Source organism: Nitrospirota bacterium (genome assembly GCA_016180645.1).
GTDB lineage: Bacteria > JACPQY01 > JACPQY01 > JACPQY01 > JACPQY01 > JACPAV01.
In genome coordinates, this window is record JACPAV010000005.1 from 1 (window position 1) to 57,671 (window position 57,671).

Below are 57,671 nucleotides of genomic sequence, written 5' to 3' on the forward strand. Positions count from 1 at the left end.
CGCCCCTCCCCTCACGCTCACCAGCGTCGAGGGCGATACGGCCTCAACGTACTACGACACGGTAAACGACTCCAACACGGACATCGTCCTCACCTCCACGGATGCCGTGTCCGGAACATCGGTCTGCCGCTGGTACACAACCGACTCGGGCTACGACGCGGGTACCGGCAACGCCTGCGGAGCCGGCACCAGCTGCTCTTTCACCGGGGCGAATAACGCGGATACCGTCTACACCCGATACATCGCCTGCGTCGATGCAGCCGGGAACGGGAACTCAACGGCGAACAACCTGGACATCACGTGGACGAACGACTGGACCGCGCCGACGTTCGCCGGCCTCACGAGCGCCACGGCCACTTCCGAAAGCAACGTCAACCTTGCATGGTCGGCCGCTACGGACACGCTGACCGCGCAGGGCGCCATCGTCTACCAAATCTGCCGCGAGCCGCCTCAATCGAATTGCCAGGGAAGTTTTAACGCGACGTTTACGACCTCCGCCGGGGCCGTCATCTACGGCGACGGCTCGCTCACGACCGGCAGCGCGGTCTACTACGTTGTCCGCGCCCGCGACGAAGCGGGCAATGTGGACACCAATACCGTCGAAAAGTACGCAGTGACGTGGTCGACCAAGATCGCCCAGGCCATCGCCAACTACTTCAGCTACCAAACCTGCGCCATTCTTGCCGGCGGGACGGTAAACTGCTGGGGCCGCAATGACTACGGTCAGCTCGGGGACGGGACGACCGTGCAAAAAACGACCCCTGTCGCCGCTACCGGCCTGGCGGGCGTCGTGGCCGTCGCAGGGGGCTTCTATCACACCTGTTCCCTTCTTTCCGATGGGACTGTGAAATGCACGGGCCGCAATAACAGCGGTCAACTTGGGGACGGGACGACGGTCGACAAGTCAACACCCGTCGCCGTTTCCTCGCTATCCGGGGTACTGGCGATCGCGGGGGGATCTGAACACTCTTGCTCCCTTCATTCCGACGGCACGGTGAAGTGCTGGGGGTGGAATAGCCAGGGTCAGTTTGGGGATGGGACAGCGGTGAACAAATCGACCCCGGTGGCCGTGTCCAGCCTATCGGGCGCGGTGAACATTGCAGCGGGCTACGAGCACACCTGTTCGCTCCTTTCCGACGGCACGGTGAAATGCTGGGGGCGCAATGACCGTGGTCAGCTTGGGGACGGCACGACGGGGAACATCTCGACCCCCGTGGATGTGAGCAGCCTATCGAGCGTTGTCGCCGTCTCGGGGGGAGACACGTTTACTTGTTCCCTGCTTGCCGATGGTACGGTGAAGTGCTGGGGGTACAATCTTGACGGTGAGCTTGGGGACGGGACGACGGCGAACAAATCGACCCCCGTGGCCGTGAGCAGCCTCACGAACGTCGTGGACGTCAATGGAGGCTACGAGTCCGCCTGCGCCCTTCTTGCGGATGGGACGGTGAAATGCTGGGGCAGAAATCAGAACGGTCAGATTGGGGACGGCACGACCACGAGCCGAACGACCCCCGTGGCCGTCAGCAGCCTGTCGGGTGCCGTGTCCATCGCGGTGGGCGTCAATACCACCTGTTCCCTCCTTTCCGACGGCACGGTGAAATGCTGGGGACTCAATGGCAACGGTCAGCTTGGGGACGGGACGACAACGAACAGAACGACCCCCGTAACCGTCTCCATGCCCGCCGGCCCGATGGGCGCAAAACTCCCGCGCCTCCACGAATCCACCGCCTCCGGCGCCCCCGCCCGCCCGTGGCGGCTCGGGCTGGCAACCGGCGGCAATCACACTTGTGCGCTCCTCTCGGACGGACGCGCCAAGTGCTGGGGGCGCAATCATGCCGGGCAAGTCGGGGACGGCTCGGGAAGCAGCCGCACGTCCCCTGTGTTCGTTACGTCTCTCTCAGCCGCTGTGGCCCTGGCCACGGGAGATTGGCATAGTTGCGCTCTCCTCGCCGATGGGACGGTGAAATGCTGGGGCCAAAATGACGTCGGACAAGTCGGCGACGGCAGCACGGCCAACAAGGCCACCCCCGTGGCGGTCTCCAGTTTGTCCGCCGTGGTGTCTGCGACCGGCGGCTCGTATTTCACCTGCGCGCTCCTCTCAGACGGCACGGTGAAATGCTGGGGACACAACGTGTACGGCCAACTCGGCGACGGCACCACCGCCAACAAGTCCACCCCCATCCAAGTGTCAAGCCTGTCGAGCGGGGTCGCCATAGAAGGCGGTGGGACCCAGGCCTGCGTGCTTCTGTCGGACGGCACGGTGAAATGCTGGGGACGCAACTTCTACGGCCAACTCGGCGATGGAACCACCACGGACAAGAACACCCCCGTCGCCGTTTCTTCCCTCAGCGGCGTGGTCGCCCTCTCGGCAGGCAGTGGAGACTTCGCCGAACGCACGTGTGCTCTCCTGTCCGACGGCGCCGTCAAGTGCTGGGGCAACAACTCCTACGGCCAGCTTGGAGATGGGTCAGTCGTCACCAAGTCGACGCCGACAGCGGTCTCCACCCTCACGGGCGCGGTCGCGATCGCAGGAGGTGGGGGCCATTCCTGCGCCCTGCTCGTAGACGGTTCCGCCCATTGCTGGGGCCGGAACGACTACGGCCAGGTAGGCGACGGTACCACTGCGGGCCGCACGACACCCGTTCCCGTTACAAGCCTGACCAACGTCGTGGCCATCTCCGGTGGCGGCGGCTCCTACGCCCACACCTGTGCGCTTCTTTCGGACGGCACTCTGAAGTGCTGGGGTGGGAACGATTACGGCCAAGTGGGCGACGGCACCACCGCCAACAAATCCACCCCCGTTCCGGTCCAAAACCTCCCCTGATTCTCCTCTTGGTAGGCGCACCCTTTACGGGTGCGTCCTCGGACGCAGGCTGAAGCCTGCGGCTACCGGTCCAGTGTATACATAATGGGTGACAGTATACTCTATTTCAAACAATAGAGTATACTGTCACCGATTATCACACGTGGAAGAGGATGTTCAGGACGTCCCCGTCCTTCACAACGTATTCCTTGCCCTCCTGCCGGAGTTTTCCCTGTCTCCTGGCCTCGGCCAAGGTCTTGAGCGCAAGAAGGTCGGAACACGTCACCACCTCCGCACGGATAAATCCCTTCTCAAGATCCGAATGAATACGCCCCGCGGCCTTCTGGGCGTTCGCTCCTTGCTGGACGCTCCACGCGCGAACTTCATCCTCCCCCACCGTCAAGAATGAAATGAAGTTGAGCGTTTTGTAGATATGCCGGACGAACCGGTTCAGAGCCGGCTCCTTCATGCCCAAATCCGTTAGAAACTCCTTCTGGTCATCCGGACCCAATTGCGCGATCTCCATCTCCATGGCGCCCTGGAGCGTGAAGAGATCGATCTTCAACTCCCCGAGGGTCCGTTCGGCTGAGGAAAGGTCCACTTTCTTGTCACCGGTATTGGCCACCGCCAGGATCGGCTTCGTGGTCACAAAAGTAAGCCCGGATAGAACCTTCAGGTCCGCCTCCGGAACGAAATCCGGCCCGATCGGAAGATTCCCCAACAGGCGCTGTCCCATCCTCTCCAGGATCTCGTATTCCCGGCTGCCCTTCTTCCCCTCCTTTTCCAATCGCTGCATGCGCTTCTCCACCACTTCGTAGTCGCTGAAGACCAGCGACTCCACCATCTTCTTCAGATCCGCGGCGGCATCCACTTTTCCCGAGGGATGAGGAACGGAATCGGACTCGAAGGCGCGGACGACAATCACCAGCATGTCGAGGTTTCGGATTTGGGCGAGCGCATCGGAGGCAAGGCCGCCCGTTTCATCGAACCCCACTTGCAAGTCTTTCAGGACGATCTTGGCGTACACGGTTTTCTTTGGGCGAAACAACGCCAGGAGGTCATCCACGCGCGGATCCGGAACGTTAATGTCCGCGATGTTCACATCCTTCTTCCCGCCCGCATAGGCAGAAGTGGCGGCGTTCCGGCCGGTCACCGCATTATAGATGGTGGTCTTGCCCGACAAGGGCAGTCCGATGAGTCCTGTCTCCATGGGGCTCTATCGCGAACGGACTTCGACGAGGGCTTCGGGGCGCGGCGCAGATAGAAAGTCCAGGCCGGCTGGCTCCCCCTTCAAATGGGCGCTGAAGAAGGCCGTAACGTAGGCCTGGCCGATGGATCGCGCGATGGCGGGGTCAAGATAGGTGAACTTTTCGCCCGGCTTCGTTTGGCGCTCCCCTTCGCCGCAGCCGGCGGGGTATCGATCCGTGACCTTGCATATATCCGAGAAGGACATGTGGCCGGCGTCGGCCACCTCCACCTTCCACGCGGGCTGATTCGCGGTATCGAAGTTCTTCCGGATGTAGGTGTTGCCGATTTCGTAAACCATGTTGTCCTCCTTCGCCAGGAGAAACAGGACCGGAACACGAATCACGGCCATCGTGGGTCCGGGGAGCAGCGGATTTTCCATTGGCACGGCGATGGCCAGGCCGGCTTTGAACCGCGAATCCTGATTCAGGACGAGACCCGCGGTGGCCCCCCCGAAGCTGTGTCCAAAGATGCCCACGCGACTTGAATCGAATCGGCCTCGCAGCGCCGCAGGCACCTCGGCAGAGTCCGCGTCCACTAAAACATCCAGCAGAAACTCCATATCCCGTGCCCGTGTTTCGAGAAAGTCCGGCGTCAGGAACGCGGCCGATCCCTTGAGACTGTCGAAGAGCGTTCCACCCGTGTGATCCGGAGCCGCCACGGCAATCCCGTGGCTCGCCAAGCGCTCGGCCAACGAGAAGGACGAAAAGCGCGTACAGCTCATGCAGTGGGAAAAGAGCACAAGGGGCCACGGAGCCGTCGATGTATCCGCTTCGGCATCGGTAGCCGAATGTTTCACCAGGGTCGGTCCAGGCTGAGGCGCGGCGCGAAGCAGGCCCGCGTATGTGTCGTGGTCGGCCCCAGGGACCAGGAATTGCTCCGCCGGCTCCCCCACGCTCGCCCCAGCTCTGGCAGACCCGACGGCCGGATACCACACCTCCACCCAGAAGGTGCGGGACCGAGCCGCGTCGGTCACCTCGAAGTGCGCATTCCCGACCGGATACGGTCCGGGCGACTCGTACTTCAACGGGGACGGGGAATCTATGGAGCAGCCCACGAGCAATGCCGCCGCCGTAATGGTCTTTCCGATGGCTTCCAGCAGAATAGGTTTCCGGCGAACATCATCCGCGGGCATAAAGCCTGCGCCTGCCACGGATACAGATTCCTGGTAGCCGCGGGCCATGTTACATGCCGCACCATCCGTGGTGCGGCGACATATCATGGTCCCATACCATCCGTGGCATGGGGCTTCAGCCCGCGTCATTGCGCCGCAGGTCTTCCATTGTCCGATCATGGCGCCATTGTTCACAACGCCACCCCAAAATCCAGCCCTGAGCCCCCACCTCTTGACAAATTACGGTGACTCTGATTCACTGACGTTATGTCACCCACTGAAGCCGTCCGTACACCCTCCGAATCCCGCGCCCCACGGAGCCGGAAGGCCCGAAAAGCCGCGACCCGGGATTCACTCAAACGCGCCGCCCTGAGTTGCTTCGCGGAAAAGGGCTACGCCCAGACCCAGATCGCCGATATTGCCGACCGTTGCGCCGTAGCGCACGGCACGTTCTACGTGCACTTTTCGAGCAAGGAGCAACTCATCGAGGAGCTGCTCCAGCAATTCAACGCGGGCCTAGTCGAACGCCTCCGGCCGATCTGGAGCCCAGGCCGTCCGCTCGACCTCCGCCGCACCGTCCGGCAGACCGCCAGGGCATTCCTGGATTACTGGGCCGACCACCGCGACCTCGTCCATGCCTATGCCCAGCGGGCGGCCGCCGGCCTCAGCGTGGAGTCGCTGCGGGATGGCATCAACCCTCCCGTCGCACAGTTTCTCATCGGGGCACTCAAGTCCGTCGCTCCGGACTCGAAAGCCGACCATCCCAGCCTCGAACTCACCGCGCATGCTCTCCTGTCCATGTGGCTCCGCATCGGGATGCAGGCGCTGTTCAATCCCTCCGTAACTCGACGGGAAGCGGAGGACACACTCGTCCGACTCACCTTGGGCTCTCTCCAATCCTGGATGAATCCCAAAAATCGATAGGGGGAAGTCACCATGAACCAACTCGATCACCCGCCGGCCGGTTCCACCGGACCGTTTCCGCCGCCTCCAGTAACGTCCAGGTCGCGTGAGATTCCGGTTCAGAGGGAGCCGTCGAGTCCGCAGCCCCCTCGGGCGAGTGCTCTGACCCAATCCTATGCCGCGATGCAGCCACGCCCGCTGGCGGAATTCAATCTTTACCGCCCCAAGCCCGGCCATCCCGATTGGCCGAGGCTCGCCGCCGAGGCGAAACAGCTCGCAGACGAGATTCTGCCCACGCTCGAACGTCCGCGCACCGGTCGCCACGACCTCGGGCGAAAATTGGGAAGCTACCGCACGGTCGTCCGGAATTACCTGGACAATCGCCGACGTGCCAAAGCGGGTCGGGAGGATCTGCGTCCCCTCTACTTCATCTGGACCACCCTCCGCTCCTGCAATTTCAGTTGCACGTATTGCGACGATCATCAGGGCCACAAATACCCGGACCTACCGAATGACGGCGTTCTCAACACGGAACAAGGCATCCGCCTCCTGGAGATCATGCGCACGCGCACCCCGTCGGTCTACTTCGCCGGCGGCGAACCCACCATGCGGCAGGACCTGCCCACGCTTACCCGCGCGGCCCGTAATCTGAACTACTACCCCATCATCATCAACACCAACGCCAGCCTCATCCACCGATGGCTGAAAAAGGAATCCTGGAAAACCTGGCTGGCCGATACGGACTTCATCGTGGTAAGTCTCGATGCGCTCGATCTTTCTCTCCTCAACGACATGTGGATTTATGGACGATCCCAGGACGTTCTCCGCAATCTGCTCCTCCTCCGCGAACTGGCCGAACCGATGAACTTCAAGCTCATGGTCAACACAGTCATCCAGCCCGGCCATCTCCAGGAAGCGGGGGCGGTTCTGGATTTCGCGAACGATCTGGGCATCACGTTCTGTCCCGTTCCTATGAATATCGGGCCGACCATCAATGCGGCGCTCAAGGGCGACGGCGAATACCTCGCGCTGGCCGACCGGATCCTGGAGCGAAAACAGCAGGGCTATCCGATTACCGGCTCCCTGCGCATGAACCGGCGGTTGCTCCACTCGGAACCCCTCAACTGCCGGAACACGGTCAAGCCCCACATCGATTTCGACGGCCGCCTGGTCTGGCCCTGCAAGGCCACGGTGAACGTGAAACCGGAATACATCAACGTGCTCGATTTCAAGGATGTGGACACGCTGTACGACTATGCCGCTTCGAAGGTGAACCCGACGAAATTCCACGGTCCCGCCTGCAACCAGTGCGGCGCGAACTGCAACTGGGCCCAGAACTATACGACGGATACCTATTTCAACGGCCTCGTCCACCCTTTGAGCATGGTCCGGGATGCCTTCGAGTTCCTGAGCTGATTCCAGGACGACCCATGCTCACTTTCTTGACGATTGCGGTGGGACTACTCCTGCGGTCCATGGCGCGCCGCAGAAAGGCGCGCAACCGCCCCTCTGCATGACTCTCGGCCTGGACGCCCTCACAATCGCGACCGTCAGCCTGCTGATTTGCGCAGCCGCCGATCGCCTCCGTTGGATGCAAATGTTGGTCCCGGCCATCATCGCCTTCCGCATGCTGGCCGTCTGGGGAATGATTCGCCGCCGTCCATCACACTCCCTCACAGCCGAGATCGTGTTCTTTTCTGTCTGCCTCATCCTGGGGGCGTTCAACGACTGGAACACGGTTGTGCGCCATCGCGTATACGACTACCTCGTGCCGAGCGATCTGGTTCCCTGGTCGTCGATCCCTTCGTGGATGCTGCTCTATTGGGGAATGATTCTTCGATTCATGCACACCCTCTCCGTGCAACCCTTTTTCCAATCCCCGCGTACAGGGAAGCCCGCCGCACCCCGGTTCATCGACCGGTGGCGTGTCCCCATCGAGATCGCACTCGTGCTCGTCACGCGACAGGCCATCTATCGCTTCCCCCTCGACCCCGTGCTCTCCTGGCTGCCGTTTGCCGCCGCGCTGATCCTCTTTCTCCTCTTGTTCCCACTCGGTCGGGGCGAACGGCGGCTCTTCGCGTTTCTCGCGATCGGCGGCCCCCTCGTGGAGATCCTCTACATCCGAGTGGGCGCTCTTCATCAATACCCTCTGGGGGGGTTGGGAGGCGTACCCCTTTGGATCGCCCTTTGGTGGATTCTGGCCGGGTTGATCTGGAAGGATCTCTCCCCGCCCATCTTCGGTTTCATCGCGAGAGCGTTTCCCGTGGCAAACACCCGCGCCCCAGCCTAAGATAGGCTACTCTGCGAAGCGCTTCGTAGCACGAGCGCACTCGCGGATCCGATCACTCGATACATCATGCGTCGAACGGTTTTCCTGTCCATCTCGATCCTGATGGCCTCTTGCCAGGCATCGCACAAGCCCGCCCCGTATGAGATCCTCGTCCTCGAAGGCTCACCCTATGAGCGCGGTCTCCGGCACGGGCGCCTCCTATCCAGCAAGATTCGCTCGATCTACACGCAGATGTTTACCGCCTCGATCCTCCCGTACCTCAATCGCCTTCAACCCGACATTGCGGAGTTCCTCTTCGAGTACAAGAAACCCCTCTACCTCGATGGGAATTTCTCCTACCAGGTTCTGCTCCAGAGCGCGCGCAAGCTTGCCGAGTCCATCCCTGCTCCCTACCTTGAGGAGATGCAAGGCATCGCCGACGGCTCCGGTTTTGACTTCGACAAGGTATTGCTGCTCAACACGTTTGTGGATTCGATGCAGGATCTTCGATCGATCGCGCTCTACCTCGACCGAGTTCAGGCACCCGATCTCCTCAGCGTAGAGGTCCAGCCGGGCGCCGAATCGGATTCCCTGGACAACAACGGCAACGGCGCCGTGGACGAACCCGGAGATAACCGCCTTGACCCCTACGAACCCTCGCCCTACGCCGGCCTGGTGGAGATACCCTCGGGGTCTCGCTTTCAATTCCGTCTGAGGGACCCGCAAGGCGTCGATCCGTCCACGGTCAGAATTCAGCTCGGGACAGCCGTCTATGAGAGCGACAACCCGGCTCTGTCCTATGTCACCGCCGGAACCGACCTGGACGTGTTCTTCGCACCGCCCACTCCACTCCCCGAGGCCTCCATGGTGCCGATCATCCTTCAAGCCGGCGACCGCTCCAGATCGGAAGAGCCGCCCCCCGCTCATGCCAGGTTCATGCGGGACGAGCGCCTCGTCTTCACGACGCGCGGCTTCGGAAAGCTCCCCCACGAGGTGGAGAACCGCGGCGAAAGGGATGGGCGAACCCAGCCGACCTCGATCGCTTTCGGTCTGAGAGGCACGGCTACCGCGGATTCCCGAGTGCTGGCCGCCCAGCATTTCGCCCTGCTCGACAACAACGCCATGCATCGCCACGCGGTCCTCTTCATCCACAAACCGGACGTCGGTCGACCTTTCGCCGTGCTCGGATGGTCCGGAGGCATCGGCGCCTTCTCCGGCATGAATGCCGCCGGTCTCGTCTTCATGGTGAATCCCTCGGACACGCTCAACAACCCCGTCACCCGACAGTTCCAGGAGCTTCTGTTCGCCGCCAACCTCCTCGCCCGGGGTGTTCCCATGTTCGTCACGGCCCGCGAGGTCCTGAGCCGCTTCGGGTCCGCCCAGCAGGCCGCGCTACATCTCGAAGAAACGGAGCACGCGTACGGCTGGAACATCCTCTTGGCCGATGCCGGAGGCGACCTGGTCGCCGTTGAACTCGACTCCGCCATCGGCGGAGATGTGGACCCACGAGGCGTCCGCTATTCCCCGGACCAAACGGAGCCGGCGAACCTCGACCCGTGGGGCCGCCGATGGGCGAGCGTCGGCCCGGACGATCTTCGAATCGCGACACACTATCGCAGGAACACCGAAGACATCCGCCTGGAGCTTCTCGGGCTGCAGGTCAAGCCCCAACGATACTGGAGTTCATTCTACTTTCGCTCGCTGCGCGCCTACTATGTCCTCGGCGAACGAATCGCGGCCTCCTACGGAACGCTCGACGTGCCTGCCTTGGAGGCGCTCCTGCGCGAAAAAGATCTCATCGACCAGCGCGACAGCATGAACGCGGCGATCTACGAGCCGGAATCGCTCAGGATGCATTTCGCCGTCGGCCAGGTCCCGGCCACCGCGGGACCGTTCACGTCCATTCCCCTCGGCCCCCTGTTCACGCCGTGACACGATTTCCCCTTTCGCGCCTTCTCGCGACTGGGGTAGAATCCAAGCGCGTCATGAGCCTTCTCCGTCCATTGCTGAAACTCGCCATCCTCTCGACATGGGTCTTCCTCCTCTACACTCTCTACCAACGCACACGCACGCCTTCCCTGGCTTCCGCCGAGATTCCCGTTTCGGAAGCCGAATGGAAGGAACCGGCGCGCGAATACTGGATGGGCGTCTACTACAAGGACCAGAAAATCGGCTACACCACCACCACGTGGACGCCGAATGAGAACGGTTACGACGTGATCGAGCGCGCCTTCCTCTCACCGAAGATCATGGGTGAGAAAAAAGAGATCCGCACCGCCACCCGCGCCGCGCTCGGAAAAGACTACGCGCTTCAAACGGTGGACTTCAAGATGGAATCCGGGCCCGCCGCGTTCTTCCTCACGGCCAAAGTGGAAGGAAAGCAGATTCATGTCACCCTACATTCCGGCGCCGACAAAACCGAGCAGGACATCGCCCTCACCGATTCCCCCCGCCTCCCCCTCACGGTGCGGGCCATGATGGGCCAGCGGAAGATCCGGCCCGGCGACAAGTACCGTGTCTCCGTCTTCGACCCTTCAATCGTCGGCCAGGCCGACCTGGTGGTTGAGGTCCTGGCGCCGGAGCCCGTTCTCGTCGGCGGACAGACGATCAGCGCCTTCAAGGTTCATGAAACCATCGGAACGGTCGAGACGTGGAGCTGGGTGACGGAGGAAGGCGAAACCCTGAAAGAGGAGAGTCCGATGGGGTTCACCACCCTTCGCGAGTCGCGCGAGGAAGCGTTGTACCGGCGTTGGCCCACGGGGGAGGACGTGGACCTGATCGTGTCCACGTCGATTCCCGTCTCCACTTATATCGCCAAGCCAAGAGCACTTGCCCTGCTGAAGCTGAAACTCCGCACCCCCCATCTCGATCGATTGGGAAACTTGAGCGAACGTCAGACGCTATCCGGAGATGTATTGACGATAGTGAGAGAAAAAGAGGTCGGCACGCTCACGGGCCGAATCCCGATCAAAGGCCGCGGCCTCGGCCCGTCTCTGGCGCCGGAGGTCCTGATTCCAAGTGATGACCAGGAAATCAAGCTGTACTCCCAAGGGGCACTTGGGGCGGAGCGGGCCGGAAATCGCGCCGCCCGGAAACTGGCCGAGTTCGTGTATGATCACCTCGAGAAAACGCCCCTCATCAGCATCCCCGATGCCAAACAGGTGCTCCATCTCCGAAAGGGAGACTGCAATGAACACGCCGTTCTCTTCGCCGCCCTCGCCCGCGCCGCCGGCATCCCCACCAAGGTCGCCGTGGGCATCGTCTACACGGAGGGGTCGTTCTTCTACCACGCCTGGAACGAGGTGTACCTGACCGATGCGCGGAATCGCGGCCGCTGGGTGACCGTCGATTCCACCTTCAACCAAATCCCGGCGGATGTCACCCACGTCAAGATGGCTGAGGGCGGACTCGACAAGCAGCTTCATGTCATGAACTTCGTCGGCAATCTTTCAATAGAAGTGCTGGAGACCGCTCCATGACCTCTCTTCGACTACTCCAGTTGCGCAATCTGAAATCTCAAATCTCAAATCCCCCGGCGGTCATGTCATGATCCACACCGAGGAGCTGACCAAGCGCTATGCCGATTTCACGGCCGTGGACAATCTGAATCTGGAGATTCCCCGCGGTGAGATCTTCGGTTTCCTCGGCCCCAACGGCGCCGGCAAGACAACCACCATCAAAATGCTGGCAGGCATGCTCCAGCCTTCCAACGGCCGCATCGTGATCGACGGCATCGATTTCGGCCGAGATCCCTTGCGTGTGAAATCGATTACCGGCGTCATCCCCGACCGTCCTTTCCTGTATGAAAAACTGACCGGGGAGGAGTTTCTCGGTTTTCTGGCCGGAATCCGGCGCATCGAACCGTCCGAAAGCCGGAGCCGCATCTCGGAATTACTCACCTTCTTCGAGCTGACGGGTTGGAAGGATGATCTCATCGAGACCTACTCCCACGGCATGAAGCAGCGACTCGCCATCGGTGGAGCGCTCCTCCATCGCCCACGCGTCCTGATCGTCGATGAGCCCATGGTGGGCCTCGATCCGGCCGCCGCCCGCCAAATCAAGAACTTGTTCCGGGCGTTGGCCCGCGAAGGAACGACGCTCTTTGTCTCAACGCATTCGTTGGATGTGGCGCAGGATATTTGCGCCCGGGTGGGCATCATTCATCAAGGCCGTCTCATTGCTGCGGGATCCCTGGATGACCTCCGAAAATATTCGGGGTCCGACCACGGCACACTGGAGGATGTATTTCTGACTCTTGTCCGCGAGGAAACGCATCCCTCCGCGCCGGCATGACGCTCCTTCGCCTCCATCTCCCGGGCTGGTACGCATTCTGGAATGCAGCTCGCCGTCCCACCCGCGACTCCAAGATCAAGGCTGTGGCCCTCCTCCTCGGAGCAAGCGGCTTTTGGGCCGCGATCTTCTTCTCCTTTCTGCGGCTCCTTCGCCATTTCCAGTCGACCGAACTGGTGGGAGACATTCTCATCTCAAAACTTCTCATGATGATGACGCTCCTCTTCCTCGCCCTGCTCCTGTACAGCAGCGTCGTCGTCGCCGTCTCCACGCTCCTGCTCTCCAAAGACCTCGAACTGCTCCAAGCCCTTCCCGTGCCGTCCGAGGCCCTGTTCCAGAAAAAGTTCCTGGAGACACTCCTTCACAGCTCGTGGATGTTCCTCCTCTTCGCTCTCCCCATTTTCTACGCATACGCCTTCCTCTACCGGGCCGGACCGGCCTTCTACCCCGCGCTCGGCGCCGGGCTTCTGGCCTTCCTCGTGATCCCCGCGGCCGTGGCGGTGGCCATCATCCTTCTTCTGGGCCTGGCGTTTCCCGCTCGACGAACGCGCGATGCCGCCTTCGTCGGAAGCATCAGCCTCTTCGCGGCCCTCTATCTTGTCATTCGTTTCATGCGGCCCGAAAAACTGGTCGACCCCTCTTCTTTCAAAAGCATGATGGGCTACATCGCCTCCCTCAGAGCGCCAAGCTCACCCTGGCTGCCGAGCACCTGGCTGGCTCATTCGATCTTGGACAGCCTGGCCGGCCGGTGGGACGAGGTCGCCTTCTACCTCGGCCTGCTCGTAACGACCGCCGCTTCACTTTTCATCCTGATCTCCGCGGTGATGCGTCGAGCCTACCCCACACTCCTCTCGAAAGCGCAGGAGACCCGGCGCAGCACTCCCACGAACACCCGAAAAGGACAGGCCATCCTCGGTCGACTTCTCCGTCCCCTCCCGCGCCCCCTCGGATCCGTCGTCTACAAAGAGATTCGCACCTTCTTCCGCGATCCCTCCCAGTGGTCGCAAATCATCCTGATCGGAGCCCTGATCGTTGCGTACCTCTACAATTTCCATGCGCTCCCTCGTGAGCGGTTCCCCATCTCGCAGTTCGCCCTCGAAACGATCGTCTCTTTTCTCAATCTCGGGCTCTGCGGCTTCGTCATGGCGGCGATGGCGGCCCGGTTCGTCTTTCCCCTGATCAGTCTGGAAGGACGCGCCTTCTGGCTTCTTCGCACGGCGCCGGTCTCCGCTCGGCACCTCTTTGCGGCCAAGTTCTTCGTCGGGTTCGTACCCCTCACGGCACTGGGCCTGGTGCTGACCGTGGCCTCCAACGTGATCCTCGGCTCGAGCCGATTCATGCACTTGCTGTCCGCCACGACCACTTTCCTGTCGGGCATTGCCATTGTGGCCCTCGCGTTGTGCTTCGGAACACTCTACCCGCGGTTTCACGTCGAGAATCCCGCCCGCATCTCCACGGGGTTCGGCGGCCTGATGTACATGATCGCGTCGATGCTCCTGCTGGCGCTTGTGGCCGCGCTGGAGGCCTGGCCCGTTTATCTCTACTACCTTTCGCAGTTCAAGGGATGGACGATTCAGACCCACCAGTGGCTGGGCATGGGCGCCTCTTTCGCGGCGGCCCTCGCCCTTCTTGTGGCCACCACCACCCTGTCCCTCCGGCTCGGGATTCGGCGATTGGGCACACTTGAGCCCTGACACCAGGAGTCCCTCGGCGGCGAGTTGGCTTGCGAAGAGCGCTCTTCTGCCGATATAATATACAAAGTGCATCAGCCTCGCGCGCAGGCTCGGGCCGGCCCCGCACATCCCGGAAAACAGGTGACGGAAAAACAGCACATGGAACGACCCCCATCATCCGGCAGGAGGAACCTCAGCTCGGCACGAGGCCCGGTGCGGATTGGATAAGGCATCTCTCTTCTCTCAAGGTCAAAAGTACCTCCAGAAGGGCCAGCACGAAAAGGCCCTCAAGGAATTCGAGAAGATCCTCGAAATCGATCCGGAAGACGCCAAGATCCACATCCAGATCGGCGACATTTACAACCGCCTCGGACGGCGCGAAGAGTCCCTCGAAGCGTATTTCAAGGCGGCGGATCTTTTCGTCCAGGCCGGATTCGGGCAAAAAGCCATCGCCGTCTTCAAACAGGCGCTCAACCTCGATCCCGGGTCCTCGGAAATCCATCTCAAGCTCGCCGATCTCTATCTCAAGGCCAACCTGATCCCCGAGGCCGTCAAGCATTTCGAGTTGGTCGCCCAAACCTGCGAATCCGACGGGCTCCTCGACGATGCCCTGGACATCTACTCCCAGCTCTTCGCCCTCGACCCCCAGCGAAAACATTTCCTGCTCAAGCAAGGGGAGATTCTCTTCAAGAAGGGCGAAACGCAACAGGCCGTACGCCTTCTTGAGCCGTTGGAGAAGGGCTATGCGGCCGAGAAGAACACCGAGTTGCTCGTTTCTCTCTTCGAACTCACTCTCACCTATGATCCGGCAAACCTCCACGCCCTGGGAGAACTCACGCGCCAGTTGGCATCCGACAAGCAACACGCGCGGATTGTTGAACTCCTCCAGAAGCCCGTGGAGAACGGCGTCATCCAGAATACGGCCGTGCATCTTCGCCTGTGTGACGCGCTGGACCAAACAGGAAACAAGCCGGGATCTCTGCGTCAGTACCTTGCCTTGTACAATCGGTGCCAGCTTCACGATCCCGAACCGGAGCTTCTAAAAAAGATTCTCACTCAAATCGTGCGGCTGGACCCGGAGAATCAGCAGGCGAAGATCGATCTCCGCGATCTCTCCACCAAGGCGCAGATGTCCGAGGAGACGGTCCCGGTGGCGGAGGCGGCGCTCATGGGCCGGCCGCCGTATGATGGAAACGTTCCTTGGCGCGCGGCCGAAGCCTCCCCGGCACCCACGGCACAACAGTGGGCCGACAAGATCGATCTCCTCCTGAAATACAAGATTCGCGATCTGGCTGAGAACTGTTTGCGGGAGGCACAACAACGCTTCCCCGCCGATGCCCTTCTTCAAGCGAAAGCCGCTGAAATGGGATCAGCTCCGACGCCCCCGGCACCGGCGGAGCCGCTCGATGAGATCGAGATCCTCGAGGAATCCCCGATGGAAATCACGGCTCAACAAGTCGCCGCCACGACCGGCGTCCCTGCCGAACCCGCTGCTCTCCCTTTCCAGGAACCGTTGGAAGAGCCGATTCTGTTGGAAGAAGAGCCGCCGTCTCCCTCGTCGCTGGGCGTGGATGCAGGCTTGTCGCCTTCTCCACCTCCTGATTTTTCTTCCGGCGCGGTCGACTGGGGGGGTGGATCCAGCGCAGCGCCATCGGAACTGGACCTCTCCCCCATGTCCGAGATTTCCACCGAGTTCGGTGCCGAACCCCCGCCGGCGGCAGGGCCCGCCACGCCATCCGAGCATGTTCACCCGCCCACCGCCGGGTCGGCAGGGCTGAGCCAAGCGGAGGATGCCTACCAGCAGGCGCTTGCGTTCTATTTCCTCGGCCGCCATCGAGAGGCCATCGAGGTCCTCTCCGCGGGCGGCGATGGATCTGATACCCGCGATGTGCGCAGCCTGGTTCTCAAGCTTTCGTGCCGTCGGGAAGCCTCGGAGTGGGTGGAACTGGTCGAGGATGCAGCCCAAGCGCTGTCCATTCACGGGCACGACGAGGAGCGGAAATTGTACTTGCTTTGCGAGGCGGCCATGGCCTATGAACGATTGGGACAAATCCAAGATGCCATCGGCTGCTACCAAGAGATCCTCCGCCTCCGGCCCGACGAACCTGACGCCTCGGAGGCGCTCGGCCGTCTCGGGCCTGCTCCGGAGGATGGCGCACCCGTCTTCGAGGAATCGCCGGCACCCACCCCGGAAACGGTTGTCTCTCCGCTGGAGGACCTCCCCCCGGCCGCTCGGCCGGACCCATCGACTGCTGTTCTCCCGCGCTTCAATATCGCGTATATCTGAGCTGTGGCTTATCTGAGTTTCTACCACCTCAAGGAGGAGCCTTTCTCGAATGCTCCGCTGAAACATTTCTTTTTTGAGAACGAGGAGCACAACCGCGCGTTGACCCGTCTCCTTCACGCCGCGGCCGCGATGAAGGGGCTCGCCATTCTCGTCGGCGAGGTCGGCTCGGGGAAAACCACACTGGCCCGCCGGATTCTCGATGAACTCTCAGAGGCCGAATACATCGCCAGCCTCCTGGTCATCGTCCACCCGAATGTCACGCGCGACTGGCTTCTCCGAAAAGTCGCCATCCAACTTGGCGTCGAGCATCCCTACGAGGACAAGGTCCCCCTCATGGGTCAGCTGTTTGAACGACTCGTCCACATTCAGCAGGAAAAGAAGAAAGCGGTCGTGATCATCGATGAGGCCCAGATGCTCCGCGACAAGGAGATCTTCGAGGAGATCCGCGGGATGCTCAACCTCGAAACCGGCGAAGGCAAACTCATCACCTTCATCATGTTCGGCCTTCCCGAACTGGAGTCGGCCGTTTACGCGGACCAGCCCCTCGCCCAGCGCGTGTCGATGCGCCTGACCCTGCGCCCTTTCGACGATGTGACCACCCGCAGCTACATCGTCTATCGCATGACGGTGGCCGGATCCGCCCAGCACCCTTTTACCGAGGAGGCCTTGGACGCGATCTACCACTACACGAAGGGCATTCCGCGTCTCATCAACAACATCTGCGACAACGCCCTCCTCGAGGGCTACCTTCGGAAAATGTCGAACATCGATCTCGATCTGATCCGGGAGATCGCGTTGGACCTGCGCCTGACGGAGAGTGAGCAAGCCCAGATCACTCAGGCCGCCCCGTCCTTCACTCCTGCCGTCGTGCGCCCCTCGCCCGCATCCACACCCGCGATTGCCGCCGCCCCCTATCGACTGGATTTTTCCGTTCTGGCCGAGGATGAGCCGTCGAAGGAGCGCGCCGACCTCGACCAGATCATCCACAGCCTCGAAAGCAAGCGATAGCGAGGCGCGGGTGCGCGGGATGCGAGTCGCCGTGCTTTCCCTCGCCGTCGCGTGGACCGCCTCGGCGCGCGTCGCACAAAGTCAGTCCTTCGATCCGGGAAAGATTGCCGAGCACCGCGACTTCGAGAGACTCACCCTCGACGTGGCTGAAGCCTTGGCCCTGCCCCACGCCGCCGAGCCGGAGAACCTGGGACGTCGATGGCTGGGAGAACTGCTCCTGACCGTTCGCCGTGTCGACCCGGATTCGTCCGCCTGGTTCCAGGCCGCCCCGAACAACGATCCTTCCTCGTACCTCATCTCGCCCAGAATCATGGCCACCGTGGGCATTCCCTATCGGTTCGATGTCTCACTCGCAACGGGCTTGGTCGGTCGATACCCCTCCAGTGGTTTTGGCCTGAAGCATCTCCTGGTCGAGGGGACCCCCCGCGCTCCCGGAATCGCCGTCGGCGCCACGGCGGCCGCGTTGTGGGGCGAGTCAAGCTACTTTCCCGCGGTCGCCTCGATCTATTCGCATTTCGCCTGGCGAACGGCCATCGGCCATTGGGCGCTCGGCGCCCGTCAGCTCCTGATTACCGCCCGTGGAAAGCGGGGATCGTCGGGCGGGGAGGAAGTCAATACCCCACTCTTCCAACTGTATCTCGCTTACCAGTGGGGAATGGAATTCGGGCGGCGTAGCGATATCGGCCTGCGCGCCGATGCGACCCTCACCCGCCTGCCCCTGCCCTTCTCCAAAGGACCGACGCAGGTCGGGCAGTGGACCGGCGGCGTCTACCTGCGACGCTAGGATCACGACTCTACTTCCGGGTAGCCGCGGGCTTCAGCCCGCGTCATCGCGCGGGTGGCGACTATCGGACCGACGGGCGCTGACTTTCAGCCGCTCGTTTCACGTCCTTTAGAATTACCGTCACGATAGCAGAGAGGACGCCGCCGTCCGCCCCGGGAAGGCGCTCGATCAGCTTGCCCACGAACCAGCCGAGCGCCGTCACATCGGCGCCCATCGCATGGGTAAGGAGACAGGACTTGTTGTGGTCCAGCGGGTGAACGGCCCAGTAGCCCTCAAACCGTGAGGTGTTTCCCCGGACGAGTGAAAACTCAATCCTTCGGGATGGCTCCTCACGCATTTCCACCTCCATGTCGATCCCGAGTTTGACGGCCAGGATCGACAGGCCGCATTTCATTCTCACCAGAGTCTTCCGGCCCGTCTGCTTTCGGATCTCCTCGGCCAGAATCACGCGAATGAACTCGGGGTGTCGCTCGTAGCTCCGGATCAGATCCCACACCGTATCCGACCCCACTCCCACCTCGATGGCGCCCGTCACATAGGGGCCCGCCCCATCCTCGTGCACCCACAGCACCGGCCCGTGGCCGTTCGTGCCCTCCAACGCCCTCCGTCCTAGATCTTTCGACACGTCGAACAAGCTCACGCATTGCCTCCGTTCGGGTTGCGAACACCTGGGCGACCCCCATGCACCGCCTCAAACAGCCGGGATTCCGCCTTTCGCATGGCGCTGGCTTTGGGACCGCCCCGTTCGTGCTCGTGGCCCAGTATGTGAAGTAGTCCGTGGATGACGAGCTGCGTCAGGCGACTATCCAGCGCTATTCCCGCGGCTTCCGCCTCCGCCCTCGCGCGATCCACGGAGATCGCGATATCGCCCAAGGGGATCGGCACTCCACGCAATCGGCCCGCTGCGAGCGACCGAATTTCTGAAAAACCACCCTTCCATTGCCCGAAAGAAATGACATTGGTCCGCGTGTTCAGGCCGAAGTGTTTTCGATGAAGCGACTTGAGCGCGTCGTCGGAAAGGAGAAGGACATTCAATTCCGAATGGGGAGGCAATTTCAGAAGCTCCAACAAGCGCAGGGCGCGGGCCTGGAGCCGCCCGGCGTCAACTTCTCGGCGGCTCTTCCGCAGGACCGTTACGACCATTCTTCCGCCGCGGCCCCCCGGTCCTCGTTTCGTACCGCTCATAGGCCCGAATGACTTCCTGCACGAGCGGATGGCGAACGACGTCCCGGTCGCTGAACCGGATGACGCCGATCCCCGGAACTTCATGCAGCACCTCCTCGGCTTGGACAAGTCCCGAGGTCATGTCCAGGGGCAGATCGATCTGCGTGATGTCTCCCGTAATGACGGCCTTGGAATTGTATCCGAGACGCGTGAGGAACATTTTCATCTGCTCGGGAGTTGTGTTCTGCGCTTCGTCCAGGATGACGAAGGTGTCGTTCAGCGTCCGGCCGCGCATGAACGCCAGCGGCGCCACCTCGATCACGCCCTTTTCGACCATCCGGCGCGCCCGCTCGAACTCGACCATGTCGTGAAGCGCGTCGTACAGCGGCCGGAGATAGGGATTCACTTTCTCCAGAATATCGCCGGGAAGGAACCCGAGCTTCTCGCCCGCCTCGATGGCCGGCCGCGTGAGCGCGATGCGATGCACTTTTCCGTTCTTCAAGAACCCCAGGGCCATCGCCATGGCGAGGTAGGTCTTCCCGGTTCCCGCGGGGCCGATGCCGATGACGATGTCGAACTGGCGGATCGCCTCCACATAGGCCTTTTGCGTGAGGCTGCGCGGCGTGATCTTGAGGCTCTGGCCGGTAAAGTACACTTCGTCCGCAAAGACTCTCTCCACCGCCTCCTGCCCGCGATCGCGATAGATGTCCACCACGCGCTCCAGATCGCCGTCCATCAGCGAGTACCCCTTGTGGAGAAGTTTCGACATTACCGCGAGCAGATCGCGCACCTCCTGAACCACCTTTTCATCGCCGGTGACGGCCAGATGGTGCCCGCGGCTGGTGACTTTGATCCCGAAGATTTTTTCGAGGAGACGCAGGTTCTCGCTCCCCCGCCCCAGAATCATCCGGGCGGTGGCGTTGTCCGTGAGTTCGATCTCAGTCATCATCGCTCGTGGTTCGACAAGCTCACCACGACGAACGGACTTCATGAAATCCTTGCGTCGTCCTGAGCCTGTCGAAGGACGTGTGCCTGATGGCTCCCACCGTCATCGCATCGGCTCGAACACGAAGAAACCTTCTTCAACGCCGCTGGCGTAGGTTTCGTAGAGATACGGCTCGCCCCAAGGAAACGTCATGTCGCCGGGTTTCACGATTCCGTCCTGGATCAACTCGTTCAGCTCCCCCGGCAGCCGGCCCTTCTCCCAATAGAAGGTGTCCACGGCATCCCTGACGTTCAGCTTCTGGAGCCCGCTCATCCACCTCTGGATCACGTCGAAGGGTGGGGCCGAATGGCGCGGGCCGCCGGACGCCCCCACGAGCCCTCGGAGGGCAAGAAACACCACCGCCACGGCTGCGGCCCCAAGCACCAGGTGCTTCAGGACCTCAACCGAGTGCTGTGCGACCCGTCCTAATCGTTCCCGCAAGGTAAAATACCCAGAGAATGAATCCGATCCCGGTGAATCCCCATACGCCGTCCCACACCCAGGCCTGAAGGATCGGGGCAAAGAGCCGGTTCGGCGCAAGCCAGGCTCCCAGGATCAATGACCACATGAAAAGACCGATCAACCCTTTGACCCATTTCCCATTCAAGAATTGTCCTCCGCCGAGGAGCAAAACGGAAGCCGCCAGCCGGACCCGTGCCGTCCGCGCCCCGTAGCGCCGGATCTCGGCGTCCTTCTCTTCCCGGCTCCGGCCTTCCACCTCCACCCGCTTTCCGTACAGAAGGTGACATTCAGGACACAGCGCGGCGCCTTCCTGCGACTCCTTGCACCACCGGCACGCCTCGCATCCGCAGCGCTTACAGGAGAACGAGAGGGACCATCCACCCAGAAACACCGCGGCCAGCAGCGAGATCGCCGCCGCTCCCGCGAAAGCGATCATGCCCTGAATCGGCGCCAGTCTCGGCGCGAACGACTCCCAAAGCGTCTGGAACCCGGCCACGCCCTGCTGAGATCCCTCCTCCCAGCCCACACGGAGAATCGTTCGCAAGGGTATCGGCTCATCGACCACGAATCGATTGGGGTTATCCGACGACTTCGCGATCAACCCCTGAACGAACTCCCGGTCCAGCCCTCCCGCCGTGGCGATCTCCTGCTCCCCCTCCGCCGGCAGCAGGAGTTTTCGGACGAGTACTTGGGATAGGTTGTAGTGGTAGAGAGCCGCGGCGGGACTCTCTCCGATGGCGGCGCGATAGTCCGTGACGGCCGCTTTGAAATCGGAGAGGGCCACCCTGGCGCCCGCCAAGTTGTTGAGAACCACGGCCTTCAATTCCGGATCGGCGCGATGGGGTTTCAGCACATCCGCCGCCGCCTTGAAATCCCCGCGCCGCTTGAACTCGGCCCCCAGGAGGAGAGCTTCGGTGGGAGAAAGATTTCCGCTCTTCGAAGTCCACCGCTCCTCGACCCCCCGCACGAAGGCGTGAGATCCGGTTGTGTCCCGCCACGAAGACATTTCGACGAACCGGGGCGATCCGAGTCCTGCACAGAGGACGGCCGCTCTTTCCCCGGCCCACGGGACTGCCGCCAACAGCACGGCCAAGGCCCCTGCGGCGTATCGCTCCCGCCGTTGCCCGAGAATTCCGACCAGCAAAAGCGCCGCGAGAACGGCGAATCCAGGACCCCATTGCACGAGGAAGAGAAATCCGCCCCAAAGCAGCAGCCGTATCGGAAAAGCCGGCAGGGGCACAGGCACGGCCTGGGCGATGAGATGGGCCACCGATTGAATCGGCCGGCGAAGCAGGAGTGTCAAGACGGTGAGGATGAACAGCCCGATGGCGGTAGCCGCGAGCATTACCCCATACAGGATCCAACGCGCCACGAAGGTAGCGCTGTTGGAGGCTTGAACCAGGCCCTTGACGACCATGAGGAGCGCCGTGACCACGTCGAACGGCTGGTGCCTCAGATGAATCGTGGCGCGGACCAACTCCACGTCCAGAAGCTGAGGAGACATCTTTCCGGCGTAGTCCAGGTACAACTGAGTCCGTTGCTGGTCGCGCTCCCTCTCCGCCTTCAGTCCCGCCCGGAGAAGGCTCTGGCTGACGGTAAAAAGATTGCGGATCCCCGAATCCGACTGCCATTGATAGATCTTGTCCAACCCCGCCTGGACTTGCTGGAGGTCCCCCAACTGCATCGCCTCCCGCCCGGCCGCCCAGGCTTCCGCGACGCGCGTATCGGGCCGGCTGTAGTCCTCCGTGCCCACGGTGCCGACCCACAGGGCCAATCCCAAGAGGTGCGCAAAACTCATTTGGAAGCTGTTTGCAGCCGGCTTACGCCGTCCAACTGCTTCTCCACCGGCTCACCGAGCGCCTCCAGAAGAGTCGGGTAGAGATCGGCCGTGCGCATCGGTTCCGGTCTAACCTTAATGTTAAGAATGAGAGGAGTCATCATATGCTCCCGAATGAACGAGCCATGTGAGGAATGGTGCTCGGGCCATTCATAGCGGTATCGCAGGTCAGATCCCCTTCGAGCGGAAACGATCACATCACCCGTTCGCGCGGAGGAAAAAATCTGCTCCATTTGCACCAGGCCATCAGGATAGTCGGAATCGACGGTCGCGTGAAGCGCCTCTTCGTCGTCCCCAAACGCAACCTTTCCGAATTTCAGAGGATCGGCATCGACCGGCGCATACGAGATTCCCGACTTGCTCCTTCGGATTTTCGCATGGCCATCCCGGTTCAGCACTCGAACTCCCCCGCCCGCTTCTCGCAAGGCCAGAAAGTCCACCTCGTCCCGTCCGCACAGGGCGTTCAGAAATTTCCTCTGCGCCGGGGTCAGATCGTCGTAGGCGTGCGCCGGACCCCACGAATCACCTCGCCGCAGATAGAGATGGGCCATCGCATTCCCGGAAACCATCACGGCGCATTCGGCGTTCCGCCAGTGGCGGTAGATCCGGGGATAGGAAAACGTTTTCAGCCCGTGTTCCTCACAAAACGTGGTCAATTCCAAATGCCGGTTCACCGGCGTCATTCCGTGATCGCTGATGACCCCCAGGATCGACCGATCCAGTCGGCCTGATCGGTTCAATCCTTCGCAGATTCGCCCGATGAACGCATCGAATTGCCTGTAGACTCGGAGAACGCGTTCATCGACCGAATCGATATGATGGGACAGCTCGTCCACGGCCATGAAGGCCCCGAACACAAACCGTTCCCCCGCGTCCACCGCCCGCGCGAATCGCGCCCGGGCCACGGAATCCACCGCCTCCCAGTGCTCCGTGTAGTGCGCATAGGTGAAGAGCAGCGCTTTGGAGAGCCGCCCGCGCTCATGCCCCACGCCCTTCCGGGACGAGATGGGTGAGAAGACGTTGACGCCGCCGCGCAGACGGTCGAACAGGGTTGTGGTTCCCTCCAGCAGATCCGTGTTCATGAGAAAACTCTCCCAACCGACATAGCTTCTCACCCTCCGAGAGGACCACGAACGTTCTTCGTACTCCTTCCGGTCCATCCATCGGATCCCCGGAAGATTGCAGTGACCGGGAAATCTCCCCGTGAGAAACGGCAGATAGGCCGGGCCGGTGGTGGAAGGGAAACAGGTCACCGCCTCGGTAAACGTCCCCGGCTCCACCAACCATTTCCGGATCTGCGGAAGTTGACCCTCGCTGAGAAGGCGCCGCATGACGTCCGGCCTGGCGCCATCCAGAAGGAAAAGGAAAACGCGCTCTTTCAGAGGGTTAATAGAGTTATGCCCCGTACTTCTTGAGCTTCATGGCATGCGCGAGCAGAAGCGGCATGAGACACTTCATCGGGATGATGCCCAGCGAGCCGCCATTGCAGGAAGTCTCCGAGAACCGGTCCAACCCGTCGCCCCCCCCCCATTTGTTCCAAACCAGGACCGGCACCGGATGCCAACTGTGGCCCTTCATGGGGACCGGCGAGGAGTGGTCGCCGGAAATCGCCAACGCATCGAATCCGGCCCCCAGGAGGACCGGCAGCGCCTTGTCCACCTGTTCGATGGCGGCCACCTTCTGTTCGAAGTTTCCATCCTCGCCCGCCTGGTCCGTGGCCTTCCAGTGAAAGTAGACGAACGTCTGCCGCCGATCCATCGCCAGAAGGCATTTCTGCTCTCCCTCCATGCTGGGCGGATCGACTTTCGCGACCGCCATGCCGACCAGCCGCGCCAGACCGCGGTACATGGGATAGGTGGCGATGCAGGTGGGCTCCAAGCCGAACTTCTCCTTCATCGATGGAATCTCCGGCTTCTTTGAAAATCCCCGCAGGAGCGCTCCGTTGGCTTTGGGCTCTTTCCGCAGAAGTTTCCCCACCTCCTCGACGAATCGATTGACCGCCTTCGCAGCCTTCGCCGCCGACTTGGATCGCGCCTGAACCGCCGGGATCGGCTTTCCTTCCTTCTGCGGGTCGGCATCCGAGAGATCCGCCGAAAGCCCCTTTCCACGGAACACCACACAAAATCGGTGCGACATCCCCGGCTCGATGATGACGCGGCAGCCGTCGATCTCCGAAACGGCCTTCCGGATACGCGCGCACAATTCCTGCGTTTTCTCCGTGGGAATCCGACCCGCCCGGCGATCCGACACTTTGCCCGAGGGATCCACCGTGCAGAAGTTCCCGCGCGCGGCGACATCCCCCTCCGCCAGCGGCACGTCGAGTCCCACCGCCTCCAACACGCCCCGGCCAATCTGAAACTCGATGGGATCATATCCGAACAGCGCAAGATGGCCCGGACCGCTCCCGGGCGTGATCCCCGGAAGGACCGGCACGAGACGGCCCAGCGCGCTTTCTTTGGCCAACCGATCCAGCTCCGGCGTCCGGGCCGCTTCGAGCGGCGTGCGCGGAAGCTCACGGCTCCGCATGTCGCCCAGCCCATCCATCACGATGAGAAGAATTCGGCTCTCCGTTACTTGGACGAGATCGCCCAGGATGGCGGAGTAGTCCGCGGAGAACGGGTCGGCCATCACGTTGGACGTGACACGTCCGCGGTCAGCATTCAGCGCCGCATGCCCCGGTGGCGCCGCCTACGCCAGGCTCAGGCGCAGGCCGTTGATGGTGCCGCACGAAGGACAGGCGTCTTGATACCCGGCGGGCGCCGGGCGCTTGCAGGTCTCGCAGGTGTAGGAAAGAACAAGCTGGTTTTCGGGTCCCAGGCTCTTGCGATACTCCACGCACGCCTTCTCGAAATTCTGCCGGCGATAGTGGGCTTCGCCGGAGAGCAGGTGTGCATCCAACGGCGTGTTCTGTCCGCTCTCCTCCAGTTCATGAAGCTGGTCGAGCGATTCGTCGATCAACCCAAGACGCAGGAGCAGGTTCGAGTAGAGCATCCGCACCGTCAGGGAGTCCGCGTGCTCAGCCACGGCTTTCCGGTACAGGCGGATCATCCGATTCGGTTCATGCCGCCCGATCCAAAGGTCTTCGATCGCGGGCAGGTAGAGCGGAGCGCCGGAGCGCGCGTAGCATTTTTCCAGATGCTCGGCGGCATCCTCCCCACGGTCCTGCTTTTGAAGGATGGTCGACCACAGAAGGTGAGCCGGAACAAAATCCGAGTGGTCCGAGAACTCGCTCTTGAGGACGCGCAAGGCGCCGTCCGAGTCCCCCGCGGAATCGAGCGATTTGGCGCGCAGGAACGCCGTCTCCTTTTGCAGGGTATCCAATTCCGCCGGATTGCCCCCCATCTTGATGGCCTTCTCCACCGTTTCCAGCGCGTCCTCCCACCGTTCGGAGTTTCGATAGCACCGGGCGAGAAGCGTCCACCATTCGTGCCGGCGACCGTCCTGGCTGATGATCCGCCTTAACTCCTCCGCGGCGCTTAGATGTTCCCCGTTCTGCATCAGCACCTGGGCCAGCTTGAAGGCATAGTCGAGATTTTTCGGCTCGCGCGCCACCAGCGCCGCTATTCTCTTCTTCGCGCCGGCCGTGTCTCCGAGTTTGAGAAAGGCCTCCACCTCCGCCACCCGCGCGGGGGCATAGTCGGGAAAAACGTCCAGCGACTGCGCAAACTGCTCCCGGGCCACGGCCACGTCGCCCATGAGGAGACGCATCATGCCCTTCCGGTAGAACTCGTCGGCCACGGCCTTCTTCCGATCCGTCTTGCGGGCCGACCATCGCCGCATCGCCCTTCGACCGCGGTTGATCGAAGAGGTGACGCCGGCCAGGATCGCTCCTCCCAAGGCCGCCAGAAAAACCAGAACGCCCAGCGGCATGGCCGTTCCCTCCACGCCCTGCCGCAAAACGACGACGATCTCGTCCTTAAACCAGTCGTTCAGCCAGTAGAGATAGGCGGAGCCTCCGAGCAGGAGAACGAGAAAGACAAACCACATGGCCGATGAAAAGAAAGGGGCTCGCTCGCTAGGATCGGGAGTCTAACGGAGCGACCGGGATGGGGCCCGACGATTGTTGTTTCATGGTCAATCGCGGCGCATTATACCACAGCCCTTCAATATCATAGTACTCTCGCACCGATCCGTGAAAGAGGTGAACCACCACGTCCGACCAATCGATCAGCGCCCACTGCGTCGATCGAAGGCCCTCGCATCCGAGCGGGCGGACGCCTTCCTCCCGAAGTCGCTGCAACAGCCCCTCGGCCATGGCGGAAATGTGCCGGTCGGAAGACCCGCTCGCCACCACAATGTAGTCCGTATAGGAGCAGAGGGCACGCACGTCCAGGACGACGATATTCTGGGCCTGTTTCTCCTCCAGGCAATCCACGCAGCGCCGGAGAAGGGCATCCGGAGTGAGGTGGCCGTTTCGGATCCCGGTCTTGGGAGATCCAAGATGGGAAGCGGCCTCGGCCGTGCCCGCGTGCGGGTGGGTCAACCCCGAACTAGCGATAAAGACGATGCTCCTGAATGTAGCGTTCGACGGCGGGGGGAGTGAGAAACCGGATCGATCGGCCTTCCTTGACCGCTTGACGCACCGCGCTGGCCGAAACATCGAAAGGCGTCACTCTGACCAGCGCAAGCGTCTTGTTCGCCTTGTTCCTGTACACGCCTTTCGCAGCATCATACCCGTAGAGGCGCCGAACTTCAAGCGGGATCCACGATGCCCCCTTCCGCTCTTTCCGGCCGGGACGCTCCATGACCACGATATCGCAGTCGTCGAGGACCTCGCGGAATCTTTTCCACGTCCCGATTTCAGCGAAGCTGTCCACTCCGAGAATGAGGAACAGCCGTGCGCCGACACGCGAGGCCTGGAGCTGCCTCAACGTCTCGACGGTGAACGAAGGGCCTCCGCGCCTTCCTTCGATGTCCGACACCTGGATAACGGCGTTTCGACCCAAAGCCAGCCGAAGCATGGACAGCCTGTGATTGAATGGAGCCGGGTGGCGATCCGACTTGTGGGGAGGCCGGCGATTGGGAATGATGAACACCTTGTCGAACCGCATCCGGTCCTGGACCTCCTGGATCGAGCGGAGGTGGCCGAAGTGAACGGGATCGAAGGTGCCGCCGAAGACGGCGATCCGAAGGGGCTTCAAGCTTCGCCTACGTGCGGATCTGGCCGTTCCCGTAGACCACGAACTTCTGCGTGGTGAGACCCTGGAGCCCCATGGGGCCGTAGGCATGGATCTTGGACGTGCTGATCCCCACCTCCGCCCCCAGGCCGAGTTCGTACCCGTCGCTGAATCGCGTGGAAGCGTTCACCACCACGGTGGAGGACTCCACCTCCCGGACGAACCGTTCGGCGCGCGCGTAGTCTCTCGTCACGATGCTCTCCGTGTGGAGCGATCCGTACTTCCGGATGTGCGCCATCGCTTCGTCCAGTCCGTCCACCACCCGCACGGCGAGAATCAGGCCGAGGTATTCCTCATACCAGTCGGCCTCCACGGCGGCCTTCGCCGCCGGCAGGATCGCCTGCGTCCTCGGGCATCCTCGAATCTCCACGCCCTGCGCCGCCAGTGCCGCACCCGCATCTCTCAGAAAGGGCACAGCGACTTCCTCATGCACCAACAGCGTTTCCATTGCATTGCATACGGCGGGGCGCTGGACTTTGGCATTCAGGCAGATCTCACGCGCCATCGCGAGATCTGCGAATTCATCCACGTAGACATGGCAAACGCCCTTGTAGTGCTTCACCACCGGAATCCGCGACTTCTCCGCCACGCTCCGGATGAGCGCCTCGCCGCCGCGCGGTACAATCAAATCGATGTACTGCTCGAGCTTCAGCAATTCGTCCACGAACGCGTGGTCCGTCTCCCCCACCAGCTGAATTCCATTCTCAGGAAGATCCACTCGCCGAAGTTCCTCCCTCATCAACTCCGCGATGAAACGGTTTGAACGGAGGGCCTCCGAGCCGCCCCGCAGCACGACGGCGTTTCCGGACTTCACGCACAGCCCGGCGGCATCCGACGTTACGTTCGGCCGTGCCTCGTAAATAATCCCGACCACCCCCAGGGGGATGCGCATCCGTCCCACGCGCAGACCGTTCGGCCTCACCCACATGCCGGAAATCTCGCCGACCGGATCCGGGAGGGCCGCAATCTCACGAAGACTGGCCGCCATCCCCATGACCCGTCTGGGGTCCAGCGTCAGCCGGTCCACCAGGGCCGCTGCCGTCCCCGCGCGGCGGGCCGCGGAAACGTCGTCGCCATTGGCTTGCAAGAGCGCATCCTGGGAGCCGCCCAAACGATCGGCAACCGCCGTCAAGAAACGATTCTTCACGCTCACCCCCGCACGGGCCATGCCCGCGGCCGCCTCCCGCGCCTTCGAACCGATTTCCCTCGCCAATATGGAAAAATCCCGCGCCATCCGGCGATGGTAACAGATGCCCGGATTGAAGAAAACCGGACCCCGGAGTAAAGTCATTTCCGTGGGTGATCGATCGGGATTGTTGGACCGAGTTCTTCGCCGAGCTTTGGTCAAACTTGTGTCGCTTGGATTGCGACAGGGAGCGGCAGCACTCCCGCTCGCGCTGATCCTCCCCTTTTACCTTTGCGCCGTTCTTTCCGAATTCGACGTTGCCCTTCTCCCCCCACCGCCCCTACCGGGGGTCGCCATCCTCGGGGCGGCCTTAATGGTATTCCTCCTCGCCGGAATGCCGCGTGTCCTGCCGCGTCTCCCCCGTCTCCGCAGGCTCGCATGGCTGGAGAACGCCTCGGGGCTGCCCTACCAGCCGCTACGCACCCTGGCACACCTGCGTGTCCCCACAAAGGGAGCCGACGGCGACCCCTTCCGCCACGCCGCCGTTCAGTTCGCCGAGGCTCAGACCTCCAGGATGGATCTGTCTCGCGTTGTCGAAACGGATCGCCGTGTTTCCCGCCGCCTTTTCCAGGCGTCCCTCGCCGCCACGCTTCTGGCATCCGCCGCCGCCGTTCTCTCGCCGGAGCGCCACGTGGAGTGGCTGGCGCTCATGCTGCCCGCACGGATCGCCCAGATGCTGCCCTATGCCTCGGTGAAACACTTGGCCCTGCAACGCGTCGCCGTCCGGGTCCATCCCCCGGCGTACGCCGCCTGGCCTCCCGAAGAGAAGGTCCTCGGCGTCCCGGAACTCCAAGTGCTGAAAGGGAGCAGGGTCGAATTGACCGCTTCCACCCGGGAGCATCTGCGCACCGCCTCTCTTTCCTCCAGCGCAGGGACCAACCTGCCGGCACAGGTTTCCGGTTCGGATGTCTTCGCCTCCTTCGATGTCCTGGCCGAACAAAGTCTTCGCATCGAGGGCCTGGGACTCAAGGGTGAAAAATGGGTCAGCCCCTCCGCCGCAAATCTCAAGCTGATTGAGGACCGGCGCCCGCACGTCGCCTTGCTTCAACCGCCGGCTGACATGACGGCGGAGGAGACCGGAAGGATCCCCATCCAGTACTCGGCGGATGACGATTTCGGTCTGCGGCGTTTCGAGCTGGTGCTCTTCCGCGGGAAGGAGGAATCGCCCATGCCTCTCGAACGGTTGGAAGGCGAACCCTCAAGCGCGTCCGGCACCTACATCCTCGAACTCATACAGCTCCAGCCGAAGCCGGGAGAGCTGATCGGCATCGGCGTGCGCGCGTGGGACAACGACACGGTCTCCGGCCCCAAGTTCGGGACGTCCGACATTCGCTTCCTTGAGATTCTCAGCGGCGATCACGAGCACCGGGCGAAACTGGAGAAGCTGAAGGCCGTCTGGGAAAGCCTGATCCAGACCTTGGGACTCGAACTGCCCACCACCGTGGCCGGAATGGACGGCCCCGGCCGGCTCACCGCCCACCAAACCATCGATGCGAGACTCCGCGAGACGTCGCAGTACCTCGGCGACGTCCTGGGCGGGATCGCGGACGACGAACGCATGTCCGCCGATTGGATCCAGATCCTGGCGGTCATGAAACAGGACATCGAGACGGTCAATCGCGAGAAGGCGCTCTTCCTGGCCCAAAATCCGGAGATTCTGGGTGTTCCGTCTTCCCCCCGCCGCTCCGCCGAGGATGAAATGAAACCCGGTGAGGGCGAAACGCCCGACCTCTCGCCCCCGCCGCTGTTCGTCCAGAAAGTTCAGCCCGAAGTACAGGAGTTGGAGGAAGATGTCCTCTTGCTCGACCGGTTCTTCGACATGCAGGCCCTCACCGACGCCTACACCGGTTTCAACGACGCCCTCCACCAGCAGGAAACGCTGACCGATCTTTTGAAGCAAGCCAACCTGCGGGATCCGAAGGCCTCGGCCGCCTTGGAGCGCAAGCTTCAGGAGCTGGAACGGACGCTGGCGTCGCTGTACGAGAAGCTCATGAAAACCGCCAGGCAGATTCCCGACGAACTGCTGAATCCGGAGGCGATGCAGTCGCTAAAAACCGCGCAACTGGGGGATCTGATGGCCCAGATTCGCGAAGCTCTTCGAAGCGGCGACTCCGAAAAAGCCCAAAAACTGCTGGCTCAACTGCGGGACGAATTGCAGAAACTGATGACGACGGTGGATTCCGCCCAGAAGGGCGCGCAGCGAATGGATGAGGCGCAGTACGAAAAAGCCAAATCCATGTACCAGTCCCTTGAGCAGCTTGAGAAAGACCAGTCCCAGTTGCGCCAGGAAACGTTCGAGCAGTCCAAGGCAGGTCAATCGGGCGACGCGCGGGATGCCAAGGTCTGGATTCGACAGGCCCTCGAACAGATCCAGCGGCATCTCCAGAGCGCGGAGCAGTCTCTCTCCGGCATGGAATCGGCCCACGGCGCAACGGATTGGACCGGTCGGATGCGAATGAGTCTCGAAAACGCCCTCGCCCTCCGGGCCCAACTCGCCGAGCAGCTCGATCGGGTTGCCCCGCGCGAACTCCTCCCTCCCGCGCGAAGCCTCGAGATGGCCCTCCAGGGCGCGGATCAGCTCACGCGTTGGCCGCCGGCCGAAATTCAGAAGGCGGATCCGCCCCGGAAACTGGCGTCCGACGTCCGCGACGCGGAGCATGTTGCCAAGGAGCTGGTTCAATTCCTTCAGGCGCCGCCCGAAACCGCCCCGTCGCCAAGGGTTTCATCCGGACGCGAGCCACAGGGCGAACAAGGGGCGCCCAGCGGGCGATCGAACGGGCCGGGGTTGACCGAGCGTCAAGGACGCCTGGCCCAGAGCACCGGCGATCTCTCCAAGAAGCTTGAGGAGCTCTCCGGCTCCGTCCCCTTCGTGGGCAAGAATCCTTCCTCGAAGCTGGGACAGGCCGCGGAGGATATGAAGTCCGCCCAACAGGCTCTTGGACGAAACGGCTATTCGGACGCGCTGACGCCGCAGGACCAAGCCATCCAGAAAATTCGCGAAGCCAAGGGGAACCTTCAGCAAGCCCTCAACGGGATGAGCTCGGGCGCGCCCGGCATGTCCATGCCGTTCCCCTCGGCATGGCCGTGGGGTTCCCGACCTTCACATCAGGAAGGCAAGTACGGCGCTCCCACCCAGAAGGTTCAGATCCCCACCTCCGACCAGCACAAGGTCCCCAAGGAATTCCGCGAGGATCTCCTGGAGGCGATGAAGGAAAAATATCCCGACAAGTACGAAAAACCCGTCAAGAAATACTACGAAGAACTCCTGAAATAGCCCCTGCGTGTCAGCGCGAAATCCCAGTTCCCGGAAGCCGCAGCATCGCGGAGTAGGAATGGGGTCGGTCGTCATGGCCAAATGGCCACCTGCGAACGATGAAAATGCCTCCCTCTGTAGCCGAGGTGACCGAATCGGTCCTTCCGGCCCCGTACCCGGAGCGCCATGGATGGCTGCGCAGGCGTGACCGCTGAACGCTTATTTCTACTTAGAGCCTCTAACAGAATGCCGATTCGTAGGGGAGCATCTTCAGATGCTCCCTCTTGTCGGGAGGGTCTGAAGACCCTCCCCTACGCATTCTGTTAGCCTTGCCCCTGCCCTTCTCCTTGATCGTGCGGAACCGTGACCGTGGCCGTGGCGGTAGTGGAGTTTCCGGAGCTGTCCGTCGCTTGATACGTCAGCGTGTAGATTCTCCCCGTGCCGGTTCCGGAGCGTTCGGCGCGAAGCTGGAGGCCGCCCGCTGTCTGGATGTCGTTCTCCGTGTCGCCGTCGCCCAGACCGTTGTCCGGCTCATTACTCGTCGCAGAGCCGAGGACCACGGCGGGGCTTGCGTCGCAAACGTCGGACACGCTGAAGGCGGCCGTAATCGGAACCATCTTGTGATTCGGCGGCCAGAGCGAACTGGGCGAGACCGAAACTGAGAGCGTCGGCGCCGTCGTATCCGAGACCGTCACCAGCACGTCATCCGTATCCGAGAGCCCGTCGCTGTCTGTGACTTTCAGCGTAATCGCATGGCTTCCGAGCGACATCGTTGCGCTCGCCGTTTCGCCCGTCGCGACAAGCGTCGTCCCCTCGAACCATTCGAACGTCACAATATCGTCGTTCGTGCCGGGCGAGGAATCGGGATCACTCGAAGCCGAACCATCGAGAGCGATCAACGCCCCGCCGGACGACACACACTCGGCTAAGATGTCTGCCCCTGCACTCGCTGTGGGCGGCTGATTTGAAGGAGGGACGAAACCTTCGTCAAACAGTTCAGCGCTTGCGAGGAGAGGGTACGAACTTCCGTAATAGCCGCCGGCGACAAGAACTTTCCCCGTCAAGAGCAAAACCGCGGGGTGACTGAATCGTCTGAATGTCATCGATCCGGCCATAGTCCACGCGCCCGCGGCCGGGTCATAGATCTCCGAAGAAGCCAGAATGCTCCCTCCCTCCGATCGACCACCAGCGACAAGGACCCTACCTGAGGTCAGCAGCGTAGCACTGAGCCATTGCCGGCCAAAACTCATCGATCCAGTGCTCGTCCAAACACCGGTCGAGGGGTCATAAACCTCGGCAGATCGCTCAACATAAGGACTAAGACCGCCCGCCGCCAACACCCTTCCCGATGGCAGGAGAGTCAATGTAAAGTCGACCCTGGGGTTTAGCATAGCGCCTGTGGGCAGCCATGACATTGTAGTGGGGTCCAGCAGTTCGGAGGATGAGTCGTACCACGCGGTGACGCCGCCGGCAATCAGAACCTGCCCCGATGCCAGCAGCACGGCTGAGTGCGACCGCCGAGGTTTGGTCAGGTGAGCCACTTGAGTCCAAGTTCCGGTGGAACGCTCATACACTTCCACTGAGTCTGTCGTGCCAAAAGGATTCAGTCCCCCAGCCACCACGACCTTACCCGATGCGAGCAGAGTTGCGGAATGATCCTGTCTGGCCACTTGCAAATTCCCCGTTCGAGACCACACGCTCGTAACAGGATCATACAGCTCCGTAGCCATCAGGGGATAGTGGCCCCCGGCCATGACAAGCACCTCACCTGTAGGTAGCAGCACAGCGCCATGCAAATACCTCCCGAACGACATACTTGCGGTTGAAGACCAGCTTTCAGATGGTGGATCATACAATTCAGCCGACCTAAACGCCGCGTTCACCCCGTCGTGACCACCCGCCACCAGGACTTTGCCGCTTGGCAGCAATGTGGCGGAATGAAGGATGCGTGGCACAGCCATCGAGCCCGTGGACGACCAGCCGGGGTCGATGACGATGGGGGGCGTGAGGCCGCCCAAATCCACGTGGGTCGCGATCCTCAGCGAGTCACCCAGAATCAGACGCCGGCCTTTTTCGTCCGCTTCGCCCACGCCCTTCAATGCCACCTTGCCGTTCCTCGCCTCTCCCAGCGAGTCCATGGCCACGGAATAATGGAAACGAACCACCGGAACGCCACGGACATCGAAGAATTCCAGGTAACTCCCCGCATCATGCACGGTCACGATTCCGGCAGGCAACGTCACCGCGTACTCTGAAGACGCCTCCGTGTCAGCAGTCGGAACGATCTCGAACTCTTCGAGACGGCTCGTATCGGCCTTCAAGTTCTTCATGCGTAGGGGAGCATCTTCAGATGCTCCCAGTTCGGGAGGGTCTAAAGACCCTCCCCTACGATTTGGTACTTCAGATGCTCCCAAGACGGGCTTCATGCGTAGGGGAGCATCTTTAGATGCTCCCAAGACGGGCGGATCTGAAGATCCGCCCCTACGAATTGCTCCCTCTTTCGGGAGGGTCTAAAGACCCTCCCCTACGATTCGGCGCCAAGAATCGGCGCCAATCCGGGAGGGTTTGAACACCGTCCCCTACATGGTCTTCCAATCGGCCCAAACGAACGAACCGGAATGTGGGAACCGGCGGTAGTCGGATACGAGACCGCGACGGACCGGGTTCTCCCAAATGTACCTCGCAACTTTCTCAATGCTCTCTTCCAATCGAAGCGCATGGTCGTAGAACGACCGCTGCCAGAGCGGTGCAGGCACGCCGACTTTCCGGCCCTCATGAGTCGTCAGGATCTTGAACATGCGGACAAACTCGACCACGTCGCCACCTGCCGGACATCGCAGCAGGAGATGCAAATGGTCCGGCATGAAACAATAGGCAAACACCTCGGCGCACAGCGAATCAGCCGCGCGCCGGAGCAAGGGCACAAACACATCCACCAACTCCGCTCGCTCAAGATGCTTGGCGCGATCCGCGGTGCACAGCGTCAAAGAAAACGCGTGACCTTGGCGGTAAGCCGCCCGATCAAGCCGTATCCGTCTGCGCTCCCCCATGGAGTCAGTCTACCGCAGATTGATCTCGTAGGGGAGCATCTTTAGATGCTCCCAAGACGGGCGGATCTAAAGATCCGCCCCTACGAATTGCTCCCTCTTTCGGGAGGGTCTAAAGATCCGCCCCTACGATTCGGCGCCGAGAATCGGCGCTGATCCGGGAGGATGTAAACACCCTCCCCTACAAATAAACCAACATCGCCAACGCTCCTCGTAGGGGAGCATCTTTAGATGCTCCCAAGAGGGGCGGATCTAAAGATCCGCCCCTACGATTTGCTACCCTCCCGTGTTCGGGCTCCTCGTAGGGGAGCATCTTCAGATGCTCCCTCTTGCATGCTCCCTCTTTCGGGAGGGTCTAAAGACCCTCCCCTACGATTCGGCGCCAAGAGGGGCGGATTTGAAGATCCGCCCCTACGGACTGATAGCAAGGCCAAATGGGAAACCGGTTACACGCTGTGAACCCAAGGTTACAGTCGCCGTCCTCCCCTCTTGCTTGACACTCCATGTACTATTAACCACTTGCCACTTACCGTCCTGTGGTACGGGGCTTGCTCTTTGCTCCACCAGATGAAACTTTCAGCACGAGCAACATACCACGAAGGAGGTGCGCCTATGAGCCGCACAACCCCCAACAGAACTTTCATTTCATCCGATCCTGCGTCACGCGTCACGCGTCAAGCGTCACGGGCGCGAAGCCGCGCCGGTTTCACTCTGATCGAGCTGATCATGATCATTATCTTGATCGCGATTCTCGCTTCGATCGCGGTGCCCCGCTTCGTGAACCTCTCGCGGCAGGCCGACATCGCCGCCACGCGCGGCGCCTTGGGCGCCATCCGAGCCGCCATGGTGATGGACTATGCCAGCCGAACCTTGGTGTCCAGGGGCATCCCCAGATTCGCCAACGTGGTCTATCACAGTTGGTTCATGGAGCTGCACGTACCGACGAATGAACTCACCAATACCAGCCTGCTTGCCAACGCCGGCTGGGGCGCTGAAGACGCCGCCATCACTGGTCAAACCGACCAGATCTCCATCGTCGAAAACATGGACTCCACCAACGCGCCCAGCGTCGCCAATCTCAATGCCCGAGGCACCGCCTCCGCCGCTTCCGTTCTCTGCTGCTCGGCGACCTGGACCTGCCCCGCCACCAACAACCCAGGCACCATCGCCTGGGTCTACGAAAGCTACGGGGAGTTCGAGGGCGTCGTGAAGGCGTGCGGCGACAATTCGGCCGCCACCGGATACACCGACGACCAAACGGATGCGTGGTAAACCAGGCGGAAACGGGAGGAATGCCCATGAAACACTCAGCACCCAGCACTCAGCACTCCGCGCTCATGAGCGGGTCACGAGTCACGAGTCACGAGTCACGGCGGCGAAGCCGCTCGGGTTTTACACTCGTTGAACTGGTGCTCGTGGTCATCCTGATCGCGATTCTCGCCTCGATTGCCGTTCCCCGATTCGTGAACCTGGCGCGGCAGGCCGACATCGCCGCCACCCGCGGCGCCCTCGGCGCCGTCCGAGGCGCGATCGTAATGGACTATGCCAGCCGCACGCTGGTCAGCCGGGGCGTCCCCAGATTCGCCAACGTGGTCTACCACAGTTGGTTCATGGAGTTGCACGTGCCCGTGAACGAGCTCACCAATACCAGCTTGCTTGCCAATGCCGGCTGGGGCGCCGAAGACGCGGCCATCACAGGCCAAGTCGATCAGATCTCCATCGCCGAAAACATGGACTCCACCAACGCGCCCACCGTCGCCAATCTCAATGCCAGGGCCACCGCCTCCGCCGCCTCCGTCCTCTGCTGCTCGGTGGCTTGGACGTGCCCCGCCACCAACAACCCGGGCACCATTGCCTGGGTCTACGAAAGCTACGGCGACTTCGAGGGCATCGTGAAGGCATGTGGGGACAACAACGGAAGCACCGGATTCACCGACGACCTGACGGACGCGTGGTAGGCACGAGGACGTGAGGCGCGAGACGCAAGACGAAAGGCGCAGGGAGAAGGGATGAACATCAACACGGGGAGTGTGGCTGCGATGAGCATGGAGTTTGAAGCCGTCACACTCCCCCTGTACCCCAGGCTCGCAATTGCACCCTCCCGGCCCAAGCCTTTCTCCACGAAGGATCTCATGGCCCTCAAGCGCGAAACCCCGCCCGCGCCCGAAGGAATCCTCGACAAGGTTTTCTCTTCCCTCGACCGCCTCTTCGCTCCCAGCCCGCTGTAGAGCGCACATCCCTGAGGAGCATCCTCACATGCTCCCATCAGGAACGCGGAGGTCCGATCCGCGACGAAATGTTTATGTTGTGACTCCCCGTGCGTCAGGAGGTAGAATCAGCTTTCATGACAGCCTTGAGCGGCAAGACGATCTTCCTGACCGGAGGGGCCGGGTTCATCGGGGCCGAACTGGCCGGCCGTCTGCTCGACCATAACCGCCTCATCGTCTACGACACGCTCGGACGCAACTCAATCCGGACCAAAACCTTTTTCCCCCATGCGAATCTGAAACTCATCGAGGGTACCGTCCTGGATGCCGCCTCTCTGCACCGTAGCATGGAGGGAGCCGATATTGTCGTTCACCTCGCGGCCGTCGCCGGCATCGACACAGTCCTCAAGAGCCCCACGCAGACCATGCGCGTCAACCTCCTGGGGACGTCCTTCGTTTTGGATGCGGCCCGCGAACTCGGCGTGCGCGATCGCGTGGTGATCTTCTCCACCAGCGAAGTGTTCGGTACCTACGCTTACCGCGTAAGCGAGTCCGATACCACCACTTCGGGCGCGGTCGGCGAAGCGCGATGGATCTACGCGGTGAGCAAGCTGGCCGGGGAACACATGGCCTTTGCCGCATTCAAAGAATTCGCTCTTCCCGTCGTCATCGTGCGTCCCTTCAACGTCTACGGTCCCGGCCAAATCGGCGAAGGCGCCGTCCACGTCTTCGTAAAACGCGCCATCGCGGGCGAGGACCTTGAAATCCACGGGGACGGCGACCAGATCCGATCCTGGGTCTACATCGACGACATGGTGGACGCGCTTCTTCTGCTCTTGCAGCACCCCTCGGCCGTGGGAGAATCTTTCAACATCGGCAATCCGAGGGGAACGGTGACGATCAATACGCTCGCGGAGATGGTCGTATCGCTGGCGGAATCCCGCTCACGGATCGTCCACGCGCCCCGCCGCCATGCGGACGTCGAACTCCGGATCCCCAGCATCGAGAAGGCCAGGCAGATGCTCGGCTTCCAGCCGAAAGTCGACTTGAAGGACGGCCTGTTGAAAACCATCCGATGGTATCGCGAACAGCGGGATGGAAATTGAACGAATGCAGGCCGCCATCCGCCGGCTCCAGCTCGATCTCTCCGGGCTGACCGTGCTCACCGAAGCCGCCTCCGGCCCGTACCGGCCTACACCCGTTCTCGCCGCCCTGGCCGGCGCCCGGAAGACCTACGCCGTCACCCGCGATTCAGGATTTGGCAAGGGCACAGAAATCGTCGAGTCCACTTTGGCTCTGGCGCGCGCCTGCTCCGTGGCCGGCGCCGTCGAGTTCCTCTTCGGCGACCTCGAAGCCGGCCTGCGCGAGGCCGACATCGTGACCAACCTTGGGTTCGTCCGTCCCATCGACCGCGCGATGGTCGCCCGAATGAAACCGACCGGCGTCGTCCCCTACATGGCCGAAGCCTGGGAATTCCGTCCAGGCGACGTCGATCTCGATGCGTGCCGGGAGCGCGGAATTCCCGTGATGGGGACAAACGAGAGCCATCCGGGGGTCAATACCCTGCGGGCCTGCGGTCCACTCTGCGAATCCATGATGACTCGGGCCGGTGTCGCCGCCAAAGATGCCCGCGTGGTCGTCATCAGCAACGATCCCTTCGGCCCCGTTCTCGTCGATCATCTCACCTCCGCCGGCTCGATCGTCACCCTCCTCCCCCGCCCCTCCCCACACGCGATTCAGAAGGCCGACGCCCTCGTCATGGCCTGCTATCGCTCCGACCGCTTCATCCTGGGATCGCGCGGCGACATGACACCGGAGCAACTGAAATCCCTCGCTCCGGCGATCCGCGTAATCCAATTCACCGGCGGGGCGGACGCCGAGGCCCTGAACCGCATGGACATCGCGTGCTTTCCCCCCGAGCAGGTGCCATTCCGAAGGATGGGCCGGACGCTGGCCGAGCTCGATCCCGGATTGGTCATCGACCTCCATGCCGCGGGGCTCAAGGTGGGGGAAGCCATGGCCCAGGCACGACGCCTGGGATTGTCCGGTCAGGATTTCGTACGTTACGTGACCGAGCATTCCCCCGCGCAACCCATGGACGGAGGCACGCCTTGAGCGCCGTGATGGAACGTCCCCGGATCATGGCTGAGGAAGCCGGGCCGGGGACCGAGGCCGAATGGGACCGGCTCATCGACGAATGCGCCAACGGCGTTCTCTACCAGAAGTCGGCCTTCCTCGCGCACTACGCCCACAAGGCCGAGAGGGTGGTGCGCCTGCTTTTCAGGAGTGGCGGGCGCTCCTTGGGATTGCTGGCCGGGGGAATCGTCCCATCCGCCGGGCGCCGCGAACTGGCTGCGCCGTTCTCGGCCTCCTTCGGCGGCATCAGCCACACACCCGGACTCAGTCTAGGCGAGGCCGTCGCCTTGGTGGATGAACTGATCCGAGCCGCCGGCCGATATGGCGTTCAGTCCATCCGGCTGGCGCAGCCGCCGTCGATCTATTCCACTGAGACCGACGACCGGCTGGACTTCGCCCTCCTGCACGCGGGATTCACGCCGGCAACGGCCGATCTTACCCTCTACCTCTCGGGCGGCAATCGCACCACGCGGTCCTCCGTCGTCCGAAATGTGAAGCGGGCTGAAAACAACGGCCTTGAGTTCCGTGAAACGGACGACGCCGCCGCCGTGTGGGACTTGCTTCACCGATGGAAAGAATCCCGGAAACTTCCCTTGAGCGTGTCACGGGGCGACCTCGCCGCTCTGAAGGCTGCGTTCCCCGATCACATTCGTGCCTTTCTCACCCTTTCCGGAAACCGGCCCATCGGGGCCATGGTGCTCTACCAACTGAACCGCAGAACGGCGCTGGCCTTCGCGTGGGACGAGGACGAGGACTACCGGTCATCAAGACCGAACGATTTCATGCTCACGCGAGTGATCAATGTCGCTCTCACCGGGGGAACGGCCTGTCTCGACCTCGGCACGGTGACCCTCCAGGGAGAACCCGTCTGGGGCGTCACTCGATTCAAAGAAAACTTTGGCCCGCGCGGCGCGCTCCGCAAGACCTACGTGCTGGTCCTTCCCAAGGCATGAAGACCTTCCTCGGTATCAACATGTCGGGGCGCGATTCATCCGCCGCCCTCGTTTCAGAAGGCAAGGTCCATTTCGCCGTGAGGGAGGAACGCCTGAACCGTGAGAAGAAGACGCGGAAGTTTCCCCTCCTGGCCATCCGCGAGTGCCTTCGCGCCGGCGGCATCGGCTTGGCCGATGTCGACCGCGTCGCCGTTTCGTGGAATCCCGCCATCAACCTCGAGCGGTTCAACAGCGCGCAATCCGGGACCGCACGATACAAGCCGGAGCACCTTTATGCCGTCCCCAACCACCTCTTTACATTCCTCGATCCCGACGAAGGACTTCGCACCGACGAGATCTTCCACTTCGCGAGCGGGAGGCAGCTTGCCGTTCAGTATGTGAACCACCACCTCGCCCATGCCGCCGACGTCTTCCTCCTTTCTCCCTATGATGAGTCGGCCATCCTCATCATGGATGCCTACGGGGAAAAGCATTCGGTCACCTTTGCCCTCGGGCGCGGTTCGAGCTTCCAGGTGCTCCAGACGGTGCTCTTTCCGCACAGCCTGGGTTCGTTCTACGGCGCCATGACCCAGTATCTAGGCTTCACGCCGGATTTGGACGAATGGAAGGTCATGGGCGCCGGCGCCTACGGCGACCCGCAACGATTCATCGAGTTCTTCCGGGGGCTCTTCCGCCGCCTGGATAACGGCGCCTTCGAATTGGATCTTTCCTACTTCGATTTTCCCCTCTTCACGCGGCCGACGCTGTACTCGGACAAACTCGTGGCCGCCCTCGGCGCGGTACGACATCGCGAGCATGACCTCGAACAACGACACTTCGACGTCGCCGCGGCCGTGCAGCAGGTCACCGAAGAAATCGCCTTCCACATGCTTGCCCACCTGCATCGGCTGACCGGCCTGAAGGCCGTATGCATCAGCGGGGGGGTGGCGATGAACTGCCTGCTCAACGGGAAGGTCACCTCGCGGACGCCATTCGAAAAGGTGTGGATCGGCTCCTCTCCGGACGACGGCGGCACAAGCGTCGGTGCGGCTCTCTACAGCGCTTCCCTCTCTTCGACATTCCCAAGGCATCCGGCCGAACACAACTATTGGGGCACCGAATACGACGCCTCGGAAATCCGCTCGGAACTGGCGAAATACGGCCTCCGGTATTCCGAAGTGAAAGACCCCCATCTTGAGGCCGCCCGGCGTGTGGCGCGTGGAGAGATTGTGGCCTGGTTTCAAGGCCGGATGGAGTTTGGGGAGAGAGCCCTGGGCAATCGCAGCATTCTTGCGGACCCTCGCGACCCCGCCATGAAAGACAAGATCAACCGGGCGATCAAGTATCGCGAAGCCTTCCGTCCTTTTGCCCCTTCCGTTCCGGAGGAGCAAGCCCATGAATTCTTCGAGCACGCCGACTACGTTCCTTTCATGGAGAAGGCTCTCGTCGTGCGGCCGTCCAAGCGCTCCGTCCTGCCGGCCGTCACCCATCAGGATGGAACAGCACGACTCCAAACCGTGCGGAAATCCGCGAATCCCTCGTTCTGGAGCCTGATCGACGCGTTCGGTAAGATGACCGGCGTACCTGTCCTCCTGAATACCAGCTTCAATCTTCAAGGCGAACCCATCGTCGGTACGCCGAAAGACGCCATCCGGACCTTCTATTCGTCCGGCCTGGACGCGCTGTTCCTGGGCAACACCCTCCTCGTGAAGTCATAGGATACCACGCGCATCCATTGAATCGATCCGCCTCTTCAGAAAGCCAGCGAGACATCTACGACTCACGCAATCTCGCCACGCCTCGGGGCGCGTGGGAAGAAATATTCGCCTGCCAACTGATCTATCGACGAGACCTCCTTCTCGAAACACTGAAAACTCTGAGCATTACTCCTCCCTCCGGGGAGTCCGTCTGGGTATACGTGGGCGGCGGTGAAGGAACTCAATGCATGGTCCTGAGCGCCATCGGGGGCACACACCTCAGCCTGGACATCTCGCCCACCCAGCTCCTGCTGGGCCGCTGGCTCATGACCCGTGTAGCCGATCGCTACATCCCCGGCCTGCGCTCCGATCGGGTGTTTTTCGCGTGCGCGGACGCCCTCAAGCCGCTCCCCGTCCACCGTCTCCAGGCGGATGTTGCCTACGGTCTGGGCGTGATGAATCACCTTCCCCCCCAGGCTTGGGCCGATCACCTGCGCGAGTTGAGGGGAATCCTGAAGCCCGGCGGTACGATCTTTCACGTCCTTCCCAATCTCGACTGCGAAGTCTATTCCCGGCCGATTTTCACGCGCCAGTTTGCCGACTCGGGCAGCATGCAGTATTGGACGCAATTCGTGAGCGAAGACAACGCGGTGGCCGCCTTTCGGGAGGCCGGACTTTCCGACATCAGAACCGCGAAGCTTTGGAGATACGATCACGATGCCGGTTTGCGATACCTGCGAATCCCGGAAGTCGTCTGCCGGCGCATCGTTCAACGATTCGGATCCAGGATCTCCTTTCGAATCGTCCCCGCCCTCCAGCGATGGGCCAGACGGAGCGCCGAGGCAGGCCGCTGGACAGGGAGGCCGTGGACTCTGCGGCAGCCTCGTCATCTTGCCGTCGCGGGAACATGCCGATGAAGGGCCGCCCTCCGCTGCACACCCCTCCGAGCGACAAGCCGGACGACCCGCCATCCGTGGATCGCCAGGGGGGCAATCTGATCGCTGAATCGGCGATCTATGCGGTCGGTATCGTCTTGTCCAGAGGTCTTGGCCTTCTCCTCACACCCATACTCACGCGAGCCCTTCCTGCGGATGAGTTCGGCAGGATGGATTTGTACCAGATCGGGGCGATTCTGGTTTCGCTCGCTTTGTCGCTCCAAATGGAATCCGCGCTGTTGCGGTACTACACCTCACGCGATGTCGATGCGCGGGTCCTCTTCTCGACCGCCGTGCTCCTCCAGCTTGGTTTCGGAATTGGGCTCACCGTCATGGTGGTGTGTTCGAATGCGTGGATAGGACGCCTCTACCCTCCCGTCCTCACTCCGCCGAACCTGCTGGCCGCCGCCGTTTCCGTGCCGGCCGGAACGCTCTACACGTTGGGCCTCACCCTGGTTCGAGCGCGGCGCGAGCCGCTACCCGCCTCGCTGATCATCGGACTGAACACGGGTCTCAACGTGGCCGGCGTCGTCGGGTTCGTGCTCTACCTGCGCCTCGGCATCACGGGGGTGTTTCTCGCGAAGATCGCCGCGGACGCGATCTCCTTCCTTGTCATTTGGCGCCGCCATCGCGACCATTTTCTTCCCGTGGTCTCGACCGCCCTCTGTGGGCGGTTGATACGATTCGGCCTGCCCCTTGTGCCCGACGGCTTTCTGACCCTTCTCAAGCTCCATGCAAGCAAAGTCTTCCTGGCCACCCTCGTCTCGATGGAAGACGTCGGGCTCCTTGCCGTCGCGGGAAGGATCGCCACCGCCGTCCAGATCGCCGTTCTGGCCTTCCGTCAGGCCTGGCTTCCCTACGCCCTCTCCATAGCAGAACGGCCGGGCGCGGCCGAGCGGTACTCCGTCGCGGCCTCCCTCTACCTTCGCCTCTCCTTCGCCCTCGTACTGTTGCTTGCCCTCCTGGCACCTGAACTCATACGCGTGCTTGCCGGGGGGAAGTACGCCGCGGCGGTTTCCCTCGTGGCTCCTTTGGGCGCCGCCGCCGCCATCGGGGGTTTGCCCTATCTGTACAACATCGGCCTCCTTCTCGCCGAGAAAACCATCTACTATACCTACTCCGCCGTATGGTCGGCCGTCACCGTCATTCTCGCCGCATGGTTCCTTATCTCCCGGTGGGGACTCCCGGGTGCACCGGTGGCCAACATTCTTGGAAGTCTGAGCCTCACCCTGGCCGTGCTCCACTACGCCCAACGCGTGCATCCCCTACCCTATGGGATGAAGTCGCTGATCGGGTTTATGATAGGCGTATGCGGTATCGCGGCTCTGGGCATGTCCGGTGTGGCTGCTTCCCTACCCCTTGGAATTCGGATTCCGGCGGCGGTGGCGACTATCGTGTACTCGGCAGGGTTGGCCATCACAGCCTACAAAGGAACTAAGTCGTCATGAAAATCCTGCTCCTGATTCCGCCGTCTTACATCCGACCCGATCTGGGGACACCCGTCTGGGCAACGCGTGAGTACAAAGACGGCTTCTTCAACGAGCCCCACAATCCCTACCTGGCCGCCAGCATCCTCGGCGTCCTTCGCGCCCATCTTCCGGAAGCCGAACTTCACGTATTGGACGCCCAACTCGACAATCTGGACTTTGAAACCGTACGGTCCCGAATCATGGCTCTCACGCCCGATCTCATCCTCACGCTTCTCAATTTCGCCTGCCTCGATCAGGACAGACGGTACACCGACCTCCCTTTTACCACCCTCGCCATCAACCAAGCCTATCTCGATCATGCGGAGGCGGTGGAGCTCTACGATCTGCGCGCGTCCTGCTACACGAAGACGGAAATCGAATACACCGTGCTGGAAGCGGCGAGGGAACTCGCCTCCACGGGACGCATCGATCGAACCGCCGGGCTGCTCATCAGGCAGACCGACGGCGCCGGAGCCACACTGCGGGACACCGGAGATCGGCCCCTCAAGGACTTATCCGAATTTCCCTTCCCGGCGTTTGATCTGCTCCCAACCCAGCGCTACATGCAACGGCAATTCGACTACGAGGGCACGCGCTACGTCTTCCTCTACACCACTCGCGGATGCCCCTTCGGTTGCACCTTCTGCCAGGCCGGAACCAAAGCCTACCGAACCGTCCGGAAGAAGACGCCCGAGCAGGTCCTGGCCGAAATCGAGTATTTCCTCAAGCTGGGCCTCGATCATTTCTACTTCTACGATGACGAGTTCGCCATCGACATGAACCGCGCGAAAGAGATCTGCCGCCTCATCCTGAGCCGGGAGCTTAACATTCGTTTTGCATGCTACAACACCACGAACCTGGTGGATGAAGAACTCGTTCAACTCCTATCCCAGGCCGGCTGCCGCCTCATCCGATACGGATTGGAAACGGGCGACATGGACATCCAGCAGGCCATGAAAACCTACGTCAACGAGGAGGAACTTGTCCGTGCATTCGACCTGACCCATCGGTACGGTCTTTTCGTGGACGCTTTCGTCATGGTCGGGCTGCCTGGAGAAACCCCACACTCCCTCAAGAAAACCCTCTCCCTGCTCAAGCGTGTACGGCCGGATCGGATCACCACGTCCATCCTGCTCCCCAAGCCATACAGCGTCATGTATCGCGAACTGAAACATTCGGGCAGGCTCCTGGAACCCTACTGGCACCGTCATCTCTTTTCCGAAGGATTGACCTATGTCCATGACAGCTATCGGTCTCGCCTTGAACTGAGGAGGGCGGAGAAATGGATTCGGACGCAATACTCCCGCTTTGCCGCGTGGGATGACCTCGTCAGGAACCGCACCGGAAAAAACCTGTATACGCGCCTCGTCCGGTACGCCGGAACATTCCCGCCGGCGAGGGCGGCGATCGACCAAATCAAGGATTACCCCGCTCTGGTCCGCCCCCTGAAGCTGTTCTATCAGCCGACCAGCAAGTTTGAGGTCTGATCATGCGTCTCCTCACGCTCATTCCGCCGCAGCCGCGCTCGCTGCCGGCCTCCTGGTTCCTGCGAGAAGAGAGGCACGCGGCCAAGGACAACACACCCATGCCCCCCTACATGGCGCCCTCGATCCTCGGCATGGTCCGCAGCCGCTTTCCAGAGATCGAACTCCCCGTCATGGACTGCATGGTGGGCGACCCTGCGCCGGGCGAGATCCGACAACAAGTCCATGCTCTCAAGCCCGACCTCGTCCTCGCCATCCTCGCCGCGAATCACCTCTCCGAAGCCGAAGAAAGGCAATGCGCGGAGCTTCCATACCCCACCATCACGATCGTCACTCCGGCCGGCGCGGATCCCCGCGAGTATGTCCCGCTGTACGGCCTGAACTCCCGCTACTTTGTCCACACGGACGAGGTGGAAACGGCGGTCGCCGAGGGGCTCCGCGAATGGCTCCAGTCCGGCGATATTCGCCGGACGCCCGGGTTCGTCGTCCGTGAGAACGGCGGACTCCACTTCACCGGCCCCATGCCGCACACAGACATGAGCGCCTACCCCCTCCCGGCGTTCGATCTCTTTCCGCAGGAGCGATACCGCGCCCTCCAGGATCAAGTCACCTTCCATCGTCCGCAGTACGCCGCCAGTGCCCTGATCAACACCATGAAGGGCTGCCCTTTCACGTGCGCTTTTTGCGTCGTCGGGGCGCCGGAAAGCAAGCCACGCGTGAAAAACGCCGATCAGATCGTCGGCGAAATCCGTGTTCTTCACGACCGGTTCGGCTGGAGGCGTTTTGTGTTCATGGACTCCGAGTTTGCCGCGAAAACGCGCGTGGCGAAGGACGTCTGTCGCGGGATCATCGCCTCCGACCTGCGCGTATCGTTCGACATCAAGAACCGCATCGAAATGTGGGACGACGAATACCTGGCCCTTCTGAAGCAGGCCGGCTGCGAGGCCATCCACTACGGGATCGAGACGGCTGATCCAAAACTTCAGAAGGTCATCACCAAGCACCTGGATCTGGATCGCGCGCGCAAGGCCATCGCCGCCACGAAGGCCCACGGGATTAAAGTCCACCTCTACATGATGATGGGGATACCCGGTGAAGACCGTGAGTCACTGGCGCTAAACGCCCAGTTCGTTGCGGACACAAAGCCGGACGGCATCGCCTGGGGTTTCCTGTTTCCGGAAGTCGGAAGCCCTCTCCATGCGCGGCTCCGGGACGAGAAGAAACTGACCGTGGCCGATTGGGCGGAGTACCGCCGATTCGACCGACTGACCTTCAAGCACGACACCTACCGCAACATCGACGATCTCCGAAAGGCAGAGCTGTGGATGATGTGCCGGTACCGGAAGGCCCTTTCGTATGATCCGGCACTCCCTGCTCGATCGCGCCTGGCCTATTTTCTCTACTCCCTTCTGGGCAGCATGTACTACGTTTGTTGGGACACCATCAACAGATATCCATCGCTCGCCGGATTCAAGGACCGACTCAAACACCGGTTTCTCAGGGGAGTCCGCAGAGCCCTGCCGGGACATGCCGAGCCGCTGTGAATTTGGCCGTCGCCCTGGTCATTCTTGCGGCGTTCGTTCTCCGAATCGTTCCGAGGATGGTCCGCCCCTACGCCGTACCATCGGACACGTACTACCATCTGTCCGCTGCGGAGGGGATCCGCCGGAATCGCTTCAGAATTCCGCGGTTCCTGCCCGGATACGGACTGCGCACGCCCTTCGACTATCCCCCGCTTTTCCACTATCTCCTGGCCTGCCTGCCCAAATCGCTCCGGGAAAAAAGCGAACGGTACTGGGGTCCGTGCATCGACACCTTTCGCATACCGCTCCTCTATTTCGGAACGGAATGGGCAGCGCCCGGCTGGCTTTCTCCGCGTGATCGCTTCTGGCTGGCCATTCTCATCGCGACGAGCCCCGCCCTCCTTCAAGTAGGGACCGGACCCCGCGCCTACCAAGCCACGCCGCGCACGCTCGCCGAATTGCTGTTCGACGCCACACTCCTGACCGCACTGTGGTCGCTGCACCAGACCTCACCCTTCGCCGCGATCCTCCCCGCGATCTCGGGTGGCCTTCTTCTCCTCACCTCGAAGTTTTCCCTCCAGATTCTTCTCCCGGTATCCGTGGCCGCAGGCCTGGCAGGTCATTCGCCCGGACTGGCGGCGCTCCCTCTCACGGCGGCGATGGCCGCCACATTACTCTCACGAGGCTACTACCTCAGAGTCCTCCGGGGTCAGGTGGGACACCTCTATTTCTTCAAGACGGTCACCTCCAGAAAGTATCCGGGTGTCTTCGAAAAGAATCGTCTACAGGACCTGCTGCATCTCCCGACTCTTTTCAGAAACAGCCCCGGTAAGGCCGCCCGGGTGGTTTTTCAAACCAATTCCTACTTGATCGCAGCAATCCGGCACCCCGCCCTCTGGATGCTCCCGATCCTTCTCCTCGGGGGAACATCCCTCCAATCGGCCCCTTCCGCCCAACTGTTCGTCGCCGTCACCCTCGGCGCTCTGGCGGCTTTTCTCCTGACGTCGCTCCGTCCGTTCCTATTCCTCGGCGAGCCGGAACGGTATCTCGATCACGCGGCGCTGGGGCCGCTGGCCCTGGTTGTCTCTCTAACCCCTTCAACCCGCATCGTAGGTCTCATCCTGGGGTACCAGCTCCTAATCTACGCGGCCTACTTCTTCCTCTTCTTGAAGTTGTTTCCCGACCAGCCCGAACAGCGTCAGGCCAGAGCGGAAGCGGCCGCCTTTCTCCGAAACCACCGGGAGCCCCTTCGAATCCTTTCCATCGGACCCACCTACGAACTCGCCTATACATGCGGTCATGAGATCCTTTTCCCAAGCGGCAACTACTCCGCCGCCTATATGACGAAAACGGAATTCGACTCTCTCTACGTTCTCTACGGTTACCCCCCGCAGGACTGGCGGTCACTCATGAGACGGTACAAGCTGAATGCCGTCTATGCCTCCAAGTCCACCCTGCAACATGCCGGGAGCATCGGTATCCGGTACGATTTTGTCGGCGTTCGACCCGCGTATGAGAACGACCAGGCGCTCATCTTTCTGAATCCCGGGAACGGCGCCTGATGAACCGCAATTCACTGGCCGCCCTCGGCACGGCTTTCCTGTTTTTGCTCCCCCGGTGGTTGGGTCTGGGCCAATCCTACTACCAGGACGACGCAAAGATCCCCTTGATTGTTGATCCCGCCTTCGGGCGACAGGGGGCGAATCCCCATCCGCCGCTCGGCGAGGCGCTTCAGGCCGGATTCGGAGCCATCGCCGGCTACGATCATCTCCGTTGGCTCCCGTTCCTGTTCAGCGCGGGCAACCTTCTTCTGGTGTACCGACTCGCGCGAACGTGGGCCGGTCCAGCCGCGGCAGGATGGGCGGCGTTTGTTCTCGCGGCGACCTTCTATTCGATCCTCGGGTCCACCATGCTCGACGTGGACGGCGCCATCATGCCGTTTTTCGGCCTTCTTGCCATGCTGTCTTACTCCAAGGGCCGCGATACATCGGCTCGCACACTCTGGCGATCCCAGATTCCCACGGCGCTGGCCTGCGCCGCCGGACTGCTCCTTAAGTTTATCTTTCTCCTCGTTCCCGCGGCCCTGGTCCTTGACGCCTTCTTGAGCCGGCCTAAGCTGAACCGGGATCGGCTCCAATCGTTTCTTCTGCCGGTTGTCGTGGGCACCGTGGCGTTCGGCGCCGGGCTGGCCCTCCTGAGGCTGCTCTATGGAGGCTCGGACGTCACACACGCCATCGAGTTCGCAAGTGGGTTCGAATTCTTCAGGTTCGACCGGATCTCGGTCGCTCACAAGGCCTTCGAGTTCATCAAGTGTCTCCTCTATGCCTCACCTTGGGTTTTGATCTGTCTCCCGGCGCTTCGACCACTCTGGAGAACCGCGCGTCCGGCGTTCCTCTTCATTTTGCTCTACGTCCTGGTCCATGCGGTTGTGCTGAGGCTTGAGGGAAGAGCGATCGATCGATACTTCGGAATGACCGTGCCTTTCGCCGCTGTCCTGACGGGCATCGCCGCATCGAACCTCCTGCCCGCACCGCGTTCATGGACGCGAAAGACGGCCGCCGGGCTCTTAGTCCCCGCGGCACTGGCCATTCTGCCGCTGATCTTCCTGATCCCTGCCGGTCGGATCATCCCACTCTACCCGAAGACCGGATTCGTATCGGCCCTTGCCCGAGGCGACTGGACGACACTGATCCCATTCCGCGGTGGAAACGGCCCCGCGGGATTCTACATTCCGATGGGATTCGCCGTCATTTCCTGGCTCCTGGCGTCACTGTCGCTTGCGGTTTTGGTCCTCAGCCGTGGTAGCCGAATCAGAATCACATGCCTTCTGATCCTCGTTTTCCTCGGGTTCTCATACAATGCCGTATTTGCCGAAGAGTTTGCGCTGGGTCTCCGCTATGGCAATCCTAGCCGGCTCGCGAATCGCGTTCTGGGAGAGGTCACATCGATGCGGAATGTTCCCCGCGTTATCACCTACGATGACATTGGCCTGTACGAACTGTCGGTGTCCCGCCAATATGCCGGGCGCTTCTATGGCGTTCCTGAATACTGGGAATCCAATCGAAAAAAGCTGGCGGCGGCACGGGACGCTCGCATCCTCGTCGTCCACTTTCCCATCCTCGATCCCCATGGCCCATACTGGCGATACTTGTCCGGATGCCTGCGACTTCGAGAATGGCGCCACCGGCGGATGGAAGCGTTTCTCGCCGACTGCTCCGGCGCCGCCCTACCGTAGACCCTCGACCAGCGAAAGAAGACTCCCTGCCACGGCGCGGACATGGTGGGGTCGGGCGGCCGCCCTCGCGAGGCGCGCAAATCTTCGGACCTCATGGTCGTCCGTCAGCAGCCTGACGACCCCATCCGCAAAACGCCCCACGTCACCCGGGGGCACGCAGAACGGAGCCAACGGACCTTCAAACAGATCCCCCGTGCCCCCCGCGCTCGTAGCGACAACGGGCAGGCCCATGGCAAAAGCTTCCAGGACGTTCCGGGGAACCCCCGCCCTGAGCGAGGGGACGACGAGCACATCGGACGCCGCAAACCAATTCTTCATCTCCGAATGCGCAACCCATCCCCGGAAGTCCATGACATTCCTCACGCCCAGCCTCGTCGCCTCAGATTCCACGGGCTTCCGCGCGGGACCATCTCCGGCCACGATCCAGCGGACCCCGGCAACGCGCCGCCCCACCCGCCGAACCAATTCGGGAAGGAGCATGCACCCCCGATCGACAGACAATCGATGAGCAAACAGGACCCATCTCCTCCTCACCGGCAGCCGCAGTTTGCTCTGGAGCTCCGACTTCGGGCCTTTCACGGCACCCCAGGGATCCACCCATGAGGGCAACACGGTCACCCGCTCCTCCTTCAGTCCGAACCGGGCTACGTACTCCCTGCGCAACGTTGCCGTGCCCGTGAGAACCAGGTCCGCGGATCGGAGCGCGCCGCGGAGGATCCACCCGCTCCCCCACGGGTCCTCTCTGGCGTAGAGCCAGGGTTCCCCACAATGCCAATACAGTGCTTTCCCCCCCCAGCGCCGCGTCACCCATCGCGCCGCAAACAGTCCCAAGTAAGAGTAATGCACGAAGAAGGTTTCACAGCCCTCCTTCCGGGCCCGCCGGAGCTGGGCCACCGCGCGCATCCAACCCCCCGGCGCGCTCAAGGTCCTCCCCCATCGGCCGGATGCGGCTTCCGGGGCCGCAGACAGGCTGATCAGAACAGCGCCTCCCCTCTGCCGCCGATTCAATTCGCGCACAAGAGCACCCACGTGATCGAAGTGATCGTGGCCCCGAGGATTCTTGTGAGGCAGCACGAAACATATCCTGGGGAGGTCGGTTTTGGATTTCACGGCCCGGCAGTGCTACAGTGTATCAGAGTGACAGCGGGCCACCAGCTCCATATCCTCAACCCGCGCCAGCGCGAGTTGCTCGAACACTTCCAACCCTACCTGCGGGGTCGTATCCTCGATATCGGTTGTCGTGACTTGAATCTTGCACGACACCTTCCATCCGGCTGCGTCTACGTGGGCATGGATACCGGTTCGGGAGGGACCGTCCGGGCCACGGGGGAAGGCCCTTTCCTTCCCTTCAAGGATCGCGCCGTGGACGTCACACTGGCCATCGCCGTTCTTGAACACGTGGATGACCCCTATCGACTCTTCGGCGAACTCGCTCGCATCACACGGCGCACCATCCTCATCAATCTACCCAATCTCTACGAACTGTCGTATCGTATTCGATACCTCCTCGGACTATCGCCCAACGGCAAATACGGCCTACCACCCGACCCCCCCGCTGACCGCCACAAGTGGTTGCTCAGTCACACCGAGGCCGCTCGGTTTGTGCAGGCCGCCGCCGACCGACACGCCCTGACGATCACCCGGTCGTTCCCCTCGTTCCGCCGATATTTTCGTCTCTTTGAACGCCTCTCCCTCCGGTGGCCGAACGCCACGGTCTGGGAATCCTGGTGGGTTCTGGAGCGGTCCTCAGCCAAGCCTAAACCGATCCCGATCCGCTAGGAGCGTGTTGGGATAGCTCAAATACCCTGAGTCAATCGAAGGGCTCACCACGAACGGTACTTTGAATCGAATCAATATATGCCGCTCGCCCTGAGCGCCGTCGAAGGGTGGAAACGGAACTATCCCAACACACTCCTAGGTGATATCCCGCACATAGCGGGCCACAATCGCCGGGATCCATCCCGATGATCCTCGGCACGACTACCCAACATGTCACCCAAGATTCTCGGTCTCCCGTTGTCAATCGAAGCGCACGGTCTGAGATGGAGTCCTATTGTTATGTCAACATGTTAACGCGCCCGCCTAGCACCATGGCACAGGGTTTGCGCAAAACGCGTCCAGAGGTCAATGCTTCTCTGACTGTATGACGGGAAACACGACTCTGAATTGGAATGGCTCCACGATCCTCATCACAGGAGGGTCCGGATCTCTCGGCAGCTTCCTGGTCGACTATCTGCTCGAGCATCGCCGGCCCAAGCAAATTCGCATTCTCTCCAACGATCCCGCGGAACAGTCGGCCCTCAGACGGAGGCTGGAAGACGATCGAGTGGCCTTCTACATTGCCGACATCCGCGAGCCCGGTTCTTTGGCGGACGCTTTGTCCGGCGTCGATTTACTTGTCCACGCCGCGGCCCTGAAAGACGTATCGGCTTGTGAAGCCAGGCCCTTCGACGCTTCTGAAATCAACATAGCGGGATCCCAAAACGTTGCCCGCGCGTGCATCGAGGCGGACGTGAAGAGCGCCCTCCTGATTTCGACCGACAAGGCGGTCAACCCCACCACCGTCTACGGAGCAACCAAGCTCTGCGCCGAGCGGGTCTTCGTCGCCGCCAATTTCGACCGCGACCACTATCGCGCCACGCACCTTTCCGTCGTCCGTTTCGGGAACCTGGCCGGGACGAAGGGGAGCGCCATCCCCGTCCTCCTCGCCCAGCGGCGAAAAGGCACCCTCCGGCTCACCGATCCGAAAATGACGCGCTTCTGGATCTCTCTTGAACTCGCCTCTGCCTTCATCGTTCAATGTCTTGAATCCATGGAGGGCGGCGAAGTGTTCGTCCCACGCACTCAGAGTGTGCGCCTCACGGATCTGGCGGATACCATCGCTCCGGACGGCGATGTGGCCTGGGTCGGCGCCCGGCCCGGCGAGAAGATTCATGAAGTCCTCCTCGCCGCGCAGGAGAGCACGCACGCGCTGGACCTCGGAAGCTTTTACGTCATTCAGCCGCACAACCCTGCCTGGACGTGCGCGAACTGGAAGAAGGGACGCCCGCTCCCCAGCGGATTTTCATTCCGCTCGGACCTGAATGATCGCTGGGTGGCGGCGGAACAGATTCAGGCGGTGGTCAGCACCGTCCGCTGACGGGGTTCCGAACGATCCGGATGGCCCCGCTCCTCCGAGCGTAGCGCGCACCGCACGCACACGGCTTCCCCGGTGTCATGCGCCGATTGCACCGGCACACGTAGCCCTTCCGGGTCGCTGGATTTCCAGCCACCAGCGCGTACGGCTCCACGTCCCGATGGACCACGGCGCCGGCCGCGACGAACGACCATTCACCGATCTTCACACCGCACACAATCGTGGCGTTGGCGCCGATGGTGGCCCCACGCGAAACGTGAGTCGGCAGAAACTCTTCCCGCGGAGTCTTGAATCCAGGCATGGAGCGGGGTCGTCGATCGTTCGTGAACACGGCAAAAGGCCCAAGGAACGCGCCATCCTCCACGGTCACGCCCTCCCACAGGGCGACGCCGTTCTTGACCGTGACATGATCCCCCACCACCACGCCCGACTCCACATAGCAGTGCTCTCCGATATTGCAGTCTTTCCCGATCCGGGCGCCCTTCATGACGTGGGCGAAGGCCCAGACGCGGCTTCCCGCTCCAATAGAACGGCTCTCCACGAAGGCTTTGGGATGAATGAAAACTCGGGCTGACCGCTGACCGCTGATCGCTGATCCCTACTTCAGTCGGATGTCCTTGATCTTGTCCCCGCGCTGGATCGCCCTTACGATGTCCATGCCGTCCGTCACCTGCCCAAGTACGGTGTACTGGCCGTCCAAGTGGGGCTGGGGGCTGAGACAGATGTAGAATTGACTTCCGTTGGATTCCTTCTTGGGATTCACCATGTCCGGTTGCCGGGCCATTCCCACCGTTCCCTCCACGTGCTTGTGCTGCGTTATTTCCGCGGGGATGGTGTAGAACTCCGGTTTCGCGTCGCTCTCTTTGACCGTGTTGGCGGCCTCGATCCCGTACTTCCCAGCCAGATCATAGCCCGGGCCGCCCGTACCGTCCCCACGCGGGTCCCCGCCTTGGACCACGAAACCCGGCTCCACCCGGTGGAACGTCAATCCGTCAAAGAAATCCTTCTTGACCAGGGTCCGGAAGTTGTCCGCGGTCTTCGGCGCCTCCTTGTCCGCGAGTTCAATGGTGAAGGATCCTCTTTCCAATTGGACCACGGCCTTCCTCTTCTTCGCGCACCCCGAAGCGCCCACGGCCAACAGGCCCAGCATCAATCCCGCCACCCATGTCCGATTCAGCATGTTCATCCTCCTTACCTTGATCCGTGATTCAACCGCTTGAGCAGGAGCGAACTCGCCTTGAAAGTGAGCATCCGCCGGGGCGGAATCTTGAACGCGACGGGCCGATTCGGGATTTTCACACTGCGGGAATCCCGGCTCTTGACCTGGAAAATGCCGAACCCCCGGATCTCCACCCGCTTTCCCTTCTTGAGAGACCCGACCAGCTCCTCGAAAGTCCGGTCGACCACCATCCGAACCGCCTCTTTTTCCAGATTGGGATACTCGCGTGCCAGTAGGTCCACCAGATCGCTCTTGCGCAAGACTCACTCCAGATTGAGGACGGAACCGAAAAAGAAGAAATTCTTGAACGCCCGGGCGGCGAAACGGTCTTCAGGCTCGCCGGTGAGCCAGTCCAGGAGGCTCGGACGGGGCATGGGCGGCCGAACGACTTCCGGCTCACCCTCGATCGAAAGCCGCTTTTGGAGCCACTCGACCGCATCATCATACGATCCCAATTCATCCACGAGACCGAGATCGAGCGCCTGGGCGCCGGAGACCGGCCGTCCATCGGCGATCACCGCCAGGGCCTCGGGTGTCAGCCGCCGCTCGGCCACCACGTCGGACAGGAACTGTTTGTGAACGTCATCCACCAGCTTCTGAAGGACGTCCAAATCCTCCTCCGACGGGGCGCGCAGGGGCGAGGCGAGGTCCTTTCGGGCCCCGCTCTTGATGACCACCGGATCGACATGGGCCTTGGCGAGAAGGCGCTCCACATGGGTGTATCCGAGAATAACCCCCACGTTTCCGGTCAGCGTTCCGGGATTCGAGAAAATTCGAGTCGAAGCGCTCGCCACATAGTATCCACCCGACGTGGCCATGTTGCCGAGCGACGCCACGACCGGCTTCTCAGCCTTGATCCGGCGGATGAGGGAGTAGATTTCCTGCGAGGGCCCAACGGCTCCCCCTTGTGAATCGATCCGGAGAATGATTCCCTTGACGTCTTCCCGGCGGCCGAATTTCTTCAGCCACTTCGTCACGTAATCCGAATCCACGATCAGGCCGTCGAGATCGACGCGCGCCAATTTCTTCCCGCCCCCCATGCTCAACATCGCTCCTCCGTGGCCCCGGTAGGCCAGCCACAAACCGGCGATGAACAGCGCTGCGAGAGCCGACGCAAGAACCAGTCCCCCGATCCTCGCGCCTTTCTTCACGCCGGAGTGCCTCCCTCCTCCGTGGCGGGAGTGGTTTCCGTGGGGGTTGGCTCTGCATCTCCCCCGGCCGGCGCCGGCTCGCCCCCGCGATCCTCATACGACTTGACGCTGAGCTCCATCCGACGCTTCTTGACATCCACATGGATGACATCGGCCATGACTTCGGCACCCAGATCGAGCCCCTTCCGGCCTTCCCCCTCCGCGCCCCGCCCCATTTGAGACGTCCGGACCAAGCCCTCCACGCCGTCTTCCAGTTCGACAAAGACGCCTTCCGGCGAAACTTCGCTCACGATTCCCTTCACGCCCGTGCCGGGCTTGTACTTGTCGGCCACATTGTTCCACGGATCACCCTGAATCTGCTTCAACCCGAAGGTCATCCGCTTCTTTTGGCCCTCGATGCGCAGGATCCGCACCGTGATCTCCTCGCCCTTCCGGAAATTCGCGGCAGGCTTAAGGTCTCGACGGTTCCACGTGATATCCGAATTGTGAACGAGGCCGGTGAGACCGTCCTCCAATTCAACAAACAATCCAAAATCCTTCACGGCACGGACCACACCCTTCACATCCATCTTCACCGCGTAGTGTTCATCCACCGTGTCCCACGGGCTGGATTCCAATTGTTTCAAGGTCAGAATGATCCGGCGCTTCTCCACGTCCATGAACAGGACCATAAAGTCCTTTTCGTCGTCCTGGTTCAGCACCTCGGAGGGATGTTTGATCTTTTTGTCCCAGCTGATTTCCGCCTTCGGAAGAAGGGCTTCCACATCGGGTTCGATTTCGACGATCGCGCCGAAGTTCGACACCTTCGTCACCTTGCCGTGGACCACGGAACCCTTGTTGATCCGCTCGATGACGTTCATCCACGGATCCGGCAGGAGCTGCTTGCGGCCCAAGGTAACCTTCCCGGTATCCGCATCCACCTTGAGGACGACCACCTCCACGTCCTCCCCCGGCTTCAGCACGTCGCCCGGATGGCGAATGCGACTCCAGGAGATGTCCCGGGTGTACATGAGCCCGTCGATCCCGCCCAGATCCACAAACACGCCGTAGGGCATGATGT

Annotated in this window: 47 protein-coding genes and 1 pseudogene (1 of these 48 running past the window's edge); 27 read left to right on the top strand and 21 right to left on the bottom strand. The window is 61.8% G+C overall.

Features of this window, described 5'->3' with window-relative positions; all coding sequences use genetic code 11:
* Window positions 1-2,824 (top strand): hypothetical protein (locus HYT87_04170; protein ID MBI2058946.1); only part of this gene is annotated, 2,824 nt, incomplete at its 5' end.
* A 136-nt stretch (window positions 2,825-2,960) separates the two neighbouring features.
* On the opposite strand, the gene ychF is transcribed toward HYT87_04170, so the two are convergent.
* Together ychF and HYT87_04180 are read right to left on the bottom strand one after the other, a co-directional pair.
* On the bottom strand, window positions 2,961-4,013 hold the full coding sequence (gene ychF, locus HYT87_04175; GenBank protein ID MBI2058947.1) for a redox-regulated ATPase YchF: 1,053 nt from the start codon (window positions 4,011-4,013) through the stop codon (window positions 2,961-2,963).
* Between the two features lie 6 nt (window positions 4,014-4,019).
* Window positions 4,020-5,270 (bottom strand): prolyl oligopeptidase family serine peptidase, encoded by a 1,251-nt coding sequence (locus tag HYT87_04180; GenBank protein MBI2058948.1) that lies wholly within the window; start codon window positions 5,268-5,270, stop codon window positions 4,020-4,022.
* Window positions 5,271-5,429: 159 nt separating this feature from the next.
* On the opposite strand from HYT87_04180, the gene HYT87_04185 reads away from it, so the two are divergent.
* The 10 genes from HYT87_04185 to HYT87_04230 all read left to right on the top strand — a co-directional run bounded on the left by HYT87_04185 (window position 5,430) and on the right by HYT87_04230 (window position 18,376).
* Window positions 5,430-6,086, top strand: coding sequence for a TetR/AcrR family transcriptional regulator (locus HYT87_04185; GenBank protein ID MBI2058949.1), 657 nt, complete (start codon window positions 5,430-5,432; stop codon window positions 6,084-6,086).
* A 162-nt stretch (window positions 6,087-6,248) separates the two neighbouring features.
* Complete coding sequence (locus HYT87_04190) at window positions 6,249-7,481, top strand: radical SAM protein (protein ID MBI2058950.1); 1,233 nt, start codon at window positions 6,249-6,251, stop codon at window positions 7,479-7,481.
* A 97-nt stretch (window positions 7,482-7,578) separates the two neighbouring features.
* Window positions 7,579-8,355, top strand: coding sequence for a hypothetical protein (locus HYT87_04195; GenBank protein ID MBI2058951.1), 777 nt, complete (start codon window positions 7,579-7,581; stop codon window positions 8,353-8,355).
* Window positions 8,356-8,421: 66 nt separating this feature from the next.
* Window positions 8,422-10,266 (top strand): hypothetical protein, encoded by a 1,845-nt coding sequence (locus HYT87_04200; GenBank protein ID MBI2058952.1) that lies wholly within the window; start codon window positions 8,422-8,424, stop codon window positions 10,264-10,266.
* A 53-nt stretch (window positions 10,267-10,319) separates the two neighbouring features.
* Window positions 10,320-11,813 carry a transglutaminase domain-containing protein gene (locus tag HYT87_04205; GenBank protein ID MBI2058953.1) on the top strand — a complete coding sequence of 498 codons (1,494 nt, stop codon included), beginning with the start codon at window positions 10,320-10,322 and terminating at the stop codon, window positions 11,811-11,813.
* A gap of 67 nt (window positions 11,814-11,880) precedes the next feature.
* Window positions 11,881-12,627: an ABC transporter ATP-binding protein gene (locus HYT87_04210; GenBank protein ID MBI2058954.1), complete on the top strand. Its 747-nt coding sequence runs from the start codon at window positions 11,881-11,883 to the stop codon at window positions 12,625-12,627.
* Entirely contained in the window at window positions 12,624-14,318 is a 1,695-nt protein-coding gene (locus tag HYT87_04215; protein MBI2058955.1) for a hypothetical protein, read from the top strand. Before HYT87_04210 ends, HYT87_04215 begins: the two co-directional genes overlap by 4 nt.
* Window positions 14,319-14,517: 199 nt before the next feature.
* Window positions 14,518-16,584, top strand: coding sequence for a tetratricopeptide repeat protein (locus HYT87_04220; GenBank protein MBI2058956.1), 2,067 nt, complete (start codon window positions 14,518-14,520; stop codon window positions 16,582-16,584).
* Between the two features lie 3 nt (window positions 16,585-16,587).
* The gene (locus HYT87_04225; GenBank protein MBI2058957.1) at window positions 16,588-17,592 is read left to right on the top strand and encodes an AAA family ATPase; all 1,005 of its coding nucleotides are present in this window, start codon (window positions 16,588-16,590) and stop codon (window positions 17,590-17,592) included.
* 10 nt (window positions 17,593-17,602) lie between these two features.
* Window positions 17,603-18,376, top strand: a complete 774-nt coding sequence (locus HYT87_04230; protein ID MBI2058958.1) for a hypothetical protein — start codon at window positions 17,603-17,605, stop codon at window positions 18,374-18,376.
* A gap of 61 nt (window positions 18,377-18,437) precedes the next feature.
* Here HYT87_04230 and HYT87_04235 read toward each other — a convergent pair whose 3' ends face one another.
* The 11 genes from HYT87_04235 to HYT87_04285 all read right to left on the bottom strand — a co-directional run bounded on the left by HYT87_04235 (window position 18,438) and on the right by HYT87_04285 (window position 29,235).
* Window positions 18,438-19,001: an SRPBCC family protein gene (locus tag HYT87_04235; GenBank protein ID MBI2058959.1), complete on the bottom strand. Its 564-nt coding sequence runs from the start codon at window positions 18,999-19,001 to the stop codon at window positions 18,438-18,440.
* Between the two features lie 11 nt (window positions 19,002-19,012).
* Window positions 19,013-19,519: an rRNA maturation RNase YbeY gene (gene ybeY / locus HYT87_04240; protein MBI2058960.1), complete on the bottom strand. Its 507-nt coding sequence runs from the start codon at window positions 19,517-19,519 to the stop codon at window positions 19,013-19,015.
* Window positions 19,479-20,486, bottom strand: coding sequence for a PhoH family protein (locus HYT87_04245; GenBank protein MBI2058961.1), 1,008 nt, complete (start codon window positions 20,484-20,486; stop codon window positions 19,479-19,481). The genes ybeY and HYT87_04245 overlap by 41 nt, the downstream gene beginning before the upstream one ends.
* A 102-nt stretch (window positions 20,487-20,588) precedes the next feature.
* Window positions 20,589-20,909 (bottom strand): hypothetical protein, encoded by a 321-nt coding sequence (locus HYT87_04250; protein ID MBI2058962.1) that lies wholly within the window; start codon window positions 20,907-20,909, stop codon window positions 20,589-20,591.
* A gap of 16 nt (window positions 20,910-20,925) precedes the next feature.
* Entirely contained in the window at window positions 20,926-22,785 is a 1,860-nt protein-coding gene (locus HYT87_04255; protein MBI2058963.1) for a hypothetical protein, read from the bottom strand.
* Window positions 22,782-24,155, bottom strand: coding sequence for an alkaline phosphatase family protein (locus HYT87_04260; GenBank protein ID MBI2058964.1), 1,374 nt, complete (start codon window positions 24,153-24,155; stop codon window positions 22,782-22,784). Before HYT87_04260 ends, HYT87_04255 begins: the two co-directional genes overlap by 4 nt.
* Window positions 24,156-24,219: 64 nt before the next feature.
* Window positions 24,220-25,452 (bottom strand): 2,3-bisphosphoglycerate-independent phosphoglycerate mutase, encoded by a 1,233-nt coding sequence (locus tag HYT87_04265; GenBank protein ID MBI2058965.1) that lies wholly within the window; start codon window positions 25,450-25,452, stop codon window positions 24,220-24,222.
* Window positions 25,453-25,512: 60 nt separating this feature from the next.
* A complete protein-coding gene (locus HYT87_04270) occupies window positions 25,513-26,811 on the bottom strand; it encodes a tetratricopeptide repeat protein (GenBank protein ID MBI2058966.1) in 1,299 nt (432 codons plus the stop codon).
* A 28-nt stretch (window positions 26,812-26,839) separates the two neighbouring features.
* Window positions 26,840-27,307: a ribosome silencing factor gene (gene rsfS, locus HYT87_04275; GenBank protein MBI2058967.1), complete on the bottom strand. Its 468-nt coding sequence runs from the start codon at window positions 27,305-27,307 to the stop codon at window positions 26,840-26,842.
* Window positions 27,308-27,314: 7 nt separating this feature from the next.
* The gene (gene nadD, locus HYT87_04280; protein ID MBI2058968.1) at window positions 27,315-27,965 is read right to left on the bottom strand and encodes a nicotinate (nicotinamide) nucleotide adenylyltransferase; all 651 of its coding nucleotides are present in this window, start codon (window positions 27,963-27,965) and stop codon (window positions 27,315-27,317) included.
* 7 nt (window positions 27,966-27,972) lie between these two features.
* On the bottom strand, window positions 27,973-29,235 hold the full coding sequence (locus HYT87_04285) for a glutamate-5-semialdehyde dehydrogenase (GenBank protein MBI2058969.1): 1,263 nt from the start codon (window positions 29,233-29,235) through the stop codon (window positions 27,973-27,975).
* A 61-nt stretch (window positions 29,236-29,296) separates the two neighbouring features.
* Between HYT87_04285 and HYT87_04290 the strand changes: the two genes are divergently transcribed.
* Window positions 29,297-32,461 carry a DUF4175 family protein gene (locus tag HYT87_04290; GenBank protein ID MBI2058970.1) on the top strand — a complete coding sequence of 1,055 codons (3,165 nt, stop codon included), beginning with the start codon at window positions 29,297-29,299 and terminating at the stop codon, window positions 32,459-32,461.
* A 302-nt stretch (window positions 32,462-32,763) separates the two neighbouring features.
* On the opposite strand, the gene HYT87_04295 is transcribed toward HYT87_04290, so the two are convergent.
* The gene (locus tag HYT87_04295) at window positions 32,764-34,770 is read right to left on the bottom strand and encodes a hypothetical protein (protein ID MBI2058971.1); all 2,007 of its coding nucleotides are present in this window, start codon (window positions 34,768-34,770) and stop codon (window positions 32,764-32,766) included.
* Window positions 34,771-35,019: 249 nt separating this feature from the next.
* Entirely contained in the window at window positions 35,020-35,490 is a 471-nt protein-coding gene (locus HYT87_04300) for a transposase (GenBank protein ID MBI2058972.1), read from the bottom strand.
* A gap of 609 nt (window positions 35,491-36,099) precedes the next feature.
* Here HYT87_04300 and HYT87_04305 point away from each other — a divergent pair.
* From HYT87_04305 to HYT87_04365, 13 genes and pseudogenes are all read left to right on the top strand, one after another.
* Window positions 36,100-36,759: a prepilin-type N-terminal cleavage/methylation domain-containing protein gene (locus HYT87_04305; GenBank protein ID MBI2058973.1), complete on the top strand. Its 660-nt coding sequence runs from the start codon at window positions 36,100-36,102 to the stop codon at window positions 36,757-36,759.
* A 65-nt stretch (window positions 36,760-36,824) separates the two neighbouring features.
* A pseudogene (locus HYT87_04310) lies at window positions 36,825-36,959 on the top strand (prepilin-type N-terminal cleavage/methylation domain-containing protein).
* 537 nt (window positions 36,960-37,496) lie between these two features.
* Window positions 37,497-37,715, top strand: a complete 219-nt coding sequence (locus HYT87_04315) for a hypothetical protein (GenBank protein ID MBI2058974.1) — start codon at window positions 37,497-37,499, stop codon at window positions 37,713-37,715.
* Window positions 37,716-37,831: 116 nt separating this feature from the next.
* Window positions 37,832-38,800: an NAD-dependent epimerase/dehydratase family protein gene (locus tag HYT87_04320; GenBank protein ID MBI2058975.1), complete on the top strand. Its 969-nt coding sequence runs from the start codon at window positions 37,832-37,834 to the stop codon at window positions 38,798-38,800.
* Entirely contained in the window at window positions 38,790-39,809 is a 1,020-nt protein-coding gene (locus tag HYT87_04325; protein MBI2058976.1) for a hypothetical protein, read from the top strand. The genes HYT87_04320 and HYT87_04325 overlap by 11 nt, the downstream gene beginning before the upstream one ends.
* Complete coding sequence (locus HYT87_04330) at window positions 39,806-40,783, top strand: GNAT family N-acetyltransferase (protein ID MBI2058977.1); 978 nt, start codon at window positions 39,806-39,808, stop codon at window positions 40,781-40,783. Before HYT87_04325 ends, HYT87_04330 begins: the two co-directional genes overlap by 4 nt.
* Window positions 40,780-42,480 (top strand): carbamoyltransferase, encoded by a 1,701-nt coding sequence (locus HYT87_04335; GenBank protein ID MBI2058978.1) that lies wholly within the window; start codon window positions 40,780-40,782, stop codon window positions 42,478-42,480. The genes HYT87_04330 and HYT87_04335 overlap by 4 nt, the downstream gene beginning before the upstream one ends.
* 17 nt (window positions 42,481-42,497) lie before the next feature.
* Window positions 42,498-43,376 carry a class I SAM-dependent methyltransferase gene (locus HYT87_04340; protein MBI2058979.1) on the top strand — a complete coding sequence of 293 codons (879 nt, stop codon included), beginning with the start codon at window positions 42,498-42,500 and terminating at the stop codon, window positions 43,374-43,376.
* The gene (locus HYT87_04345; protein ID MBI2058980.1) at window positions 43,373-44,842 is read left to right on the top strand and encodes a lipopolysaccharide biosynthesis protein; all 1,470 of its coding nucleotides are present in this window, start codon (window positions 43,373-43,375) and stop codon (window positions 44,840-44,842) included. Before HYT87_04340 ends, HYT87_04345 begins: the two co-directional genes overlap by 4 nt.
* Complete coding sequence (locus HYT87_04350; GenBank protein MBI2058981.1) at window positions 44,839-46,350, top strand: B12-binding domain-containing radical SAM protein; 1,512 nt, start codon at window positions 44,839-44,841, stop codon at window positions 46,348-46,350. The genes HYT87_04345 and HYT87_04350 overlap by 4 nt, the downstream gene beginning before the upstream one ends.
* Window positions 46,351-46,352: 2 nt before the next feature.
* Window positions 46,353-47,891 carry a radical SAM protein gene (locus tag HYT87_04355; GenBank protein ID MBI2058982.1) on the top strand — a complete coding sequence of 513 codons (1,539 nt, stop codon included), beginning with the start codon at window positions 46,353-46,355 and terminating at the stop codon, window positions 47,889-47,891.
* The gene (locus tag HYT87_04360) at window positions 47,888-49,432 is read left to right on the top strand and encodes a hypothetical protein (protein MBI2058983.1); all 1,545 of its coding nucleotides are present in this window, start codon (window positions 47,888-47,890) and stop codon (window positions 49,430-49,432) included. The genes HYT87_04355 and HYT87_04360 overlap by 4 nt, the downstream gene beginning before the upstream one ends.
* Window positions 49,432-51,105, top strand: a complete 1,674-nt coding sequence (locus HYT87_04365) for a glycosyltransferase family 39 protein (protein MBI2058984.1) — start codon at window positions 49,432-49,434, stop codon at window positions 51,103-51,105. The genes HYT87_04360 and HYT87_04365 overlap by 1 nt, the downstream gene beginning before the upstream one ends.
* On the opposite strand, the gene HYT87_04370 is transcribed toward HYT87_04365, so the two are convergent.
* Window positions 51,097-52,215: a glycosyltransferase family 4 protein gene (locus HYT87_04370; GenBank protein ID MBI2058985.1), complete on the bottom strand. Its 1,119-nt coding sequence runs from the start codon at window positions 52,213-52,215 to the stop codon at window positions 51,097-51,099. The genes HYT87_04365 and HYT87_04370 overlap by 9 nt on opposite strands.
* 27 nt (window positions 52,216-52,242) lie before the next feature.
* On the opposite strand from HYT87_04370, the gene HYT87_04375 reads away from it, so the two are divergent.
* Together HYT87_04375 and HYT87_04380 are read left to right on the top strand one after the other, a co-directional pair.
* Window positions 52,243-52,884 (top strand): methyltransferase domain-containing protein, encoded by a 642-nt coding sequence (locus HYT87_04375; GenBank protein ID MBI2058986.1) that lies wholly within the window; start codon window positions 52,243-52,245, stop codon window positions 52,882-52,884.
* A gap of 364 nt (window positions 52,885-53,248) precedes the next feature.
* Window positions 53,249-54,244: a polysaccharide biosynthesis protein gene (locus HYT87_04380; GenBank protein ID MBI2058987.1), complete on the top strand. Its 996-nt coding sequence runs from the start codon at window positions 53,249-53,251 to the stop codon at window positions 54,242-54,244.
* Here the strand turns inward: HYT87_04380 and HYT87_04385 are convergent.
* The 5 genes from HYT87_04385 to HYT87_04405 form a co-directional block, all read right to left on the bottom strand.
* Complete coding sequence (locus tag HYT87_04385; GenBank protein MBI2058988.1) at window positions 54,228-54,728, bottom strand: N-acetyltransferase; 501 nt, start codon at window positions 54,726-54,728, stop codon at window positions 54,228-54,230. The two genes, HYT87_04380 and HYT87_04385, sit on opposite strands and share 17 nt — an antisense overlap.
* Before the next feature lie 111 nt (window positions 54,729-54,839).
* Window positions 54,840-55,427 carry a peptidylprolyl isomerase gene (locus HYT87_04390; protein ID MBI2058989.1) on the bottom strand — a complete coding sequence of 196 codons (588 nt, stop codon included), beginning with the start codon at window positions 55,425-55,427 and terminating at the stop codon, window positions 54,840-54,842.
* Between the two features lie 5 nt (window positions 55,428-55,432).
* On the bottom strand, window positions 55,433-55,720 hold the full coding sequence (locus HYT87_04395; protein ID MBI2058990.1) for an integration host factor subunit beta: 288 nt from the start codon (window positions 55,718-55,720) through the stop codon (window positions 55,433-55,435).
* Window positions 55,721-55,723: 3 nt separating this feature from the next.
* Window positions 55,724-56,611 carry a signal peptide peptidase SppA gene (sppA, locus tag HYT87_04400; GenBank protein ID MBI2058991.1) on the bottom strand — a complete coding sequence of 296 codons (888 nt, stop codon included), beginning with the start codon at window positions 56,609-56,611 and terminating at the stop codon, window positions 55,724-55,726.
* A protein-coding gene (locus HYT87_04405; GenBank protein ID MBI2058992.1) for a 30S ribosomal protein S1 crosses the window boundary here: on the bottom strand, window positions 56,608-57,671 show its 3' portion. Its footprint extends 607 nt past the window's final position; the window shows 1,064 of its 1,671 coding nt (coding positions 608-1,671); its start codon lies off the right edge, out of view; its stop codon occupies window positions 56,608-56,610. Before HYT87_04405 ends, sppA begins: the two co-directional genes overlap by 4 nt.

Excerpts from the sequence above, each read along its gene's own strand:
- HYT87_04305 (MBI2058973.1), top strand. The coding sequence starts at position 36,100 with ATGAGCCGCACAACCCCCAACAGAACTTTCATTTCATCCGATCCTGCG.
- HYT87_04325 (MBI2058976.1), top strand. The coding sequence starts at position 38,790 with ATGGAAATTGAACGAATGCAGGCCGCCATCCGCCGGCTCCAGCTCGAT.
- HYT87_04185 (MBI2058949.1), top strand. The coding sequence starts at position 5,430 with ATGTCACCCACTGAAGCCGTCCGTACACCCTCCGAATCCCGCGCCCCA.
- HYT87_04245 (MBI2058961.1), bottom strand. The coding sequence starts at position 20,486 with ATGACTGAGATCGAACTCACGGACAACGCCACCGCCCGGATGATTCTG.
- HYT87_04270 (MBI2058966.1), bottom strand. The coding sequence starts at position 26,811 with ATGTGGTTTGTCTTTCTCGTTCTCCTGCTCGGAGGCTCCGCCTATCTC.
- HYT87_04380 (MBI2058987.1), top strand. The coding sequence starts at position 53,249 with ATGACGGGAAACACGACTCTGAATTGGAATGGCTCCACGATCCTCATC.
- ybeY (MBI2058960.1), bottom strand. The coding sequence starts at position 19,519 with ATGGTCGTAACGGTCCTGCGGAAGAGCCGCCGAGAAGTTGACGCCGGG.
- HYT87_04180 (MBI2058948.1), bottom strand. The coding sequence starts at position 5,270 with ATGATATGTCGCCGCACCACGGATGGTGCGGCATGTAACATGGCCCGC.
- HYT87_04205 (MBI2058953.1), top strand. The coding sequence starts at position 10,320 with ATGAGCCTTCTCCGTCCATTGCTGAAACTCGCCATCCTCTCGACATGG.
- HYT87_04350 (MBI2058981.1), top strand. The coding sequence starts at position 44,839 with ATGAAAATCCTGCTCCTGATTCCGCCGTCTTACATCCGACCCGATCTG.
- HYT87_04295 (MBI2058971.1), bottom strand. The coding sequence starts at position 34,770 with ATGAAGAACTTGAAGGCCGATACGAGCCGTCTCGAAGAGTTCGAGATC.
- HYT87_04285 (MBI2058969.1), bottom strand. The coding sequence starts at position 29,235 with ATGGCGCGGGATTTTTCCATATTGGCGAGGGAAATCGGTTCGAAGGCG.
- HYT87_04300 (MBI2058972.1), bottom strand. The coding sequence starts at position 35,490 with ATGGGGGAGCGCAGACGGATACGGCTTGATCGGGCGGCTTACCGCCAA.
- ychF (MBI2058947.1), bottom strand. The coding sequence starts at position 4,013 with ATGGAGACAGGACTCATCGGACTGCCCTTGTCGGGCAAGACCACCATC.
- HYT87_04260 (MBI2058964.1), bottom strand. The coding sequence starts at position 24,155 with ATGCGGCGCCTTCTCAGCGAGGGTCAACTTCCGCAGATCCGGAAATGG.
- HYT87_04320 (MBI2058975.1), top strand. The coding sequence starts at position 37,832 with ATGACAGCCTTGAGCGGCAAGACGATCTTCCTGACCGGAGGGGCCGGG.
- HYT87_04390 (MBI2058989.1), bottom strand. The coding sequence starts at position 55,427 with ATGAACATGCTGAATCGGACATGGGTGGCGGGATTGATGCTGGGCCTG.
- HYT87_04255 (MBI2058963.1), bottom strand. The coding sequence starts at position 22,785 with ATGAGTTTTGCGCACCTCTTGGGATTGGCCCTGTGGGTCGGCACCGTG.
- HYT87_04355 (MBI2058982.1), top strand. The coding sequence starts at position 46,353 with ATGCGTCTCCTCACGCTCATTCCGCCGCAGCCGCGCTCGCTGCCGGCC.
- HYT87_04210 (MBI2058954.1), top strand. The coding sequence starts at position 11,881 with ATGATCCACACCGAGGAGCTGACCAAGCGCTATGCCGATTTCACGGCC.
- HYT87_04195 (MBI2058951.1), top strand. The coding sequence starts at position 7,579 with ATGACTCTCGGCCTGGACGCCCTCACAATCGCGACCGTCAGCCTGCTG.
- HYT87_04345 (MBI2058980.1), top strand. The coding sequence starts at position 43,373 with ATGAAGGGCCGCCCTCCGCTGCACACCCCTCCGAGCGACAAGCCGGAC.
- HYT87_04265 (MBI2058965.1), bottom strand. The coding sequence starts at position 25,452 with ATGGCCGACCCGTTCTCCGCGGACTACTCCGCCATCCTGGGCGATCTC.
- HYT87_04385 (MBI2058988.1), bottom strand. The coding sequence starts at position 54,728 with ATGAAGGGCGCCCGGATCGGGAAAGACTGCAATATCGGAGAGCACTGC.
- HYT87_04200 (MBI2058952.1), top strand. The coding sequence starts at position 8,422 with ATGCGTCGAACGGTTTTCCTGTCCATCTCGATCCTGATGGCCTCTTGC.
- HYT87_04215 (MBI2058955.1), top strand. The coding sequence starts at position 12,624 with ATGACGCTCCTTCGCCTCCATCTCCCGGGCTGGTACGCATTCTGGAAT.
- HYT87_04315 (MBI2058974.1), top strand. The coding sequence starts at position 37,497 with ATGAACATCAACACGGGGAGTGTGGCTGCGATGAGCATGGAGTTTGAA.
- HYT87_04335 (MBI2058978.1), top strand. The coding sequence starts at position 40,780 with ATGAAGACCTTCCTCGGTATCAACATGTCGGGGCGCGATTCATCCGCC.
- HYT87_04190 (MBI2058950.1), top strand. The coding sequence starts at position 6,249 with ATGCAGCCACGCCCGCTGGCGGAATTCAATCTTTACCGCCCCAAGCCC.
- HYT87_04365 (MBI2058984.1), top strand. The coding sequence starts at position 49,432 with ATGAACCGCAATTCACTGGCCGCCCTCGGCACGGCTTTCCTGTTTTTG.